The sequence below is a fragment of the Mycobacterium farcinogenes genome (genome assembly GCF_019739075.1).
Taxonomy (GTDB): domain Bacteria; phylum Actinomycetota; class Actinomycetes; order Mycobacteriales; family Mycobacteriaceae; genus Mycobacterium; species Mycobacterium senegalense.
This window is the reverse complement of record NZ_CP081673.1, coordinates 1,150,291-1,207,188: the sequence shown is the minus strand read 5'-3', so window position 1 is coordinate 1,207,188 and position 56,898 is coordinate 1,150,291. Positions and strand designations below refer to the sequence as shown.

At 66.3% G+C, this 56,898-nt stretch carries 53 protein-coding genes (2 of these 53 cut by a window edge); 30 read left to right on the top strand and 23 right to left on the bottom strand.

Annotation, left to right across the window (positions count from 1 at the left end):
* The 7 genes from K6L26_RS05640 to K6L26_RS05610 form a co-directional block, all read right to left on the bottom strand.
* On the bottom strand, nt 1–1,089 hold the 5' portion of the coding sequence (locus K6L26_RS05640; RefSeq protein ID WP_221852851.1) for a hypothetical protein. It extends 12 nt beyond the left edge of the window; only the first 1,089 of its 1,101 coding nucleotides appear in the window; it begins with the start codon at nt 1,087–1,089; its stop codon lies off the left edge, out of view.
* Nucleotides 1,090–1,164: 75 nt separating this feature from the next.
* Complete coding sequence (locus K6L26_RS05635; RefSeq protein WP_019346575.1) at nt 1,165–2,322, bottom strand: 17-hydroxy-3-oxo-4-pregnene-20-carboxyl-CoA lyase; 1,158 nt, start codon at nt 2,320–2,322, stop codon at nt 1,165–1,167.
* Nucleotides 2,322–2,729: a MaoC family dehydratase gene (locus K6L26_RS05630; protein WP_019346576.1), complete on the bottom strand. Its 408-nt coding sequence runs from the start codon at nt 2,727–2,729 to the stop codon at nt 2,322–2,324. Before K6L26_RS05630 ends, K6L26_RS05635 begins: the two co-directional genes overlap by 1 nt.
* Nucleotides 2,726–3,691, bottom strand: coding sequence for a bifunctional MaoC family dehydratase N-terminal/OB-fold nucleic acid binding domain-containing protein (locus K6L26_RS05625; protein ID WP_019346577.1), 966 nt, complete (start codon nt 3,689–3,691; stop codon nt 2,726–2,728). Before K6L26_RS05625 ends, K6L26_RS05630 begins: the two co-directional genes overlap by 4 nt.
* Nucleotides 3,688–4,851, bottom strand: coding sequence for an acyl-CoA dehydrogenase FadE29 (fadE29, locus tag K6L26_RS05620; protein ID WP_036391680.1), 1,164 nt, complete (start codon nt 4,849–4,851; stop codon nt 3,688–3,690). Before fadE29 ends, K6L26_RS05625 begins: the two co-directional genes overlap by 4 nt.
* Complete coding sequence (locus K6L26_RS05615; RefSeq protein ID WP_047036191.1) at nt 4,851–5,855, bottom strand: acyl-CoA dehydrogenase family protein; 1,005 nt, start codon at nt 5,853–5,855, stop codon at nt 4,851–4,853. Before K6L26_RS05615 ends, fadE29 begins: the two co-directional genes overlap by 1 nt.
* A 35-nt stretch (nt 5,856–5,890) precedes the next feature.
* Nucleotides 5,891–7,141 carry a cytochrome P450 gene (locus tag K6L26_RS05610; RefSeq protein WP_036391674.1) on the bottom strand — a complete coding sequence of 417 codons (1,251 nt, stop codon included), beginning with the start codon at nt 7,139–7,141 and terminating at the stop codon, nt 5,891–5,893.
* A gap of 167 nt (nt 7,142–7,308) precedes the next feature.
* Here K6L26_RS05610 and K6L26_RS05605 point away from each other — a divergent pair, with 167 nt between their 5' ends.
* From K6L26_RS05605 to K6L26_RS05585, 5 genes are all read left to right on the top strand, one after another.
* On the top strand, nt 7,309–8,460 hold the full coding sequence (locus K6L26_RS05605) for a steroid 3-ketoacyl-CoA thiolase (protein WP_019346957.1): 1,152 nt from the start codon (nt 7,309–7,311) through the stop codon (nt 8,458–8,460).
* Nucleotides 8,460–8,834, top strand: coding sequence for a DUF8021 domain-containing protein (locus K6L26_RS05600; RefSeq protein WP_019346958.1), 375 nt, complete (start codon nt 8,460–8,462; stop codon nt 8,832–8,834). The genes K6L26_RS05605 and K6L26_RS05600 overlap by 1 nt, the downstream gene beginning before the upstream one ends.
* A 9-nt stretch (nt 8,835–8,843) precedes the next feature.
* Nucleotides 8,844–9,323: a nitroreductase family deazaflavin-dependent oxidoreductase gene (locus K6L26_RS05595; RefSeq protein ID WP_019346959.1), complete on the top strand. Its 480-nt coding sequence runs from the start codon at nt 8,844–8,846 to the stop codon at nt 9,321–9,323.
* A 199-nt stretch (nt 9,324–9,522) separates the two neighbouring features.
* Nucleotides 9,523–10,935, top strand: a complete 1,413-nt coding sequence (locus K6L26_RS05590; protein ID WP_221852850.1) for a histidine phosphatase family protein — start codon at nt 9,523–9,525, stop codon at nt 10,933–10,935.
* Between the two features lie 234 nt (nt 10,936–11,169).
* Nucleotides 11,170–12,516: a histidine phosphatase family protein gene (locus K6L26_RS05585; RefSeq protein ID WP_065062139.1), complete on the top strand. Its 1,347-nt coding sequence runs from the start codon at nt 11,170–11,172 to the stop codon at nt 12,514–12,516.
* Between the two features lie 91 nt (nt 12,517–12,607).
* On the opposite strand, the gene K6L26_RS05580 is transcribed toward K6L26_RS05585, so the two are convergent.
* Both K6L26_RS05580 and K6L26_RS05575 read right to left on the bottom strand, forming a co-directional pair.
* Nucleotides 12,608–13,513, bottom strand: a complete 906-nt coding sequence (locus tag K6L26_RS05580; RefSeq protein WP_019346962.1) for an SDR family oxidoreductase — start codon at nt 13,511–13,513, stop codon at nt 12,608–12,610.
* Nucleotides 13,514–13,534: 21 nt separating this feature from the next.
* Nucleotides 13,535–14,317 carry an SDR family oxidoreductase gene (locus K6L26_RS05575; RefSeq protein WP_047036195.1) on the bottom strand — a complete coding sequence of 261 codons (783 nt, stop codon included), beginning with the start codon at nt 14,315–14,317 and terminating at the stop codon, nt 13,535–13,537.
* Nucleotides 14,318–14,376: 59 nt separating this feature from the next.
* Here K6L26_RS05575 and echA20 point away from each other — a divergent pair, with 59 nt between their 5' ends.
* From echA20 to narI, 9 genes are all read left to right on the top strand, one after another.
* Nucleotides 14,377–15,132: a (7aS)-7a-methyl-1,5-dioxo-2,3,5,6,7,7a-hexahydro-1H-indene-carboxyl-CoA hydrolase gene (gene echA20 / locus K6L26_RS05570; protein ID WP_003883018.1), complete on the top strand. Its 756-nt coding sequence runs from the start codon at nt 14,377–14,379 to the stop codon at nt 15,130–15,132.
* 1 nt (nt 15,133) lies between these two features.
* Complete coding sequence (gene ipdA / locus K6L26_RS05565) at nt 15,134–16,012, top strand: cholesterol ring-cleaving hydrolase subunit IpdA (protein WP_047036199.1); 879 nt, start codon at nt 15,134–15,136, stop codon at nt 16,010–16,012.
* Nucleotides 16,009–16,758 (top strand): cholesterol ring-cleaving hydrolase subunit IpdB, encoded by a 750-nt coding sequence (gene ipdB, locus K6L26_RS05560; protein ID WP_036391664.1) that lies wholly within the window; start codon nt 16,009–16,011, stop codon nt 16,756–16,758. Before ipdA ends, ipdB begins: the two co-directional genes overlap by 4 nt.
* A 3-nt stretch (nt 16,759–16,761) precedes the next feature.
* Nucleotides 16,762–17,832 carry a (3aS,4S,5R,7aS)-5-hydroxy-7a-methyl-1-oxo-octahydro-1H-indene-4-carboxyl-CoA dehydrogenase gene (ipdC, locus tag K6L26_RS05555; protein ID WP_064897634.1) on the top strand — a complete coding sequence of 357 codons (1,071 nt, stop codon included), beginning with the start codon at nt 16,762–16,764 and terminating at the stop codon, nt 17,830–17,832.
* 26 nt (nt 17,833–17,858) lie between these two features.
* A complete protein-coding gene (locus tag K6L26_RS05550; protein WP_221852849.1) occupies nt 17,859–18,536 on the top strand; it encodes a class I SAM-dependent methyltransferase in 678 nt (225 codons plus the stop codon).
* 361 nt (nt 18,537–18,897) lie between these two features.
* Nucleotides 18,898–22,626, top strand: a complete 3,729-nt coding sequence (locus K6L26_RS05545) for a nitrate reductase subunit alpha (RefSeq protein WP_245008698.1) — start codon at nt 18,898–18,900, stop codon at nt 22,624–22,626.
* Nucleotides 22,627–22,670: 44 nt separating this feature from the next.
* On the top strand, nt 22,671–24,257 hold the full coding sequence (gene narH / locus K6L26_RS05540) for a nitrate reductase subunit beta (protein WP_221852847.1): 1,587 nt from the start codon (nt 22,671–22,673) through the stop codon (nt 24,255–24,257).
* Nucleotides 24,254–24,934, top strand: coding sequence for a nitrate reductase molybdenum cofactor assembly chaperone (gene narJ, locus K6L26_RS05535; protein WP_221852846.1), 681 nt, complete (start codon nt 24,254–24,256; stop codon nt 24,932–24,934). Before narH ends, narJ begins: the two co-directional genes overlap by 4 nt.
* Complete coding sequence (gene narI / locus K6L26_RS05530) at nt 24,931–25,674, top strand: respiratory nitrate reductase subunit gamma (protein WP_065062130.1); 744 nt, start codon at nt 24,931–24,933, stop codon at nt 25,672–25,674. Before narJ ends, narI begins: the two co-directional genes overlap by 4 nt.
* Before the next feature lie 3 nt (nt 25,675–25,677).
* Here narI and K6L26_RS05525 read toward each other — a convergent pair whose 3' ends face one another.
* From K6L26_RS05525 to ipdE1, 8 genes are all read right to left on the bottom strand, one after another.
* Entirely contained in the window at nt 25,678–26,658 is a 981-nt protein-coding gene (locus tag K6L26_RS05525; RefSeq protein ID WP_036391651.1) for a cation diffusion facilitator family transporter, read from the bottom strand.
* Between the two features lie 77 nt (nt 26,659–26,735).
* Nucleotides 26,736–27,884 (bottom strand): steroid 3-ketoacyl-CoA thiolase FadA6, encoded by a 1,149-nt coding sequence (gene fadA6 / locus K6L26_RS05520; protein WP_036391649.1) that lies wholly within the window; start codon nt 27,882–27,884, stop codon nt 26,736–26,738.
* Nucleotides 27,885–27,901: 17 nt separating this feature from the next.
* Nucleotides 27,902–28,504, bottom strand: a complete 603-nt coding sequence (locus K6L26_RS05515) for a TetR/AcrR family transcriptional regulator (protein WP_036391648.1) — start codon at nt 28,502–28,504, stop codon at nt 27,902–27,904.
* Nucleotides 28,505–28,554: 50 nt separating this feature from the next.
* The gene (locus K6L26_RS05510; protein ID WP_076216198.1) at nt 28,555–29,226 is read right to left on the bottom strand and encodes an AmiS/UreI family transporter; all 672 of its coding nucleotides are present in this window, start codon (nt 29,224–29,226) and stop codon (nt 28,555–28,557) included.
* Entirely contained in the window at nt 29,226–29,984 is a 759-nt protein-coding gene (locus K6L26_RS05505; RefSeq protein ID WP_061264744.1) for a cysteine hydrolase family protein, read from the bottom strand. Before K6L26_RS05505 ends, K6L26_RS05510 begins: the two co-directional genes overlap by 1 nt.
* A gap of 65 nt (nt 29,985–30,049) precedes the next feature.
* The gene (locus K6L26_RS05500) at nt 30,050–30,418 is read right to left on the bottom strand and encodes a DUF4153 domain-containing protein (protein WP_245008697.1); all 369 of its coding nucleotides are present in this window, start codon (nt 30,416–30,418) and stop codon (nt 30,050–30,052) included.
* Between the two features lie 96 nt (nt 30,419–30,514).
* Complete coding sequence (ipdF, locus tag K6L26_RS05495) at nt 30,515–31,306, bottom strand: (5R,7aS)-5-hydroxy-7a-methyl-1-oxo-2,3,5,6,7,7a-hexahydro-1H-indene-carboxyl-CoA reductase (protein WP_221852845.1); 792 nt, start codon at nt 31,304–31,306, stop codon at nt 30,515–30,517.
* Complete coding sequence (gene ipdE1, locus K6L26_RS05490; protein WP_221852844.1) at nt 31,306–32,454, bottom strand: acyl-CoA dehydrogenase IpdE1; 1,149 nt, start codon at nt 32,452–32,454, stop codon at nt 31,306–31,308. Before ipdE1 ends, ipdF begins: the two co-directional genes overlap by 1 nt.
* 47 nt (nt 32,455–32,501) lie before the next feature.
* Here ipdE1 and fadD3 point away from each other — a divergent pair, with 47 nt between their 5' ends.
* From fadD3 to K6L26_RS05465, 5 genes are all read left to right on the top strand, one after another.
* Nucleotides 32,502–34,046: a 3-((3aS,4S,7aS)-7a-methyl-1,5-dioxo-octahydro-1H-inden-4-yl)propanoate--CoA ligase FadD3 gene (gene fadD3 / locus K6L26_RS05485; protein WP_221852843.1), complete on the top strand. Its 1,545-nt coding sequence runs from the start codon at nt 32,502–32,504 to the stop codon at nt 34,044–34,046.
* Complete coding sequence (locus tag K6L26_RS05480) at nt 34,037–35,167, top strand: acyl-CoA dehydrogenase family protein (RefSeq protein WP_019347073.1); 1,131 nt, start codon at nt 34,037–34,039, stop codon at nt 35,165–35,167. Before fadD3 ends, K6L26_RS05480 begins: the two co-directional genes overlap by 10 nt.
* Before the next feature lie 73 nt (nt 35,168–35,240).
* Nucleotides 35,241–36,197 (top strand): acyl-CoA dehydrogenase family protein, encoded by a 957-nt coding sequence (locus K6L26_RS05475; RefSeq protein ID WP_036391632.1) that lies wholly within the window; start codon nt 35,241–35,243, stop codon nt 36,195–36,197.
* Nucleotides 36,194–37,129, top strand: a complete 936-nt coding sequence (gene ipdE2, locus K6L26_RS05470; protein WP_019347071.1) for an acyl-CoA dehydrogenase IpdE2 — start codon at nt 36,194–36,196, stop codon at nt 37,127–37,129. Before K6L26_RS05475 ends, ipdE2 begins: the two co-directional genes overlap by 4 nt.
* A 10-nt stretch (nt 37,130–37,139) precedes the next feature.
* Entirely contained in the window at nt 37,140–38,291 is a 1,152-nt protein-coding gene (locus K6L26_RS05465; RefSeq protein WP_221852842.1) for a pyridoxal phosphate-dependent aminotransferase, read from the top strand.
* A gap of 10 nt (nt 38,292–38,301) precedes the next feature.
* On the opposite strand, the gene K6L26_RS05460 is transcribed toward K6L26_RS05465, so the two are convergent.
* From K6L26_RS05460 to K6L26_RS05445, 4 genes are read right to left on the bottom strand one after another with little or no spacing between them, the layout of a single operon-like run.
* Entirely contained in the window at nt 38,302–39,843 is a 1,542-nt protein-coding gene (locus K6L26_RS05460) for an HNH endonuclease signature motif containing protein (protein WP_221852841.1), read from the bottom strand.
* A 46-nt stretch (nt 39,844–39,889) separates the two neighbouring features.
* On the bottom strand, nt 39,890–41,818 hold the full coding sequence (locus K6L26_RS05455) for an acetoacetate--CoA ligase (protein WP_221852840.1): 1,929 nt from the start codon (nt 41,816–41,818) through the stop codon (nt 39,890–39,892).
* Nucleotides 41,815–42,561: a 3-hydroxybutyrate dehydrogenase gene (locus K6L26_RS05450; RefSeq protein WP_221852839.1), complete on the bottom strand. Its 747-nt coding sequence runs from the start codon at nt 42,559–42,561 to the stop codon at nt 41,815–41,817. Before K6L26_RS05450 ends, K6L26_RS05455 begins: the two co-directional genes overlap by 4 nt.
* Nucleotides 42,558–43,886 (bottom strand): MFS transporter, encoded by a 1,329-nt coding sequence (locus K6L26_RS05445; protein ID WP_019348398.1) that lies wholly within the window; start codon nt 43,884–43,886, stop codon nt 42,558–42,560. The genes K6L26_RS05450 and K6L26_RS05445 overlap by 4 nt, the downstream gene beginning before the upstream one ends.
* Before the next feature lie 131 nt (nt 43,887–44,017).
* Between K6L26_RS05445 and K6L26_RS05440 the strand changes: the two genes are divergently transcribed.
* Nucleotides 44,018–44,929 carry a LysR family transcriptional regulator gene (locus K6L26_RS05440; RefSeq protein WP_221852838.1) on the top strand — a complete coding sequence of 304 codons (912 nt, stop codon included), beginning with the start codon at nt 44,018–44,020 and terminating at the stop codon, nt 44,927–44,929.
* 15 nt (nt 44,930–44,944) lie between these two features.
* Entirely contained in the window at nt 44,945–45,715 is a 771-nt protein-coding gene (locus K6L26_RS05435; protein WP_221852837.1) for an alpha/beta hydrolase, read from the top strand.
* Here K6L26_RS05435 and K6L26_RS05430 read toward each other — a convergent pair.
* Nucleotides 45,712–46,272, bottom strand: coding sequence for a TetR/AcrR family transcriptional regulator (locus tag K6L26_RS05430; RefSeq protein ID WP_221852836.1), 561 nt, complete (start codon nt 46,270–46,272; stop codon nt 45,712–45,714). The two genes, K6L26_RS05435 and K6L26_RS05430, sit on opposite strands and share 4 nt — an antisense overlap.
* Before the next feature lie 85 nt (nt 46,273–46,357).
* On the opposite strand from K6L26_RS05430, the gene K6L26_RS05425 reads away from it, so the two are divergent.
* From K6L26_RS05425 to K6L26_RS05385, 9 genes are all read left to right on the top strand, one after another.
* A complete protein-coding gene (locus K6L26_RS05425) occupies nt 46,358–47,188 on the top strand; it encodes a mycofactocin-coupled SDR family oxidoreductase (protein WP_221852835.1) in 831 nt (276 codons plus the stop codon).
* A complete protein-coding gene (locus tag K6L26_RS05420) occupies nt 47,188–47,988 on the top strand; it encodes a mycofactocin-coupled SDR family oxidoreductase (protein ID WP_221852834.1) in 801 nt (266 codons plus the stop codon). The genes K6L26_RS05425 and K6L26_RS05420 overlap by 1 nt, the downstream gene beginning before the upstream one ends.
* Nucleotides 47,985–48,782, top strand: coding sequence for a carboxymuconolactone decarboxylase family protein (locus K6L26_RS05415; RefSeq protein WP_221852833.1), 798 nt, complete (start codon nt 47,985–47,987; stop codon nt 48,780–48,782). Before K6L26_RS05420 ends, K6L26_RS05415 begins: the two co-directional genes overlap by 4 nt.
* The gene (locus tag K6L26_RS05410; protein ID WP_245008696.1) at nt 48,764–50,155 is read left to right on the top strand and encodes an aldehyde dehydrogenase family protein; all 1,392 of its coding nucleotides are present in this window, start codon (nt 48,764–48,766) and stop codon (nt 50,153–50,155) included. The genes K6L26_RS05415 and K6L26_RS05410 overlap by 19 nt, the downstream gene beginning before the upstream one ends.
* 82 nt (nt 50,156–50,237) lie before the next feature.
* Nucleotides 50,238–51,017 (top strand): DeoR/GlpR family DNA-binding transcription regulator, encoded by a 780-nt coding sequence (locus K6L26_RS05405; protein ID WP_221852832.1) that lies wholly within the window; start codon nt 50,238–50,240, stop codon nt 51,015–51,017.
* Nucleotides 51,018–51,103: 86 nt separating this feature from the next.
* On the top strand, nt 51,104–52,594 hold the full coding sequence (locus K6L26_RS05400) for an amino acid permease (protein WP_019348093.1): 1,491 nt from the start codon (nt 51,104–51,106) through the stop codon (nt 52,592–52,594).
* Nucleotides 52,591–54,015, top strand: coding sequence for an FGGY family carbohydrate kinase (locus tag K6L26_RS05395; RefSeq protein ID WP_221852831.1), 1,425 nt, complete (start codon nt 52,591–52,593; stop codon nt 54,013–54,015). The genes K6L26_RS05400 and K6L26_RS05395 overlap by 4 nt, the downstream gene beginning before the upstream one ends.
* Nucleotides 54,012–55,412, top strand: a complete 1,401-nt coding sequence (locus K6L26_RS05390) for an NAD(P)/FAD-dependent oxidoreductase (protein ID WP_221852830.1) — start codon at nt 54,012–54,014, stop codon at nt 55,410–55,412. Before K6L26_RS05395 ends, K6L26_RS05390 begins: the two co-directional genes overlap by 4 nt.
* Nucleotides 55,409–56,647, top strand: a complete 1,239-nt coding sequence (locus K6L26_RS05385; RefSeq protein ID WP_221852829.1) for an NAD(P)/FAD-dependent oxidoreductase — start codon at nt 55,409–55,411, stop codon at nt 56,645–56,647. The genes K6L26_RS05390 and K6L26_RS05385 overlap by 4 nt, the downstream gene beginning before the upstream one ends.
* On the opposite strand, the gene K6L26_RS05380 is transcribed toward K6L26_RS05385, so the two are convergent.
* Nucleotides 56,628–56,898, bottom strand: partial view of a cytochrome P450 gene (locus K6L26_RS05380; protein ID WP_221852828.1) — the 3' portion only. 1,013 nt of this gene lie beyond the right edge of the window; 271 of the gene's 1,284 nt are visible here — the last part of the coding sequence; its start codon lies off the right edge, out of view — the gene reads right to left on this strand; the stop codon is at nt 56,628–56,630. The genes K6L26_RS05385 and K6L26_RS05380 overlap by 20 nt on opposite strands.

Genomic DNA, 56,898 nt, shown 5'->3' with positions numbered 1-56,898 from the left:
ATATTCGTCATCCCCGTCGCCGGTGTCGTGGTCGAGGGGAGCCGGGACGGCAAGTCCGGTGGCCGTCCCCCCGCCGCCACCGGCACGCTGGCCGCCGCCCATCATGCCCATGCCGCCACCCATGCCGCCGCCTGCCGCGTTAGCCGCAGCCACCGGCGCCACACCACCGAGCACCGCGGCGCTGACTCCCGGGTCGACCGCGACCGGTGCGGTATGACCGCCGACGAGTTTCGACAACAGCGGCGTCTGCGGACTGCCGCCACCCGAGCCACCGGGCAAACCAGCCGCCTTGACCAGACCTGCGCCGCCGCTCGGCCCCGATCCGCCGGCAAGCGGGTGATTGGAGAACGCCGAGAACGGGCTGGGCCCCCCGCCGGTGCCCTTGCCGCCCGAGCCCAACATCTGGGTCAGCTGCTGTAAAGGCTGCGTGAGCTGCTGCAGGGGCTGGGAGAGCTGCTGGGGGATCTGGCTGGCCATCTGCGGAATCTGGCCCAGCATCTGGGGCAACTGGCTGATCAGCTGCATCATCGAATCGGCGCCCTTCTGGGCGGCCTGCTGGGCCTGCGCCGTCGGCGGGGTGCCGAACTGGGGAAGGTTGGCGACCGTGCCGAGACTGTCGGCCATTTCGACCGAAGCAGCCGAGACCGTTGCGGTGTTCTGCGCCAAACCCGCCTTGATCCGGCTCTCGACCAGTGCCTGCATGTTGCCGAACGGCATCTTCTGCAGGGCTTCGACCTCGGCCTGCACTTCCTGTGCGGCCGCGTTCAGCGCGGTCTTGGTCTGCGCCACCGACGCCGCCATCTTCAACAACGCGGTGCCGATGGCCGTCGCCTGCGCGGCGTTGGCCTCGTGCCCGGCGATCATCGTGGTGGCCTCACCCGAGGCAGCCAGCGACGCGCCACCTTCCCACGAACCGGTCAGCCTCGACAGCTGATTCGTCTGCTGAGGGACGACGGAGCCGCTGATATTGGCCCCGACCTTGTTATAGGACGCCGCCGCCGCGGTCAGCTGGTCCTCGTCGATATTCGGCCAAGCCGGTCCCTGCAACGTCTGCGACCCGTACGGGCTGCTGTCGCGCGGCACTCCCATGCCACGGCCCCCTTCTACGCGTGATGCACATCCGGAGCAAACATTACCGTGCCAATAAGGGGTGGCGATGCACCTTTATCCGAGGATCAATCCGGAAGTCGGAACGCCGGTTCCCGCGGTGACCAGCACATGCTCGACGCCCTCGACCTGGTTCACCGAGGTACCCCGCAACTGCCGCACCCCCTCGGCGATGCCGTTCATGCCGTGGATGTAGGCCTCACCGAGCTGTCCGCCGTGGGTGTTGATCGGCAGCCGGCCTCCGAGTTCGATGGCGCCGCCGGCGATGAAGTCCTTGGCCTCGCCCTTGCCGCAGAACCCGAGCTCTTCGAGCTGGATCAGCGTGTAGGGCGTGAAGTGGTCGTAGAGGATCGCGGTCTGGATGTCGTCGGGCGACAGACCGCTCTGCTCCCAGAGCTGACGGCCGACCAGGCCCATCTCGGGCAGCCCGAGCTCGTCGCGGTAGTACGAATACATGGTGAACTGGTCGGTGCCCGCGCCCTGGGCGGCGGCCTCGATGACCGCCGGACGGTGCTTGAGATCCTTGGCCCGTTCGGGCGTGGTGACGACGATGGCCACGCCACCGTCGCTCTCCTGGCAGCAGTCCAAAAGGCGCAGCGGTTCGGCGATCCACCGGGAGTTCTGGTGATCCTCGATGGTGATCGGCTTGCCGTAGAAGAACGCCTTCGGGTTGGTCGCGGCGTGCTTTCGGTCGGCCACGGACACGGCACCGAAATCGGCACTGGTGGCGCCGTATTCGTGCATGTAGCGCTGGGCGATCATGGCCACCGAAGCGGCCGGGGTGCTCAGGCCGTGTGGGTAGGACCAGCTGTACTCGACGCCCCGTGAGTCGGCGTTGACGGTCAGGCCCGTCATCACCTGGCCGAACCGGAACTCCGAGCGCTCATTGAACGCCCGGTATGCCACAACGACTTCCGCGACGCCGGTCGCGACGGCAAGGGCCGCCTGCTGGACGGTCGCCGCCGCGGCGCCACCGCCGTAGCCGATCTGGCTGAAGAACTTCAGGTCCCCGATGCCGGTGGAGCGGGCCACGGCGGTCTCCAGGTTGGAGTCCATCGTGAACGTCACCAAGCCGTCGACGTCGGAGGGCTTCAGCCCGGCGTCGTCGAGCGCGTCGAGCACGGCTTCGGCCGCGAGCCGCAGCTCACTACGGCCCGAGTTCTTGGAGAAGTCGGTGGCGCCGATACCGGCGATGGCTGCCTTGCCGGAGAGCATCAGTTGTCCCCCAAAGTCAGTGTGGACGTGGCGATGACGTGGTTGCCAAGGCTGTTGCTGCCCACCACTTTCAGGGTCACCAGGTCACCCTCGACCTCGGTGACCTCACCGGTGAAGGTGATGGTGTCGTAGGCGTACCAGGGCACACCGAGGCGCAGCTTGATCGACTTGATGATCGCGTTCGGCCCGGCCCAGTCGGTCACGTACCGTCCGACCAGGCCCGTGTCGGTGAGGATGTTGACGAAGATGTCCTTGGAACCCTTGGCCTGCGCCTTGTCCCGGTCGTGGTGGACGTCCTGGTAATCCCGGGTGGCGATCGCGGTGGAGACGATGAACGTCGGGTCACCGTAGATCTTGAGTTCGGGCAGTGTGGTGCCGACGCGAACGTCGGAGACAGTCAGGCTCATGCTTGCGGCTCCCATGCGTACAACGTCCAGGCCGGGCTGACCTCACTGTCCGGAAAGTCGATATAGGTTGCGGTGACGGGCATTCCGATCTTCACCTGATCGGCGGCGATCCCGCGCAACTCACCCAGCATGCGGACGCCCTCTTCGAGTTCGACGAGTGCGATGACGAACGGCAGGCTGCGTCCGGGCACCTTGGGTGCGTGGTGCACGACGTAGCTGAACACCGTGCCCTTGCCCGTCGACACCACGTAGTCGACCGGAGCCTCTTTGTCCTGCCAGACGGCGGGCACCGGCGGGTGCTGCAGCGAGCCGTCGGGTCGCTTCTGGATACGCAGTTCGTGGGCATTGACACCGTCCCAGAAGAACTGGGTGTCCCGTGACGACGCCGGCCGCATCAACTTGTCGGGGTCCAGATCGGCCGGGATCGAACCGGTTTCGGCCGCGTCCTGCCCCTGCTTGTTGGCCGGCTGGAACTTCATGATCCGCCAGTCCATGTCGGCGACTTCCTCGTCGCCGACATGCCAGCGGATCTTCTGATTGATGAAGTAGCCCTCGCCCAGCGCGGTCTGCTTCGGGCCCACCACGTCGGTGACCTCGGCGCTGATGCTGACCTGCTCGCCGGGCTGCAGATACCGGTGGTAGGTCTGATCGCAGTTGGTGGCGACCACGCCGACGTACCCGGCGTCGTCGAACAACTTCATGATCCGGGCCAGCGGATCGTCGTCCGAGCGGCTACGGCCCAGGCCCATCATGGTCCAGACCTGGATCATCGCCGGCGGGGCCACGATGCCGGGATGCCCGGCGGCCTTGGCCGCTTCCTCATCGACGTAGATCGGGTTCTTGTCACCGATGGCGTCGACCCAGTGGTGAATCATGGGCTGGTTCACCGGATCCCGGCTCAGCGTCGGCTTGCTGCGCCCGGTCGCGACGATCTCGTCGATACCTGCCTGCAGATCGCTCATCGCGGCACCCTCGGCACCCGCAGGCCCGATGCCGCGATCATCTCGCGCATCACCTCGTTGACACCGCCACCGAAGGTGATGACCAGGTTGCGCTTGGCCATCTTGTCCAGCCAGATCAGCAGCTCGGCGGTCTCGGGATCAGCCGGGTTGCCGTACTTGCCGACGATCTCCTCGGCCAGGCGACTGACTTCCTGGATGCGTTCGGTGGAGAACACCTTGGTGGCCGCCGCGTCGGCAACGGCGATGGTCTCGCCGGATGCCGCCACCTGCCAGTTGAGCAGCTCGTTGATCCGCCAGATCGACTTGATCTGCCCCAGCAGGCGTTTCACGTCGTCCTGCTCGATCGGCGTGACGCCGTCGGACCCCGGCTTGGATGCCCAGGCGTGCACCTGGTCGTAGATGCCGGCGACGCGACCGGCCGGTCCCAGACCCACGCGCTCGTGGTTGAGCTGGGTGGTGATGAGCTTCCAGCCGCCGTTCTCCTCACCGACGAGCATGTCGGCGGGCACGTGCACGTCGTTGTAGTACGACGCGTTGGTGTGGTGGGCGCCGTCGGACAGGATGATCGGCGTCCACGAGTAGCCGGGATCCTTGGTGTCGACGATCAGGATCGAGATGCCCTTGTGCTTGGCCGCGGTCGGGTCGGTGCGGCACGCCAGCCAGATGTAGTCGGCGTCGTGCGCGCCGGTGGTCCACATCTTCTGGCCGTTGACGATGTACTCGTCACCGTGCCGGACGGCCGTCGTACGCAGCGAGGCGAGGTCGGTGCCGGCGTCGGGCTCGGAGTATCCGATGGCGAAATGCACGTCGCCGGAGAGGATTCCGGGTAGGAACTTCTTCTTCTGCGCCTCGGTGCCCAGTGCCTGCAGGGTCGGGCCGACGGTCTGCAGCGTGACCATCGGCAGCGGGATGTCGGCACGGTTGGCCTCGTTGATGAAGATCTGCTGCTCGACAGGGCCGAAGCCCAGGCCGCCGTACTCCTTCGGCCAGCCCACACCGAGCTTGCCGTCGCTGCCCATGCGCTTGATCACCGCACGGTAGGCCTCGTTGTGCCGGTCTGACTCCATCGCCGCGGCCTCTTCCGGCGTGATGAGAGTCGAGAAGTATTCCCGCAGTTCGGCTTGCAGCGCCCGCTGCTCGGGCGTCAGGTCGATGAACATTACGCTCCCACCAAATCGAGGCGATGCGACGGACCACCCAAGAGCCGGGTCAGATCCTTGATCGAGGAGTAGTAGCGGTCCATCGGGTAGGTGATGTCCATACCCATACCGCCGTGCAGGTGATGGCAGAGCCGCATGGCCGGCGCGGCCTGCGAGGTGAGCCAGTAGCCCAGGATGTTCAGGTCCTCGTCGGCGTCAAGCCCCTCGGACAGCCGCCACAGCGCCGAGGTGGACAGCAGATCGATTGTCCGCGAGGCGATGTAGACCTCCGACAACTGTGCCGCCACGGTCTGGAACGTCGACAGCGGCCGGCCGAACTGCTCACGGGTGGCCACGTAGTCGGCGGTCAGCCGCAGTGCGCCGGCCACCAACCCGGCGGCGAACGCCCCGGTGACAGCCAGCGCCAGCTGGTTGACCCGCTGCGCGCTCGCGCCGTCGAGCACGTCTGCGGCGTCGACCGCGACGTCGGCGAACGTCACCACGTACTCGTCGGAACCGTTGGAGGTCGGGGTCTTGGTGACCGTCACGCCATCAGCCGCCGGGGAGACCACCACGACCGCGTTGTCGGCGGTGACCACCAGCCACTTGGCCGTCTCGGCATAGGGCACACCGATCTTGGTGCCGTTGAGCTTGCCGTCGGCGAAGTTCACCGCAGGCCGCTCCGGCAGCGACTGCCCGGGCTCATTGAGCGCCGCCGAGAGCACCGCGCCCGTCGCGACACCGGCGAGGTACCGGTCCTGCTGGGCGTCGGACGCCAGGTCGAGCAGCGTCACCAGGCCGAGGCCCACGGTGGCCAGCGCCGGCCCGGTGGTGCCGTGCCTGCCGATCTCGGTCAACGCGGTGGACAGCTCGGGCAGGCCGAGGCCGTCACCGCCGAGTCGTTCCGGCACTCCCAGCGCCGCGACTCCACCGGAAACCAGTGCATCCCAGGTGTTGTCGCGTTCCAGAACAGAGGTCACCACATCGGCGACGGCCTGCTGTTCCGGGTTCGGTGTGAAATCCACCCGAATCCTCCTTGATCCGTTAGACGGTCAGTAGCTCAGTGAGCGACCGGGCACGCGCCCGTGTAATCGACCGGCCAATGCTTAATACCATTGAGCCAGCCGGACTTCAGCCGTTCGGGGTCACCGATCGGCTTGAGGTCGGGCATGTGGTCGGCGACGGCGTTGAAGATCAGGTTGATCGTCAGGCGGGCCAGGTTGGCGCCGATGCAGTAGTGCGCCCCGGTGCCGCCGAAGCCGACGTGCGGGTTGGGGTCGCGGAGGATGTTGAAGGTGAACGGGTCTTCGAACACCGTCTCGTCGAAGTTGGCCGAGCGGTAGGACATCACCACGCGCTCGCCGGCCTTGATCTTGACGCCGGAGATCTCGGTGTCCTGGCTGGCGGTGCGCTGGAAGGCCGACACCGGGGTGGCCCAGCGGATGATCTCGTCGACCGCGGTCTTGGGGCGCTCCTTCTTGAACAGCTCCCACTGCTCGGGGTGCTGCGAGAACGCGATCATGCCGTGCGTGATCGAGTTGCGGCTGGTCTCGTTACCGGCGACGGCCAGCATGATCACGAAGAAGCCGAACTCGTCGTCGCTGAGCTTCTCGCCGTCGATGTCGGCCTGGATCAGCTTGGTGACGATGTCGTCGGTCGGGTTCTTGCCGCGCTCTTCGGCCATCTTCATGGCGTAGGAGATCAGCTCGAACGAGGACATGGCCGGGTCGACGTCGGCGTACTCGGGGTCGTCACCGGCGGTCATCTCGTTGGACCAGCGGAACAGCTTGTCGCGGTCGTCCTGGGGCACACCGAGCAGTTCGGCGATGGCCTGCAGCGGCAGTTCGCAGGACACCTGCTCGACGAAGTCACCGGTGCTCGACGCGGCAGCGTTCTTGGCGATCTGCTGTGCGCGCGAGTTCAATTCGTCCTCGAGCCGCGAGAGCGCGCGGGGGGTGAAGCCACGGGAGATGATCTTGCGCAGCCGGGTGTGGTGCGGGGCGTCCATGTTGAGCAGGACCGCGCGCTGCAGGTCGACGGCTTCGCGGGTCATCTCCTGCGGCCAGACCGGGATCGCGCCGTTCATCGAACTGGAGAACACGTCGCTGCGCAGCGAGACGTCCTTGACGTCCTCGTGGCGGGTGACGAGCCAGTACCCCTTGTCGCCGAAGCCTCCGGTGCCGCCGGGGACGTCGACCCAGCGAACCGGCTCGGCCGCACGAAGCTCGGCGAGCTCCTTGACCGGCAGACCCTTGAGGTTCAGGTCGGAATCGAGGAAGTCGAAATCCTTGGGGATGTTGGGGCAGCCCATGTGTCTAACTCCTAGTGTCTGTAGCAAGCCGTGCGCGTAGCCAGCAATGCTTGAAACAACGTGGTCTAGTACCAATTGAGACCATTGAAACACGGCTTGACCGCAGATCAAAGGCAGTGATACATCCGTGCTTGTCAGAGATATGAAACGTGTTCTAGCCTGACTTCATGGGTAACCCTGTCATCGTCGAAGCCACCCGCAGCCCCATCGGCAAGCGCAACGGCTGGTTGTCCGGCCTGCACGCCACCGAGCTTCTCGGAGCCGTCCAGAAGGCCCTCATCGAGAAGGCCGGAATCGACCCCGGCAGCGTCGAGCAGGTCATCGGTGGCTGCGTCACGCAGTACGGCGAACAGGCGAACAACGTCACCCGCCAGTCCTGGCTCATCGCCGGTCTTCCCGAGCACGTCGGCGCCACCAGCATCGACTGCCAGTGCGGCAGCGCCCAGCAGGCCAACCACCTGGTGGCCGGCCTGATCGCCACCGGCGCGATCGACATCGGCATCGCCTGCGGAATCGAGGCGATGAGCCGAGTCGGCCTCGGCGCCAACGGCGGCGGGGCCCGCGCCGCGTCGTGGGACATCGATCTGCCCAACCAGTTCGAGGCCGCCGAGCGCATCGCCAAGCGCCGCGGCATCACCCGCGCCGATGTGGACGCGCTCGGTCTGGCCTCCCAGAACCGGGCCAAGCAGGCCTGGGCCGAGGGGCGCTTCGACCGGGAGATCTCGCCGATCGAGGCCCCGGTCATCGACGAGAACAAGCAGCCGACCGCCGAATGGAACACCGTCAGCCGCGATCAGGGCCTGCGCGACACGACCGCCGAGGGCCTGGCATCGCTGAAGCCGGTGATGGAGGGCGGGATCCACACCGCCGGTACGTCGTCGCAGATCTCCGACGGCGCGGCCGCGGTGCTCTGGATGGACGAGGACAAGGCGAAGGCGCTGGGCCTCAAGCCGCGTGCGCGGATCATCGCGCAGGCCAACGTCGGCGCCGAGACCTACTACCACCTCGACGGCCCGGTGCAGTCCACCGCCAAGGTGCTGGAGAAGGCCGGCATGAAGCTCGGTGACATCGACCTGGTCGAGATCAACGAGGCCTTCGCGTCGGTGGTGCTGTCCTGGGCCCAGGTGCACGGCGCCGACATGGACAAGGTCAACGTCAACGGTGGCGCCATCGCCCTGGGCCACCCGGTCGGCTCGACCGGATCCCGGCTGATCACCACCGCTCTGCACGAGCTGGAGCGCACCGACCGCAGCACGGCGCTGATCACCATGTGTGCCGGCGGCGCGCTGTCCACCGGCACCATCATCGAGCGGATCTGATGGCGTTCAGTGAAGCCGAGCGCATCGCGGCCGCACAGGCCTACATCGATGCGCTCGTCACCCATCAAGCAGATGGGGTGCCGTTCGATCCGGGTTGCATCCGCATCGAGATGGGGCTGAAGACCGGACGTTCCGGTGATCACCTGCGCCGCAGCCTGAATCGCGGACCGCAGTTCAAGTTGATCGAGAAGACGACGACGCCGGAGTTCTCCGTCGACGGCGACAACATCCGCGCCAAGTTCGACGTGCTCACCAAGCCGCGCCTGTTCGGGTGGCGGGTGTGCTCACACGTCGACGAGACGTTCCTGATCCCGGCATCGGACGGCAAGATCCATCACATCCGTGCCTCCCTCGCCCCGTTCATCAGCCGCTAAGGTCCCCGCATGGCCAACACCCCACGCCCGCTGAGCCCCAAACAGGTCGAACGCCTCAACGCGAAATCGACCGGCACCGCCATCAAATGGATGTCGCGCGCCCAGACCTGGATCTTCAAGAAGTCCGGCGGGCGCATCGGCGACAAGTTCCTGCGCGGTGCCGAAGTGGGCATCTTGACCACCATCGGCCGCAAATCGGGAGAGGAACGAGACAGCCCGCTGCTGTTCCTGCAGGAAGGCAAGCGCATCGTGTTGGTCGCTTCGCAGGGCGGTCGGGCCACCAACCCGATGTGGTACCTGAACCTGGTGGCCAACCCGCGGGTGAAGTTCCAAACCAAGCGCGAGACCCTGGACCTGGTCGCGCGTGATGCCACCGACGCCGAGCGCGACGAATACTGGCCCAAGCTGGACGCGATGTACGCCGACTTCGCGAACTACCGTTCCTACACCGACCGCAAGATCCCGATCGTGATCTGCGACCCGGCCTGACCTGACGCTTTGCCGAACGCCCCCGACCATGAGGTCGGGGGCGTCTTGCGTTGCCAGGTGTCCAGGAGCTGGCCAATTACGCAACTCTCGGTAGCTGAATTGACGGGTGAACAGTTCTTTGATTATGTTCTGTGAGCCCGCACACAGTGAACGCCAAGTGAGCGGCAGCCCACATCCTCGTGAACCCGATGGAGACCCTATGCAACGACCCACCCGCCGCCGGGCTGCCGGTGCTGCCGCGACAACGCTCACCGCGTGTTCCCTCTTCGCAGCCGCAACCCTGCCCGCCTCCGCGCTGACCGTGACGTTCATCAGGCACGCCGAATCGCAGGCCAATGCCTCGGGGTACATCGACACCAGCACGCCCGGGCCCCACCTGACCAATGACGAGGTGGACCAGACCGGCGGACTGACCGGCGAGCAGCAGGCGCAGAACTTCGCCGACGCGCTGTGTGCGACCTCCTGCACCGGAACGGCTGCGCCGTTCGACGCGCTCTACGCCTCGACCATGATCCGCACCCAAGAGACCGCGAAGCCGCTGGCCGACAAGACCGGTCTGCCGGTCACGGTCCTGGGCTCCTACGACCCGACCCGACCGCAGCGGAACTCCGGTGTGCAGGAAATCAGTGCCGGCATCTTCGAGGGCCTGTCCGAGAAGGAAGGTATCGGCCGTATCGGCTACATCCTCGCCCCGTTGGCGTGGTCGATGGGCTTGCAGTTCGTCCCGATCCCCGGCGGCGAATCCGGCCTGGAGTTCAACGAGCGCGTGACGAACGCCCTGGAGGACGTCGAGTCGGGCACCACCGACACCAACGGTGACGGCGAGATCGACGCCGCGGTGTTCTCTCACGGCGCCACCATCATGATGTGGACGTTGATGAACGTCGACAATCCGAGCTTGACGCTGCTGGCGAACACGCTGGACAACACCGACACCGTGGTGGTCACGAAGAACGACGACGGCAGTTGGCATCTGGTGAGCTGGAACGGCCAGGAGGTCGGCGATGCCGACTACCCGACGCAGATGTTCGTCAACGTGCGTGACCTGATCGTCGCCCCGCAGAAGGCGATCTACAACATGCGCATACCGGTCCTTTCCCTGGATCCCGAAGCCATCGTGACCACCGGCGCGCGAGGCGTGGAGGACGTCGCCCAGGCCGGCGTGAAATTCGTGAGGGACTCGATCACCGACACCGTCAACGCGATCACCGGAATTCCGGGCTCGCTGGGCCAGTCGACCTCCCAGGTGTCCAAGCTGAGCATCCAGAACACCACTGCTGACAACGCTGTCACCGAGGAAGCCACGTCGACAGACTCGACGGTGCAGAAGACGGCCGAGCCGGTGCAGACCGAGGTAAAGGCTATCCGCACCGCCACCACCACGCCGGCCGCCGGCGACAAGGCAGAACCGGGCAAGGCCGTCTCCGCGGTGCGCGACCGGGTTCGCCAGGCCGCCGACGACGTGCGCAGCGGTGTCGAATCCTCGGTGAGACAGGCTCGCGACTCCGCCAAGAAGCTCACAGGAGCGGACAAGGCCGCAAAGACCGGCAAGGACAACAGCGTCGGCAAGGCCAAGCCCAAGACGAAGGCCAAGAACAAAGACGCCGCGTGAAATAACCGTCAGCTCAACGTAATACAGACGGCCAGCCCCCTCCTCGCCCGAGGAGGGGGCTGAACCGCGTCCGCGGCAGAGCGTTAGCGGGTCAAACGAGACTGTCAAATATCGTCCCGCACAACGAGATAACGGCTCACTCTGACAGCAGACGGTCAGACAATTCATCTGGCCGCCAGCGAACCTTCACCGGCAGGTCACGCGAAATCCGTACAGCCACAATGGAGGAACCACATGAACCGTCGCAGAGGTGACGCGTCGGCGTCACGATATCGAAGTCTACTGGGGGGTGTCGCCATCGCGTTCCTCGCGTTCTTCCTGGCGATCCCCGTAGCCAATGCCGCCGAGAACATGCGGATCACATTCGTCCGGCACGGCGAGTCAGAAGGCAACGCCTCCGGATTGATCGACACCAAGACACCCGGACCGGTGCTCACCCAAAAAGGTCAGCAGCAGGCCCAGGCGGTCGTCGGCAAGCTCGGAGACAACAACTACGACGCCATCTACGCCTCTCAGATGGTGCGCACCCAACTGACGGCCGCACCGATGTCGCAGTACCTCGGCCTGCCGATCCAGGTCCTGCCCGGTCTGCAGGAGATCGAAGCCGGCGCCTTCGAGGGCACGCCGGAAAGCGAAGCCGCCAACGGATACGGCAGGATCATCGGCGCGTGGGCCATCGCCGGCCAGCGTGACTTGGCGATGCCGGGTACCACCTTGACCGGAGACGGCTTCGACGCTCGGGTCGACGGCGCGATCAAGCAGATGTACGACAAGGGCGATCGCAATGCCATCGTCTTCTCGCACGGAGGCACCATCATGGTTTGGACGATGATGAACGCCAAGAACCTCACCATGGCGGACAAGGTCGACCTGCTCAGCCACTACGCGCTCGGCAACACCGACTACGTCGTCGTCGAAGGCAATCCCGAGGATGGCTGGGTCGTGACGGACTGGAACGGGAAGAGGTTCTCCCCCGAGCCCACCTTCGAGCACGAGCTGAACATGCAGCTGCGTACCCTGAGCCGTCAGCTGACTGCCGCCGGAGATCAGGTCACGGCGGCCTTCAAGACCGGTGACTTCGCAACCATCGCGACGGCGATCAACCGCAGCGTGGCCGACGCGTCCTTCTCTGTCACCAAGTTCGCCCGGGCAGTCAACGCGGAGATCATCAAGCGCACTACCAAGGAGATCCCGGCGAGCACCGAGGATCTGCAGGACAAGGTGTCCACCGAGGTCCAGAACGTCAGCACCTCGCTGGACACGGCCAAGGACAGCGTCGTGCAGAAAGCCGCTCCTGTAGCGATCGCCGACAACGATGCGAAGCCCAAGCTCAAGGCCGCCGTCGACAGCATCGTCAAGCCCCGCGGTGCGACCGACCTGTCCGACGGCAACAAGGCGCTGCCGGGTGTCGCGAAGTCGCTGCACCAGGCCGGCGAGCGGGCTCAGACGGCCGTCAAGGACGCGCAGGACCGGGTGTCGTCGTCGATCAAGAAGTTCGGCGACGCGGTCAAGAAGGCGACCGGCCAGCAGAGCAAGGCTGCCGACGACAACGACGGTGCCGCCAAGAAGGACGCCGCCTGACAAGAGGCATAAAGAAAATCGAGTGTGCGCTCAGATCGAGAATCAGGTGGATTTCACGATCTGAGCGCACACTCGGCAGAACAAGAGGAAATCAGGCGCCGTAAACCGGCACCGCGGGGCGGGCTTGGGCCAGCAGGTCCTTGACCACCGGGCCCAGCTCAGCCGGATCCCACTTGGCGCCCTTGTCGATCTGAGGTCCGTGCGCCCAGCCCTCGGCGATGCGGATCTTGCCGCCCTCGATCTCGAACATCTTGCCGGTCACGTCTTTTGACTCGGCGCTGCCCAGCCACACCACCAGCGGGGAGATGTTCTCGGCGGCCATGGCGTCGAAGGCCTGGTCCTGGGTCGCCATCATCTCGGCGAAGACGGTCTCGGTCATCCGGGTGCGCGCCGAGGGCGCGATGGCGTTGGCGGTGACGCCGTAGCGTCCCATCTCGGCCGCGGCCACCAGCGTCAGCGCGGCGATGCCGGCCTTGGAGGCGCTGTAGGTGGCCTGCCCGACGCTGCCCTGCAGACCGGCACCGGAACTGGTGTTGATGATGCGCGCGTCAACGGTTTCGCCGGCCTTGGACTTGGCCCGCCAGTAGGCGGCGGCGTGCTTCATGGTGGCGAAGTGCCCCTTGAGATGCACGGCGGTGACCGCGTCGAACTCTTCTTCGGTGGCGTTGGCGAACATCCGGTCACGAACGATGCCGGCGTTGTTGACGAGAACGTCGAGGGTGCCGAAGGCATCGACGGCGTTCTGGATCAGCGCCTCGGCCTGCGCCCAGTCGGCGACGTTGGAGCCGTTGGCAACAGCTTCGCCTCCGGCGGCGACGATCTCGTCGACCACGTTCTGCGCGGCGCTGCCGCCGCCCGCCGGCGAACCGTCCAGGCCGACTCCGATGTCGTTGACCACGACGCGGGCACCTTCGGCAGCGAACGCGAGCGCGTGCTCACGCCCGATACCGCCACCGGCACCCGTCACGATGACCACGCGGCCGTCGAGCAATCCCATTGTGCTGTCTCCTTTTCCGAGTTACTTGATGTCGGCCGTCGTGGTGGACAGGTAGTGCGGCGGCTCCCCGCCACCGTGCACCTCCAACGACGCACCGCTGATATAAGAGGCGGCCGAAGACGACAAAAACGCTGTGGCCCAACCGATATCGGCGGGCTTGGCCAACCGCCCCAGCGGCACGTTGCGCGAGATGGCCGCGATGGAATCGGCGTCGCCGTAGAACAGTTCGGACTGCTCGGTCTCGACCATGCCGACCACCACCGAGTTAACCCGGACCTTCGGCGCCCACTCGACGGCCAGCGTCGAGGTGAGGTTGTCGATGCCGGCCTTCGCCGCTCCGTACGCCGCCGTCCCCGGCGTGGGCCGGTGACCGCTGACGCTGGAGATGTTGACGATCGAGCCGCCCGAGTCCTGGCCCTGCATGACCGCATTGGCGTGCGTGGACACCGACAGCGCACCGATCAGGTTGAGCTCGATGATCTTGGTGCTGAACTTCGCCGACGCGTCAGCAGCGAGCACGTACGGCGAGCCGCCGGCGTTGTTGACGACCACATCCAAACGACCGTGCTTCTCGACGACCGCATCGATGAGCGACTTCACCGATTCGTCATCCCGGATGTCGCAGCTGTGGAATTCGTAGGGCAGCCCCTCGACCGGGCGGCGTGCGCAGGTCACCACGGTGGCGCCCTGACCGGCAAAAACCGCGCTGATACCAGCGCCAACCCCTCGTACTCCACCGGTCACCAGGACCACCTTGCCGGTCAAACCCAAACTGATGGCGCCGACTTCTGGCGTAACTGTCACTGTGCTAGCGTACCAAGCAAGTGCTTGCTTAGGTAGCGACCCCTTCAGGAAGTGGATTGATGACGATCACCACCAAGACAGTCGAACCGGGCATCGTCTCGGTCACCGTCAACTACCCGCCCGTCAACGCCATCCCGTCGGCCGGCTGGTTCGAACTCGGCGATGCCATCACCGCGGCGGGCCGCGACCGCAGCACCCACGTGGTGATCCTGCGGGCCGAGGGCCGTGGCTTCAACGCCGGTGTGGACATCAAGGAAATGCAGAACACCGAGGGCTTCACCGCGCTCATCGACGCCAACCGTGGCTGCTACCACGCGTTCAAGGCCGTCTACGAATGCGAGGTCCCCGTCGTCGCCGCCGTCAACGGCTTCTGCGTCGGTGGCGGCATCGGCCTGGTCGGCAACGCCGACGTGATCGTGGCCTCCGATGACGCCAAGTTCGGTCTGCCCGAGGTGGAACGCGGCGCGCTCGGTGCCGCCACCCACCTGTCCCGGTTGGTTCCCCAGCACCTGATGCGCCGGCTGTTCTTCACCGCCGCAACCGTTCCCGCCGAGACGCTGCACCACTTCGGTTCGGTGCACGAGGTGGTACCCCGCGAGGAGCTCGACGAGGCCGCGCTGCGCGTCGCCCGTGACATCGCGTCCAAGGACACCCGGGTGATCCGGGCGGCCAAGGAGGCGCTGAACTTCATCGACGTCCAGCCCGTCAACGCGCGGTACCGCATGGAGCAGGGCTTCACCTTCGAACTCAACCTGTCCGGTGTGTCCGACGAGCACCGCGACGCCTTCGCCGGAACTGACAAGGGGTCGAAATAACATGGCAGACAAGAGAACAACCCTCGACGAGGCCGTCGCCTCGATCGAGAGCGGCATGACCATCGGCATCGGTGGCTGGGGCTCGCGGCGCAAGCCGATGGCCTTCGTGCGCGCGCTGCTGCGCACCGACGTCAAGGACCTGACCGTGGTCACCTACGGCGGGCCCGACCTCGGCCTGCTGTGCTCGGCCGGCAAGGTCAAGCGCGTCTACTACGGCTTCGTGTCGCTGGACTCGCCGCCGTTCTACGACCCGTGGTTCGCCAAGGCCCGCACCAGCGGTGCCATCGAGGCCCGCGAGATGGACGAGGGCATGCTGCGCTGCGGCTTGCAGGCGGCCGCTCAGCGGCTGCCGTTCCTGCCGATCCGCGCCGGCCTGGGCAGCGACGTCCGCACGTTCTGGGGCGACGAGCTCAAGACCGTGAAGTCGCCCTATGAGACCGACGGCGCCTACGAGGAGCTGATCGCGATGCCCGCGCTGAACCTCGACGCGGCCTTCGTGCACATGAATCTCGGTGACGCCCAAGGCAATGCGGCTTACACCGGTATCGACCCGTACTTCGATGATCTGTTCCTGATGTCCGCTGCGCGCCGCTTCTTGTCGGTCGAGCGCGTGGTCTCCACCGAGGAACTGGTCAAGGCCGTTCCGACGCAGGCCCTGCTGATCAACCGGATGATGGTCGATTCGGTGGTCGAGGCGCCCAACGGCGCCCACTTCACCACCAACGAGCCCGACTACCGGCGCGACGAGAAGTTCCAGCGCCATTACGCAGAGGCCGCCGGTTCCGACGAGACCTGGGCCGAGTTCGTCAAGACGTACCTGTCCGGCAGCGAGGCCGACTACCAGGCCGCGGTCCGCAAGTTCAAGGAGGAGCAAGCATGATTGCCGTGACCCGCGCCGAGGTGTGCGCCGTCGCCTGCGCCGAGCTGTTCCGCGACGCCGGCGAGATCATGGCCAGCCCGATGACCACCGTCGTCCAGATCGGTGCGCGCCTGGCCCGGCTGACCTTCTCCCCCGACATCGTGCTGACCGACGGTGAGGCCCGGATTCTGGCCGATACCCCGGCGATCGGTGCCCCCTTCGCCATGGAGGGCTGGATGCCGTTCAACCGGGTCTTCGAGACCCTGGCCTGGGGCAAGCGCCATGTGGTGATGGGAGCCAACCAGATCGACCGCTACGGCAACCAGAACCTGTCGGCGTTCGGCCCGATCCAGCACCCGACCCGGCAGATGTTCGGTGTCCGCGGCGCACCGGGTAACACCATCAACCACACCACCAGCTACTTCGTGGGCAACCACTCCAAGCGGGTGTTCTGCGAGTCGGTGGACATCGTCTCCGGAATCGGCTGGGACAAGATCGATCCGGAGAACCCGGCCTACCGGTTCGCCAACATCTACCGCGTCGTGTCCAACCTGGGCGTGTTCGACTTCAACGGCCCCGACCACCAGATGCGGGCCGTGTCGCTGCATCCCGGCGTCGAAGCTCAGCAGGTCGCCGACAACACCTCGTTCGAGGTGCACGGCTTGGAAGAGGCCGAGACCACCCGGCTGGCCACCGACGAGGAACTCAAGCTGCTGCGCGAGGTCATCGATCCGAAGTCGTTGCGCGACAAAGAGGTCAAGGTTTAACGAATGGGCAAGCTCAAGACTCCGCTGACCGAACTGGTCGGCATCGAGCATCCCGTCGTGCAGACCGGAATGGGCTGGGTGGCCGGGGCACGACTGGTCGCCGCCACCTCCAATGCCGGCGGGCTCGGCATCCTGGCGTCAGCGACCATGACGCTCGAGGAGCTGCAGACCGCCGTCACCAAGGTCAAGGCCGCCACCGACAAACCCTTCGGCATCAACATGCGTGCCGACGCGGGCGACGCCGGTGCCCGCGTGGACCTCCTGATCCGCGAAGGAGTCAAAGTCGCCTCCTTCGCCCTAGCTCCCAAGCCCGAGCTGATCGCCAAGCTGAAAGATGCGGGCGTCGTGGTGATCCCGTCGGTCGGCGCGGCCAAGCACGCCAAGAAGGTGGCAGGCTGGGGTGCCGACGCGGTGATCGTGCAGGGCGGTGAGGGCGGCGGCCACACCGGTCCCGTCGCCACCACGCTGCTGCTGCCCTCGGTGCTCGACGCCGTCAAGGACACCGGCATGCCGGTGATCGCCGCCGGCGGCTTCTTCGACGGGCGTGGCCTGGCGGCCGCGCTGTCCTACGGTGCGGCCGGCGTGGCCATGGGCACCCGCTTCCTGCTGACCGCCGATTCCACCGTGCCCGACGCGGTCAAGGAGCGCTACCTGCAGGCAGCGCTGGACGGCACCGTGGTGTCCACCCGCGTCGACGGCATGCCGCACCGGGTGCTGCGCACCGGCCTGGTGGAAAAGCTGGAGAGCGGTTCGCGGGCACGCGGTTTCGCGGCCGCCGTCGGCAACGCCCAGAAGTTCAAGAAGCTCTCCGGGATGACCTGGCTGTCGATGGTCAAGGACGGCCTCGCGATGCGGCACGGCAAGGAGCTCACCTGGTCGCAGGTGGTGATGGCGGCCAACACCCCGATGCTGCTGAAAGCGGGTCTGGTGGAGGGTAATACCGACGCCGGTGTGCTGGCTTCCGGACAGGTGGCCGGCATCATCAGCGATCTGCCGTCGTGTGCGGAGCTGGTTCCGGCGATCGTCGACGAGGCCGTCGCGCACCTGCAATCCGCCACGAGCTACATCCAGTAGCTTCCCCTGCCGGGCACAGTGGATGTGTGAACATCCGCCTCGTCGAGCACCCACTGGTCAAGCGGGCCGTGCAGGGCCTGCACAACTTCAACAGCAGGCATCCGTGGAGTCACAACGACCATTTCCACGGTTGGATTCTGGGGAACCTGCCCGCACGCCGCGACACAGCCGTGGACATCGGGTGCGGGCAGGGCGATTTGGTGGCACGACTGGCGGCTCAGTTCGGGCATGTCCGGGGCACGGACGCCGACGCGGGCATGCGCGCCGAGGCGAGCCGGCGCTGCGCCGGCCTGGCCAACGTCACGATCGACGACAGTCAACTCGACCAACTCGACGGACCGGTCGATCTGATCACGATGGTGGCGGTTCTGCATCACCTCGACGTCGAACGAGCGCTCGTCGACGTCAAACGACTGCTGGCGCCCGGCGGGCGGTTCCTGGTGGTGGGACTGGCCGCGCCCGTCTCGATCCGCGACAACGCATGGGATCTGGCGTCGGCGGTGAGCAACCCGTTCATCGGCCTGATCAAGCATCCGCGACCCGTGTCAGGCGGTCCGGTGCCACCGCCGTTTCCGATTCGCGACCCGCAGCTGAGCTTCGATCAGCTGCATGCGCTCGTCCAGGACATCCTGCCGGGCGCCCAGATGCGCCGTCGGCTGGCGTTCCGGCACACCATCCGCTGGACGAAGCCCGGCCTTTTCTGACCGTTGACGATGTTTGCCGTCCAGACCGATACGGCCCGACGGCGATCCGGTTCTTCCCGTTGCTCGCCCGTCGCGAATGCCACCGGGATGTCGGCTGGCAATCGAAGGTCCACGGCCGCAGCACCCGACGGATGCATTGTTACCGGGGTGAAAAATCATGGGGCTACGGCCGGACATGCGCGGTGGGAACCCGGGGGTATCCACAGGCCCGAAGCAGGCCAGCATTTTTGTCGTAGGCGCAGGTGAACCCGCCAATTACGGCGGCTCGGCGGAATCGCTGTATGACTACCGCGTTCCCGCGAAATAACTAGTGCGTTAACGCAATTTCACACGGGCGCACACCCTCTGGTGCGTTCTTTTGATGCCCTCCGCGGCGCCCTTACGCTCAGAAGTCAACAGCTTGGAGGGACGGATCGTGGTCGATTCACATGCCGGGGGTGCCACGCCTGCGGATGCTTTGCTGCGACTGGGTAAGTACTTCCACCGCGGTGAGGTCTCCGCGGACCAGCGGACTCTGCACAAGATCGGCGGACGCTCAGCGGACGAGTTCTACCGGGACCGCTGGGCACACGACAAGGTGGTGCGGTCGACGCACGGCGTCAATTGCACGGGGTCCTGTTCCTGGAAGATCTACGTCAAGGACGGCGTGATCACCTGGGAGTCACAACAGACCGACTACCCGTCGGTCGGTGCCGACAAGCCCGAGTACGAGCCGCGCGGGTGCCCGCGCGGTGCGTCCTTCTCGTGGTACACGTATTCGCCTGCCCGCGTGCGCTATCCGTACGTGCGCGGAATTCTGCTGGAGTACTACCGCGAAGCCAAGGAACGACTGAAGGATCCGGTGCTGGCCTGGGCCGACATCGTCGAGGATCCGGAGAAGTCGAAGCGGTACAAGGCCGCCCGCGGCAAGGGCGGGTTCGTCCGCGCCGAGTGGTGGGAAGCCGCGGAGATCGCCGCCGCCGCCCACGTCCACACCGTGAAGAAGTACGGGCCGGACCGGGTGGCCGGCTTCTCCCCGATCCCGGCGATGTCGATGGTCAGCCATGCCGTCGGCGCCCGGTTCATCTCGCTGCTCGGCGGGTCGATGCTGTCGTTCTACGACTGGTACGCCGACCTTCCGGTGGCCTCGCCGCAGGTTTTCGGGGACCAGACCGACGTGCCAGAGTCTGCCGACTGGTTCGACGCGGGCTACCTGATCATGTGGGGCTCCAATGTCCCCGTCACGCGAACCCCTGACGCGCACTACATGACCGAGGCCCGGTACCGCGGCCAGAAGGTGGTCGTGGTGTCGCCGGACTATGCCGACAACACCAAGTTCGCCGACGAATGGCTACCCGCCCGCCCCGGTACCGACGCCGCCCTGGCCATGGCGATGGGGCAGGTCATTCTCAAGGAGTTCTTCGTCGAGAAGCAGACGCCGTACTTCACCGACTACGTCAAGAAGTACACCGACCTGCCGTTCCTGGTCTCCCTCACGGAACGCGACGGGCGGGTCCTGCCCGGAAAGTTCCTCACCGCAGCCGACCTGGGCGGTGAACACGCGGATGCCGAAGCCGCGTCCTCCAAACCGGTCCTGTTGGACCAGGCCGGCCGACCTGTGGTGCCGAACGGCTCGCTGGGACATCGGTTCACCGCATCCGGTGAGGGGCACTGGAACCTCGACCTGCAGGGCGTCCACCCGATGCTGACCCTGCTCGGCAACCACGAAGACACCGTGACCGTGGCCCTTCCCCGGTTCGACAGCGACCAGCCCGGCGTCCTCGAACGTGGAGTGCCGACCAGAATCATTGCCGGACACCGGGTGACGACGGTGTTCGACCTGATGCTGGCGCAGTACGGGGTGGTCCGGGAGGGACTGCCCGGGCAGTGGCCGGCCGGATACGACGACGCCTCCGAGCCCTACACCCCGGCCTGGCAGGAGGAGATCACCGGCGTACCCGCGGCGGCCGCGGAACGCATCGCCCGGGAGTTCGCCGACAACGCCGAACGTTCCAAGGGCCGGTCGATGATCCTGATGGGGGCCGGCACCAACCACTGGTTCCATTCCGATCAGATCTACCGCTCATTTCTGTCCCTGGTCATGCTCACCGGTTGCCAGGGCGTCAACGGCGGCGGCTGGGCACATTACGTCGGCCAGGAGAAGTGCCGGCCGGTCACCGGTTGGGCCACACTGGCATTCGGCCTGGACTGGCAGCGGCCGCCACGGCAGATGCAGGGCACGGTGTTCTGGTATCTGGCGACCGATCAATGGCGCTATGACCCGTTCACCTCGGAGGTGATGGCCTCGCCGCTGGCCGAGGGCAAGTTCGCGGGCCGCACCGCCGCCGACAACATCGCGCTGGCCAGCCGGCTCGGCTGGATGCCGAGTTACCCGACCTTCAACCGTAATCCGCTGGATCTTGCCGACGAAGCCGCGCGAATGGGTAAGGATGCCGCCGAATACGTGGTCGACGGGCTCAAGTCGGGTCATCTGCAGTTCGCCTGTGAAGATCCCGACGCCCCGGAGAACTTCCCGCGCTGCCTGACGGTGTGGCGGTCGAACCTGCTCGGCTCATCGGCCAAGGGCAACGAGTACTTCCTCAAACACCTGCTGGGCACCGACTCCGCGGTGGCGGCGCGGGACGAGGACGGTATCCGTCCGCAGGAGGTGCGCTGGCGCGACGAGGCCCCGGTGGGCAAGCTGGACCTGTTGCTGTCCCTGGATTTCCGCAACACCAGTACGACGTTGTTCTCCGACATCGTGCTGCCGGCGGCCACCTGGTACGAGAAGCACGACCTGTCCAGTACCGACATGCATCCGTTCGTCCACGCGTTCTCGCCGGCCATCTCCCCGCCGTGGGAGACCAAGACGGACTTCGACGCGTTCCATCGCATCGCCCGCGGGTTCTCCTGGCTGGCCGAAAAGCACCTCGGCAAGCGCAAGGACATCGTGGCCATGCCGCTCCAGCACGACAGCGCCGACGCCACCGCACAGCCCGGCGGTCGGGTGCTGGACTGGAAAGCCGGTGAGTGCGAGCCGATTCCGGGCAGGACCATGCCGCGACTGATCACGGTCGACCGCGATTACCCCGCAATCGCCGAAAAGATGGCCGCGCTCGGGCCGATGGTGGAGACCGTCGGCCTCACCACCAAAGGGGTGACGACACATCCCGAGGCCGAGGTCGAATACCTGCGGGGCGTCAATGGCACAGTGGTCAGCGGCGTCGCGGTCGGACGCCCGTCGCTGGCCAAGGACACGCACGCCGCCGAGGCCATCCTGGCGCTGTCGGGCACCACCAACGGACGGCTGGCAGTCGAAGGCTTCGAGGCGTTGGAACGTCGCACCGGAACCGAATTGGTCGATCTGGCCAAGGAGAGTGAGGGCAAGCGAATCACCTTCGCCGACACCCAAGCCCGGCCTGTGCCGGTCAACACCTCACCGGAATGGTCGGGTTCGGAGACCGGCGGCCGCCGCTACTCCCCCTTCACCATCAACACCGAGCGGCTCAAACCGTGGCACACGCTGACGGGCCGCCAGCACTTCTACCTCGACCACGACTGGATGAGTGAGCTCGGCGAGCAACTGCCGACGTTCCGCCCGCCGCTGGACATGACGGCACTGTTCAACGAGCCGGCAGTGGGAGATACCAGCGGCGGCATCACGGTGCGTTACCTGACGCCGCACTCCAAATGGTCGATTCACTCCGCCTACCAGGACAACCTGTACATGCTGACGCTGTCCCGGGGTGGTCAGTGCATCTGGATGTCGGACGTGGACGCCGCCAAGATCGGGGTCAAGGACAACGACTGGATCGAGTGCACCAACCGCAACGGCGTGGTGAATGCGAGGGCGATCGTCAGCCACCGCATGCCCGAGGGCCTGGTGTTCATGTACCACGCCCAGGACAAGGCCGTCGACGTGCCGCGCACCGAGAAGAACGGCAAACGCGGCGGCATTCACAACGCGCTGACCCGCATCATGATCAAGCCAACGCATCTGATCGGCGGGTACGCGCAGCAGTCCTTCGCCCTGAATTACCACGGGCCCACCGGAAACCAACGCGACGAGGTCACCACGATTCGTCGTCGCTCGCAGGATGTGGAGTACTAGACGATGACCGGACACGAAGCTTGCGGAGTGGACCAATGAGGATAATGGCGCAACTGGCGATGGTGATGAACCTCGACAAGTGCATCGGCTGCCACACCTGCAGCGTCACGTGTAAACAGGCGTGGACGAACCGCAGCGGTGTGGAGTACGTGTGGTTCAACAACGTGGAAACCCGACCCGGCCAAGGCTATCCGCGTCAGTATCAGGATCAGGAGAAGTGGAAGGGTGGCTGGACGCTGACCAAGCGCGGCAAACTCACCCTCAAGTCCGGCTCGCGGTTCAAACGCCTGCTGAACATCTTCGCCAATCCCGACCTGCCCACGGTCTCGGACTACTACGACCCGTGGACATACGACTACGAGAACCTGCTGGCGGCGCCGGCCATGGACACCACTCCGGTGGCGCGGCCCAAGTCACTGATCACCGGGCGCGACACCAAGGTCACCTGGGGTGCCAACTGGGATGACGACCTGGGTGGCGGTCCGGAGCAGGTGAGCCGGGACCCGTTGGTGGGCAAGCTCGAAGACAAGGTGAAGCTCGAGTTCGAGCAGACCTTCATGTTCTACCTGCCGCGCATCTGCGAGCACTGCCTCAACCCGGCCTGCGCCGCGTCGTGTCCGTCCGGCGCCATCTACAAGCGCTCCGAAGACGGCATCGTGCTGGTGGATCAGGACAAGTGCCGGGGCTGGCGGCAATGTGTGACGGGCTGCCCGTACAAGAAGATCTACTTCAACCACAAGACCGGCAAGGCCGAGAAGTGCACGTTCTGCTATCCGCGCGTCGAGGTCGGCATCCCCACCGTGTGCTCGGAGACCTGTGTCGGGCGGCTGCGCTACATCGGCGTGATGTTGTACGACGCCGACGCCGTGTTGGAAGCCGCGTCGGTCACCGATGACAAAGACCTCTACCCGTCACAGCTCGGGGTGTTCCTCAACCCGCATGATCCACGCGTGGTCGCCGAAGCTGAGCGGGCCGGCATCTCTCCGGAATGGATTGAGGCGGCCCAGAATTCGCCGGTGTACCGGCTGATCGTCGACTATCAGGTGGCGCTGCCCCTGCATCCGGAATACCGGACGATGCCGATGGTCTGGTACGTGCCGCCGCTGTCCCCGGTGGTGGACATTCTCAAGGAGACCGGCCACGACGGCGAGAACAAGAACAATCTGTTCGGCGCGATCGACACGCTGCGCATCCCGGTCGAGTACCTCGCCGAGTTGTTCACCGCGGGCGAGGTCGGCCCGGTCCGGGCTGCTCTGCAACGACTGGCGGCCATGCGCGCGTACATGCGGGCGGCCAATCTCGGTGAAGAGTTCGACGAGACCATTCCGGAATCGGTGCGGTTGAGCGGCGATGAGATCGAGTCGATGTACCGGCTGTTGGCCATCGCCAAGTACCAGGACCGCTATGTCATCCCCACCGGAGCCGGCTCCGACGCCCACCGCCTCGACGCGCTGGCCACCGGTTGCAGCCTGGACGGAGACGGCGGGCCGGGGATGACCGCGTTCGACACCATGGTGGACAAGTTCCACCTGACCCAAACCAATGACGCTGTTCCGCAGGGTGATCCGACCCGGGTCAACTTGCTCAACTGGGACGGCCGGAGCACAGACGGGTTGTTGCCGACCACATGAAGCTACTCACCCTCGGTCGCAGGACAGGCACGGGTTCCGCCCTGTCCGAGCGCCAGCAGCGTCTGGTGTGGCGGATCGCCGCGCTGCTACTCGATTATCCGACAGCCGAAACCGCCGGTCTTGTCGATCAACTTGCCGCTGTCGCCGTTGAACTACCCGACGCGGCGCGGGTGCCGCTCACCGATTTCCTGCGCCGGTTCAACGAAACAGATCCGATGCGGCGCGCGTCGAACTACGTCGAGACGTTCGACATGCAACGACGCAGCAGCCTGCACCTGACCTACTACGCCTACGGCGACACCCGCAAACGCGGCATGGCCCTGCTGCGGTTCAAGCACGCCTACCGTCAGGCCGGCCTGGAGGTCGGTGACCTGGAAAGCGGCGAGCTGCCCGACTACCTGCCCATGGTGCTGGAGTTCGCCGCGACGGTCGATCAAGTCCAAGGTGAGCGCCTGCTGGCCGAGCATGTCCCGGTGCTCGAGCTACTGCGACTTTCCCTGCAGGACAACGAGTCCTACTACACCGGGCTGCTGGCCGCCGTCCTCGTCACGTTGCCGCCGGTGAACAGCGCCGACCGTCGCCGCATCGCCCAGCTCGCCGCCGAAGGTCCGCCCGACGAGGATGTCGGCCTCGATCCGTTCGCGATGGACCCGATGGCTTCCGGAGGCCGGGTATGAGCACCACCTTGTGGATGACGCTGCCGTACATCGCCTTCACGTCGTTCCTGCTCGGGCACGCCTGGCGCTACAAGGCCGACCAGTTCGGCTGGACCACAAGGTCTTCGCAGATCTACGAGAGCAGGCTGCTGCGGCTGGGCAGCCCGTTGTTCCACTTCGGCATCCTCGGTGTGCTTGCCGGGCATGTCGTCGGATTGTTGATCCCGGAATCTTGGACTGCGGCAGTTGGCATTTCCGAGCACGTCTACCACCTGATGTCGGTGAGTATGGGGTCGCTGGCCGGCATCGCCGTCATCGCCGGGATAGCCATCCTGCTCTACCGCCGGGTCACGGTCCCTGAGGTGCGTACCGCGACGACGCTCAATGACAAGGTGATGTATCTGCTTCTGGTCGGTGCGCTGGTGACCGGCATGCTGAACACACTGACCAACGTCTTCTCGACCTACAACTACCGCGAGACCGTCTCACCGTGGTTCCGCAGCTTGTTCACGCTGCATCCGGCGCCGCAACTGATGGCCGAGACGCCGTGGACGTTCCAGGCGCATGTGCTGATAGTGGTTGCCCTGCTCGGTGTCTGGCCCTACACCCGATTGGTCCACATGTTCAGCGCACCGATCGGATATCTGGTGCGTCCCTACGTGATCTACCGCAGCCGCGACCCGCAGCGGACCGGGAAGAACCGCTACGCCAAGGCCTGGGTGACACCACAGGCGCCGCCACCGCGCAGCCGGTGGGTGTGAGTGTCACCTGGTGGAGTACCAGTCGGGTAACTCCTCGGGCCGCAAATCGGTCGTGTCGCCAGGTCGCGTCAGCGTCAGCACCGCACGGACGATCTCCGGCCGGCTCTGCAATGTGTCGGCGATGGCGTTGAGTCGGGCCGCGACATCGGACTCGGCGGCATCACCGGTGAGGTCAACGGCAGCCACTAGATAAATGCGGTCCGCCCCAACCCATTCCATGTGCAGGTAGCTGATCCGCTCGATGTCAGCGTGGTCAAGTAGCACCCGCAACACAGTATTTCGGGCCAGCGGGGTGGCCGCCTCGCCGGTGAGGAAGTCCATGTTGCGCCCGATGAGGAACAATGCGACGCCACCCAACAGCAGACCGACCAGGATCGATCCGATCGCATCCCAGAACGCATCTCCGGTGAGCTGATGCGCGAGGATGCCGGCTGTTGCTATCGCGATGCCGATCAAGGCCGAGAGGTCCTCGGCGAATACGGCGCGCAACATCGGATTCGAGGTGACCCTGATGTAGCGCAGCGGATGGATCCGTCGGCGCACCGCACCGGTTTTCGTCTGGCGCAATGCCTGGGCGAAGGAGGTGCCCTCCAACACGAAGGCGATCGCGAGCACCGCGTACGCCCACCCGTAGGACGTCGCCTCCGCTTCCCCACCGAGCGAAGTGACGCCATGCCAGATCGACACCACCGAGCCGACCGTGAACAGGCCGAATGCGGCGAACATCGACCAGATGTAGCCGGCCCGGCCATAACCCAGCCGGTGCTGCGCATCGGCGGGCTTCATCGACTTGCGGGTTCCGATGAGCAGAAACACCTCATTGCCGGTGTCTGCCCAGGAGTGCGCGGACTCCGCCAGCATCGAGGCACTTCCGGTGACCATGGCGGCCACCGTCTTGGCGACCGCGATCAGCACGTTCGCGCCGAGCGCGACAATGACGGTCAGGGCGCTCTCGTTGTGCGTTGCCTGCCCGTCCGTGCTCATGACCCCACACTTACCCCTTGCCGGCCAGACGCAAAAGTCCCCCGAAACCGGCGTTCGGGGGACTTTGGGCGCGAAACCTAGAGGCGCTCGATGATGGTGACGTTGGCGGTGCCGCCACCCTCGCACATGGTCTGCAGGCCGTAACGGCCGCCGGTGCGCTCCAGCGTGTTGAGCATGGTGGCGAACAGCTTGGCACCGGTGGCGCCCAGCGGGTGGCCCAGCGCGATCGCGCCGCCGCTCGGGTTGACCTTGGCCGGATCGGCCTTGGTCTCCTTGAGCCAGGCCAGTACGACGGGTGCGAAGGCCTCGTTGATCTCGACGGTGTCGATGTCGTCGATCGTCAGGCCGGTCTTCTCCAGCGCGTACTGGGTGGCCGGGATCGGGCCGGTCAGCATCATCACCGGATCGTCGCCGCGGGCGCTGATGTGGTGAATGCGGGCGCGGGGCTTGAGGTTGTACTTGTTGACGGCTTCCTCGGAGGCCAGCAGCACGGCCGCCGCACCGTCGGAGATCTGGCTGGCCAGGGCGGCGGTCAGGCGGCCGCCCTCGACCAGCGGCTTGAGCGAGGCCAGCTTTTCCAGCGTCGACTCACGCGGTCCCTCGTCGACACCGAAGTCGCCGACCGGGATGATCTCGTTGTCGAAGTGCCCGTTGCGGATCGCGGCGAATGCCCGCTGATGGCTGTTGTAGGCGAACTCTTCCATCTCCTCGCGGGAGATGTCCCACTTCTCGGCGATCAGTTCCGAACCGCGGAACTGCGAGATTTCCTGATCGCCGTAACGGTGCAGCCAGTTCTTGGATTCGTTTGTGGGCGAGGTGAATCCGAACTCCTTGCCGACCACCATGGCCGAGGAGATCGGGATCCAGCTCATGTTCTGCATACCGCCGGCCAGGATCAGGTCCGCGGTACCGGACATGATGGCCTGGGCACCGAAGGAGATGGCCTGCTGGCTGGAGCCGCACTGCCGGTCGACGGTGACGCCGGGGACGGACTCGGGGTAGCCGGCGGCCAGCCAGGTCAGGCGGCCGATGTTTCCGGCCTGTCCGCCGATGGCGTCGACGCAGCCCACGATGACGTCGTCCACCGCGCCCGGGTCGACGTCGTTGCGGTCGAAGATCGCCTTGAACGCATGCACGCCCAGGTCGATCGGGTGCACCTGAGCCAGGGCGCCGTTCTTCTTTCCGACCGGCGTACGCACCGCGTCGACGATGTATGCCTCAGGCATGGTTTGTCTCCTTTGACCTAACGGGCGGCGGTGATTCCGCCGAGAACGATGGCGAGGTATTGCCGGCCGACCTCTTCGGCCGAGAGTGGGCCGCCTGGCTGATACCAGCGGACAGAAACCCAGGTGGTGTCGCGAATGAACCGGTACACCAGGTCGACGTCGATGTCCTGACGGAACGAGCCGTCGGCGATGCCCTGCTGCAGGATGTCTATCCACATCTTGCGCTGTTCGCGGTTGCGCTCGTCGACGAAGCCGAACTGCGGGATCGCCGAGAGCCGCTTGGCCTCGTCCTGGTAGATGACCACCTGCGCGTGCCGGTGCTCGATGGCCTCGAACGACGCCATGAACAGACCGGTCAACCGGCCCAGCGGAGTGGTCTCGGTGTCCAGGATCTGCTGGTAGCGCGAGAACAGCCAGTCCAGGAAGTCCTTGAGCACCTCTTCCACCATCTGCTCTTTGGACTTGAAGTGGTGGTAGAGGCTGCCCGACAGAATTCCTGCGGAGTCGGCGATATCGCGGACCGTCGTCGCCTTCAGTCCGCGTTCGGCAAACATCGTTGCGGCAAGATCGAGAAGCTCGTCGCGTCTGCTCGCCGGCTGGGCAGGGTTATCCGGCTCCATCGACACAGCATAGCAACCAAGCGCTTGCTAGGTCACGTGCGGGCGTGGGTTCACGCCGGCTGAGGCACACTCCCGACCGCCGAGGGTTCAAGGCCGGATGACGCGGTAAGTACGTCCTCGCGGCTGGCACTGCGACGCGCCAACACCAGGGACAGCGCAGTGGCCGCCAGCAGCACCAGCAGCGCGACCACGCCGGCCACAGGCGATGTCGGCCAGATTCCGTTCAACAGCAGGATCGCCGACACGGTGCAGGTCGGAATGCCGAGCAGGATCAGGAACCAGCCGGTGAAGTGCCCAAGATCGATCCGGCCGGCCTTGGTGACGCCGAGCCCCAAGAGCACGAAGAACAGCGTCCACATGATCGACCAGGTTGCCCAGATCACGGCGAAAACCGGATCGGTGCCGAGACTCTTGATCGCGTAGTACGCCGCGATCGCCGCGACAAAGGTGCTGTACCAACCGAATCCGCGCGGATCGATGTCGAAGATCTGGATGAAGCCGAACCACAGATAGGTGAAGCCGAACAGGTAACTCGGCCAGGTCGCGTTGATGATGCCGGGATCGCCGTCCGACTGCACGAGAACCAGCGTCGGCAGCACCACCTGGGCCGCACCGACAAACAGATTGATCGGGGCGGCGCCGCGCCCGCTGACCAGACCGACCGAGACGAGGCCGTTGACGAACAGCGCCACGCCCACCAGAAGTAGCCCGACGTTTCCCATCAGCGGCTGACCCACTCCACGAACTGGTCCGAAGTGATGACCGGCGCAAAGAAGTTGTTGATCCGCTCGAAGGCCGCGCGCTCCTGGTCGGGGTGGGCAGTACCCGTCGCATCGCCGATCACGATGGGCAGCAGGCCGTGGTCACGCGCTGCCCGCGCATTGCCTTCGACGCACCAGTCGAGGTGGATTCCGGTGAGCACCACCACCTCGACCCGTTGCCGGTTCAGCGCACCGGGTAAGTCGGTGCCGACGAACGCCGTCTGCAGCGCCTTCTCGTATAGCTCGTTGTCACCGGGTTCAACGAGTTCGCGCAGTTCTCCGACCAGCTCGTTGTCCCAGGCGACCTGCTCGGGGGTCGCGGCGATGTGGCCGGTCCACCCGTCGTACTGCACCTTGTCGAAGTCTGTCTTCGGGTAATCGTCCCGGAACACGGAGAACCCGATCCAGTTGAACGACACGAAATTCGGCGCCGACCGTGCGGCCTTGACCGCTTTCACGGTCGCCTCGAGGCTGCCGCGGAAGGCATGGCCCTCCGCGTACTGAACTCCGCCCGGCTTGTACAGGGAGTTGGATTGGCTGATCGACAGGAAAGCTGCCGGCCGCGAGAGGATCTCACGGAAATCAAGCTGCTCCCACTGCTTGGCCAGCGGCGGAATGGACGCCCGGTTATGGGGCGGGTAGCCCAGCGCTTCGGGATCGAGCGCAACCGGCGCAAGCGGGGTGATTCGAGACGAGCTGTCGAGGGCGAGTGCGGTCACACGCGATACCTTCGGCCGCCGACACCGAAGTCGACAGCCTTTGGATCGGCGCGATTCTGGGATTCCTACCGGTAGGACAGATACGACCAGTACGACGAGCAATACTCCGGCAGATCGGCATTCTCCGGACGGTCGGCACTCCACCGCGACAGATTGAACTGGTACCACGGATCCGACTGAGCGCGGTGAGACTCCCCGCATGAGCGGACATGCTCGGGCAACCGGGCCAGTGCCGGATCGATGTCGGACGACAGCCCGGACAGGTACTCGGCATCGAGCGCGCCGGTCTGCTCGAAGCGGTCGATGTTGCGGTCGGCGATCAACCGCTCCGGGTTCAACGCCGCCAGACCGAGCAGTGCGAGCACACCGGCCACGAGGCCTGCCCGCGGCAGCCACCGACCGGTCATCCGGATCCCGGCGATCGCGACGAGCACGAACACTGCGCGATCGGCAGTGATTGTGAAGATCCCGTGGAGAAAGTGTGGCCCCTGCCCGGAGTTCCGGACAGGGGCCGCACTGCAGAAACCAGATCAGGCGCGTTGGCTCGACACCGAGATGACCTCGCCGGTCAGGTAGCTCGAGTAGTCACTGGCCAGGTAGGCGATCGTGGTGGCGATCTCCCACGGCTCGGCCGCACGGCCGAACGCCTCGTCCGAGGACAGCCGGTCGAGCAGGGCCGCATCGGCCGAGCGCTCCAGGAACTTGTGCCGCGCGATGCTCGGTGACACCGCGTTGATCCGCACGCCGTACTCGACGGCTTCGATTGCGCTGCAACGGGTCAGCGCCATCACGCCGGCCTTGGCGGCGGCGTAGTGCGACTGCGAGTGCTGCGCGCGCCAGCCGAGAACACTGGCGTTGTTGACGATCACGCCGCCGTGCTCGACGTCGCGGAAGTACCGCAGCGCGGCGCGGGTGGCCCGCATGACCGAGTTCAGCGTGACGTTCAGGACGCGGTCCCATTCGTCGTCGGTCATGTCGACCAGCGGGGTCTCGCCACCCAGGCCGGCGTTGTTCACCAGAACGTCCAGGCGGCCCATCTTTTCGACCGACCGGGCGATCAGCGCGTCGACCGCCTCGGTGGAGGTCACGTCGCAGACCACGGCCTCGACTCGTCCCAGGCCGAGCTCGGCCAGCTGGTCGCGGGTCTCGTTCAGACGCCGCTCGTGGTAGTCGGACACCACGACGTCGGCACCCTCCAGCAGGGCGCGACGCGCGGTGGACGAGCCGATGCCGGTGCCGGCGGCGGCGGTCACGAGAACGACCTTGCCCTTGAGCAGGCCGTGACCCTCAACCTCTTTGGGGGCGACGGAAAGATCGCTCATCAGCCTTTTGCCTCTCGGGGTAAGCCGAGCACCCGCTCGGCGATGATGTTGCGCTGGATTTCGTTGGACCCGCCGTAGATGGTGTCCGAACGCGAGAACAGGTACAGCCGTTGCCACTCGTCGAACTCGCCCTCGGGCAGGGTCAGCCCGGCCATGCCCTGCACGTCCATGGCGATCTCGCCGAGTTCGCGATGCCAGTTGGCCCACAACAGCTTCGACACGTTGTCCTGCCCGGGCTGCTCGACGTCCATGGTGGCCAGGGCGTAGGACCGCATGGCCTGCAGACCGGTCCACGACTCGGTCAACCGCTGACGGATCAGCGGATCGTCGGCCGCGCCGGTGCGCTTGGCCAGTTCGACCAGGTTGGAATGCTCACGGGCATAGCGGATCTGCTGGCCCAGCGTGGACACCCCGCGCTCGAAGGTCAGCGTGCCCATCGCCACGCGCCAGCCATCGCCGGGCTGGCCGACGACGAGCGAGGCCTCGGTGCGGGCGTCGTCGAAGAACACCTCGTTGAACTCGGAGTCACCGGTCAGCTGGATGATCGGGCGAACCTCGACGCCCGGCTGGTCCAGCGGCACCAGCAGATAGGACAGGCCGGCGTGCCGCTTGGAGCCCTTCTCCGTGCGCGCCACGACGAAGCACCACTGCGCCCAGTGCGCCAGTGACGTCCACACCTTCTGACCATTGATAACCCACTCGTCGCCCACGAGCTCGGCCGTCGTGGCCACGTTGGCCAGGTCGCTACCGGCATTGGGCTCGGAGTAGCCCTGGCTCCACAGCTCGGTGACGTCGAGGATCTTGGGCAGGAACCGCTTCTGCTGTTCGGGGGTGCCGTACTCGATGAGCGTCGGCCCCAGCAGCTCCTCGCCGAGGTGGTTGACCTTGTCGGGCGCGTTGGCGCGGGCGTACTCCTCGTAGAAGGCAACGCGATGGGCGACCGACAACCCGCGGCCGCCGTGCTCCACCGGCCAGCCGAGGCAGGTCAACCCCGCCGCGGCCAGATGCTGATTCCACGCCCGCCGCTCGTCGAAGGCTTCGTGTTCACGCCCCGGTCCGCCCAGGCCCTTGAGCGCTGCGAATTCGCCAACGAGATTGTCTGCGAGCCACTGCCGGACCTCGGCCCGGAACTCCTGGACCTCTATCACCCCTGTAGGCTAACCTACCAAGCACTTGCTTTGTTAAGGGAGCATCGATGACGACCGATCGCCGCACCGTTCCAGCGGTGCTGGACCGGGTTGCCGTGCAGTTTTCCGACCATGAGGCCCTGGTGAGCGACCAAAAGCGCCTCACCTATTCGGAACTTCGCGCGCACGTACGCCAAGCCGCCGCGGCCATGATCGCGCTCGGTGTCCAGCCCGGCGACCGGGTCGCGATCTGGTCTCCGAACACCTGGCACTGGGTGGTGGCCTGCCTGGCCACGCATTACGCCGGCGCCCAGATGGTCCCGCTGAACACCCGCTACACCGCGAGCGAGGCCAGCGACATCCTGGCTCGCACCGAGGCCCCTCTACTGATCGCCGCGGGCGAGTTTCTCGGTTCCGACCGCACCGCCGAACTGGACCGCGACGCGCTGCCCGCGCTGCGTCACATCGTGCGCGTGCCGATCGACAAGGAAGACGGAACCTGGGACGAGTTCGTCGCCCGGGGCACCGACCTGGATGCGGTAGACGCACGAGCGGCGGCAGTAGAGCCCGACGACGTCTCCGACATCCTGTTCACCTCCGGCACCACCGGCCGCAGCAAGGGCGTGCGATGCGCGCACCGGCAGTCACTCGACGGGTCGGCCGCCTGGGCCGAGTGCGGCCAGGTCACCAGCACCGACCGCTACCTGTGCATCAACCCGTTCTTCCACAACTTCGGCTACAAGGCCGGCATCCTGGCCTGCCTGCAGACCGGGGCGACGCTGTACCCCGTGCTGACGTTCAACCCCGAGCAGGCGCTGAAAACCATTGCCGAACAGCGCATCACGGTGCTACCCGGTCCGCCGACCATCTTCCAGACCTTGCTGGACCATCCCAAGCGGGCCGACTACGACCTGTCCTCGCTGCGCTTCTCGGTCACCGGGGCGGCCGTCGTCCCGGTGGTCCTGATCGAGCGGATGCAGTCCGAACTCGACATCGACATCGTGCTGACCGCGTATGGCCTGACCGAGGCCGCTGGGTTCGGCACGATGTGCCGGGCAGACGACGACGCCGTTACCGTGGCCACCACGTGCGGCCGACCCATCGCTGATTTCGAACTGCGCCTGGATGATTCGGGTGAGGTGCTGCTGCGTGGGCCCAACGTCATGCTCGGCTACCTCGATGACCCGGAGGCCACCGCCGAGGCCATCGACTCCGACGGCTGGCTGCACACGGGTGATATCGGCACACTCGACGCCCGGGGCAACCTGACCATCACCGACCGGCTCAAGGACATGTTCATCTGCGGCGGGTTCAACGTGTACCCGGCCGAGATCGAGCAGGTGCTGGCCCGGCTGGACGGGGTGGCCGAATCCGCGGTGATCGGGGTTCCCGACGAGCGGCTCGGTGAGGTCGGCAAGGCTTATGTGGCGCTCAAGCCGGGCGTGACGCTGGACGAGGCCGCTGTGATCGCTTATGCACGTGAGCATCTGGCGAATTTCAAGGTGCCGCGATCGGTGGAGTTTTTGGATGTGCTGCCGCGAAATCCGGGCGGCAAGGTGATCAAGCCGGTGCTGCGCAGCAGAGGGACCCGAGAAGGGGTGCAATGGACCTGACATTCGATGACGAGACCGAGGCCTTTCGGGCCGAGGTCCGCGACTTCCTGGCGGCCAACCGGGAGCATTTCCCGACGAAGTCGTACGACACTCTTGAGGGTTTCGAGCAGCATCGCCGTTGGGACAAGGTGCTTTTCGATGCCGGACTGTCGGTGATCGCCTGGCCCAAGGAGTACGGCGGCCGTGATGCCACCCTGCTGCAGTGGGTCGTCTTCGAGGAGGAGTACTTCCACGCCGGTGCGCCCGGACGGGCCAGTGCCAACGGCACCGCGATGCTGGCGCCGACCCTGTTCGCCCACGGCACCGAAGAACAGCTCCAGCGTGTGCTGCCGAAAATGGCGAGCGGTGAGGAGATCTGGGCCCAAGCCTGGTCGGAGCCTGAGTCGGGCAGCGACCTGGCCTCGCTGCGCTCGACGGCCACCAAAGTCGACGGCGGCTGGAAGCTCAACGGACAGAAGATCTGGAGCTCGCGTGCGCCGTTCGGCGAGCGCGGCTTCGGCCTGTTCCGCTCCGACCCGGAGGCCCAGCGCCACAAGGGTCTGACCTACTTCATGTTCGATCTGAAGGCTCCCGGCATCACCGTGCGGCCGATCGCCCAGCTCGGCGGGGACACCGGCTTCGGCGAGATCTTCCTCGACGACGTGTTCGTGCCGGACAACGACGTGATCGGTGGCGTGCACGACGGCTGGCGCGCGGCGATGAGCACGTCGAGCAACGAGCGCGGCATGTCGTTGCGCAGCCCGGCCCGCTTCCTCGCGCCTGCCGAACGTCTTGTAGCACAGTGGAAGTCCAACCCAGACCCGGTCTTCACCGACCGCGTCGCCGATGCCTGGATCAAGGCCCAGGCCTACCGGCTGCACACTTTCGGCACCGTCACCCGCCTGGCCAATGGTGGCGAGCTGGGCGCCGAGTCCTCGGTGACCAAGGTGTTCTGGTCCGACCTGGACGTCGCACTGCACCAAACCGCCCTGGACTTGCAGGGTCCGGACGCAGAGCTGGTCGATCACTGGACCGAAGGCCTGCTGTTCGCCCTCGGCGGCCCGATCTACGCGGGCACCAACGAGATCCAGCGCAACATCATTGCCGAGCGCCTTCTTGGCCTGCCCCGGGAGCCGAAGTGAATCCCCGAGGACGACCACGAGTGAGGATCGCAGCGAGGAACGAGCGAGGACCGGAGCGAGTGGGAGTCGAGGCATGAACTTCGAGATTGACGAACAGCAGCGGGACTTCGCGGCCAGCATCGACGCCGCACTGAGCGCCGCCGATGTCCCGGCCGCGGTACGAGCCTGGGGTGAAGGTGACACCGGGCCGGGCCGCAAAGTCTGGGCACAGTTGACCGACCTCGGGGTCACCGCACTGCTGGTACCCGAGAAGTACGACGGTATCGACGCCAGCCCTGTCGACCTCGTCGTCGCTTTGGAGCGCTTGGGCTACTGGGCCGTCCCGGGCCCGGTGACCGAATCGATCGCCGTCGCACCGATTCTGCTCGCGAACGACGAGCGTTCGGGAGCACTGGCCGCCGGCGAGCTCATCGCGACCGTCGCCATGCCGCCCCAGGCGCCGCGAGCCGTCAACGCCGATTTCGCCGGACTGACACTGCTGGCCGCCGACGGACAGGTGGGTGAAGCCACCGCGGGCGCCGCACACGATTCCGTCGACCCCACCCGGAAGCTGTTCGACGTCAGTGCCTCCGGGGATACTCAGACCGCTGACACCGCCCGCGCCTACGAGTTCGGCGTCCTGGCCACCGCCGCCCAGTTGGTGGGCGCCGGCCAAGCAATGCTGGACCAGTCGGTCGAGTACGCCAAGCAGCGTGCGCAGTTCGGCCGCATCATCGGCTCGTATCAGGCCATCAAGCACAAGCTGGCCGACGTGCACATCGCCGTCGAGCTGGCCCGTCCCTTGGTCTACGGCGCCGCACTGTCGCTGGCAGAGGGCTCATCCGACACCGCACGCGACATCAGTGCCGCCAAGGTGGCCGCCGCCGACGCCGCTCTGCTGGCCGCCCGCTCGGCGCTGCAGACCCACGGTGCCATCGGGTTCACCCAGGAACACGACTTGTCCCTGTCGCTGCTGCGCGTGCAGGCGTTGCGCAGCGCCTGGGGCGATCCGACCGCACACCGTCGTCGACTGCTGGAGGCCATCTCGTGAGTGAAGAACGGCAACTGCTACGCGAAACCGTCGCCGCGCTGGTGGACAAGCATGCCTCGCCTGAGGCCGTCCGCGCCGCGATGGAATCCGAGCGCGGCTACGACGAGAAGCTGTGGGCCCTGCTGTGCGAGCAGGTCGGTGCGGCCGCACTGGTGGTTCCCGAGGAGCTCGGCGGCGCCGGAGGCGAACTTGCCGACGCCGCAGTGGTTCTCGAAGAACTCGGCAAGGCCCTGGTGCCGACCCCGTTGCTGGGCACGACTCTGGCTGAGCTCGCCCTGCTGGCCACCGACGATCACGAACCGCTGGAGGCTCTGGCCGAGGGCTCGTCCATCGGCACCGTGGCCTTCGACCCCGAGTACGTCATCAACGGTGACGTCGCCGATGTCGTCATCGGCGTCGACGGGGCGAACCTGACCCGCTGGACCACGTTCACCGCCACCCCCAAGACCACGATGGATCTCACCCGCCGGTTGTCCGCGGTGATCCCGGGCGACACGGTCATCCTCGGCGCCGACCCCGGCTTGGCCGACACCGCGGCCCTGCTGATGGCCGCCGAACAGATCGGTGCCGCATCCCGCTGCCTCGACCTGACCGTCGCCTACACCAAGGACCGCGTGCAGTTCGGCCGCGCGATCGGCAGCTTCCAGGCGCTCAAGCACCGGATGGCCGACCTGTACGTCAAGGTGTCGGCAGCGCGTGCCGTCGTCAACGACGCCATCGCCGAACCGTCTCCGACGTCGGCCTCGCTGGCCCGTTACTTCGCCAGCGAAGCACTGTCGGCGGTGACGGCCGAAGCCATCCAGATGCATGGCGGTATCGCGATCACCTGGGAAAGCGACATTCAGCTGTACTTCAAGCGCGCGCACGGCAGCGCCCAGCTGCTGGGTCCGCCGCGTCAGCATCTGCGCCGGCTCGAAGCCGAGGTGTTCTAGCCTGGCTCGGATGGACGTGTCGCTCAGAGCAGGGATCCCGCCGTTCCACGTCATGGACGTGTGGCTGGCCGCTGACGAACGCCAGCGCTCGCATGGCGACCTGGTCAACCTCTCGGCCGGCCAGCCCAGCGCCGGGGCACCGACCGCAGTACGCGAGGCTGCCGTCGCCGCATTGAATCAGGGCTCGCTCGGCTACACCGTCGCCCTCGGACTCCCCGAGCTGCGCGCCGAAATCGCCGCGTCGTACCGCAAGTACGGCGTCGACGTCAGCGTGGACGAGGTGGTACTCACCACCGGCTCCTCGGGCGGTTTCCTGCTGACTTTCCTGGCCTGCTTCGACGTCGGGGATCGCGTGGCGATCGCCAGCCCGGGCTACCCGTGTTACCGCAACATCCTCACCGCGCTCGGCTGCGAGGTGGTGGAGATGCCATGCGGCCCCGAAACCCGGTTCCAGCCGACCGTCGAGATGCTCGAGGCACTCGATCCCCCGGTCGCCGGAGTGATCGTCGCCAGCCCGGCCAACCCGACCGGCACGGTCATCCCGCCTACAGAGTTGGCTGCGATCGCGCGTTGGTGTGACGAGGCGGGCGTGCGGCTGATCAGCGACGAGGTCTACCACGGCCTGGTCTACCCGGGTGCCCCCGACACCAGCTGCGCATGGGAGACCTCACGAAACGCCGTGGTGGTCAACAGCTTCTCCAAGTATTTCGCCATGACCGGCTGGCGGCTGGGCTGGCTGCTGGTGCCCACGGGCTTGCAGCGCGCGGTAGACCGGCTCACCGGCAACTTCACCATCTGCCCGCCGGCGCTGGCACAGCATGCCGCGGTGGCCGCGTTCACGCCAGGGTCACTGGCCGAGGCCGACGGACTGCTGTCGCACTACGCCGACAACCGCACACTGCTGCTCGACGGCCTGCGCGGCATCGGTCTCGATCGGCTGGCCCCGACCGACGGTGCCTTCTACGTGTACGCCGACGTCAGCGATTACACCGACGACTCCCTAGCCTGGTGTTCAAAGCTCTTGTCCGACACTGGAGTTGCCATCGCACCAGGCATCGACTTCGACACCGTCCGCGGCAATTCCTATGTCCGGCTGTCTTTCGCCGGCCCAACCAGCGACATCGAAGAGGCGTTGCGCCGCATCGGTACCTGGTTGGGCTGACGCCCTCCGCTCAGAAGGGTGGGGGTGGTTCGTATTGTTCGGCGAGCCAGGCTTGGTATTGGCGTTCGGTTTCGAGGTCGTTGTTGAGTTCGGCGCGGAGGCGTCGTTCTTCGTTGATGCGGTCTTGGCGGTCTTGTTCGCGGGTTTGTGTGCGTTTGGGCATCTTCGCGGCCCGGGTGGGATCGGTGTTCGGTGCCGGCGGCGCCGGGAGGTCCAGGTCCCCGGTTGGGTGGGCCAGGTCGGGAAACAGTGCCGCACCGTGGGGTTCGGTGAGGTAGGTGTGGCCGGTGGGTGTGGTGATTTCGACGGTGCCGTCGGGGAATTGGCGGTCTGACCAGCCGGGGCAGAACGTTTTGATCAAGTGATGTGCCCGGCAGTAGAGCTTGGTGTTGGACGGATGCGTCGGACCTACCGGCCAGGGCGCGGTGTGGTCGATGTCGCAGCGCGCTACCGGGGCGTCGCAGCCGGGGAACCGGCAGGTCAGATCCCGCCAGCGGATGAACTCCGACAACGCCACCGACGGGCGATACCCAGGCTCAGATGCCTCACCGGGGTCGGTTTGCGTGTCGGTGTTCTCGACCGGTGTGCGGGGTCCGGTCGCCTCAGCCGTGCCTGCCGACTCGCTGGCCTGTGCCGCGCCGCTGCGGGCAGTAGTCGGTACGCGGACCGGTTTGATCGTGGCGCGACCGGCCAGGTTGCGTACTGATTCGGCGGGCAGGATCCCGTACCCGGGCAGATATCCCGGGGCGTCGGAGGTGCCGTCGACGGTGGCGCGTTGGGCCAACACATGCAGCACGGCGGCATCAGCGGCGGCCCGTTTCTGGGCGGCCGGGCAGTCGTCGCGGCCACACCGGCAGACCAGATGGGCTTCGAGCCGGGCCAGCGGGCCGATCGCATCGGCGCGGCGCCGTTCCCGGGTGCGTGGATCGTGCTCACACACGGTGTCGGCGATCGCATCCAGGCGTTGGTCGAGCGCGGCGGCGTCTTCGGTGTCCACGTTCGCCCAGATCGTGGCCGCACCGGGGCGGCCCGGGTCGACCTGCACGAACCGGTCTTGGGCCAGGTCTGGGGGTACCCGTACCCCGTGGGGGTCGTGTTGGGCGATCCAGTGATCGATCCGGTCGCGTAGTTGTCGTTCGGAGAATCGCATCCATTGATGGGCCCGGCCGGCCAGTTCGGCATCCAGCGCGGCCCAGACTGTTTCGTCGACGATGCCGGTGCGGGCGATGATCATTCGCACCACCCGGTAGTCGATGTCGCCGACGGCGAAGCGGGCTGCGACCTGGGGCAGTTTGTCGCGTAGTACTCGGGCGTGGTGAACCTGGGTGCCGGCGCGGCCGCGGGCGATCCGCATGGCTGCCGACACCTCAGCACACACCTCTTCATACGGATCGGTGCGCCACAAAATCGAGTCGATCAGTTCCTGTTCCCGCAGCGTGTCCAAGGCCGCGATCGCGGCCAGCCGAGCAGCGATCGCCACCGACTCCGCCCGCGCGGCCGCGCTGATCTTGTCGATCAACGCAACATCAGACTCGCACCCACCTTCGAACACATGTTCGATTATGCCACCACCCAGGGACAAGAGATGGCGGATTGGCCTACCGCTTGACGGCCGCGTACCAATCCAGCAGATCTGGGTTGTCTACGGCCGAGCGCTCCACCACCTTGGCGGCCTCCGCTCCCTGGAAGAGCTTCTTGATCGGCACTTCGAGCTTCTTGCCGGTGCGGGTGTGCGGGATACCGGGGGCGACGAGGATATCGTCGGGCACGTGCCGAGGCGACACCTCGGTGCGGATGGTCTGAATGATCTTGTCCCGCACCGCGTCGGTGAGCTCGATGCCCTCGGCCAGCACGACGAACAACGGCATCCAGTAGCCGCCGTCGGGTTGTTCGGCCCCGATCACCAGCGCCTCGGCGATCTCGGGCAACCGCTCCACCGACTGGTAGATGTCGGCGCTGCCCATGCGGATACCGTTGCGGTTCAGTGTGGAGTCCGACCGACCGTGCACGACGATGCTGTCGTGGTCGGTGATGGTGATCCAGTCACCGTGGCGCCACACGCCCGGGAACATCTCGAAATACGCTGCGCGATAACGGGATCCGTCGGCATCGTTCCAGAACGCGATGGGCATCGACGGCAGCGGCTTGGTGATCACCAGTTCGCCGACCTCGCCGCGCACGGGCTTGCCGGACTCATCCCAGGCGTCGACCGCCGCCCCGAGATAGCGGGTGGACAGCTCGCCCGGCCACACCGGCACCGTGGGCGCACCGCCGATGAACGCCGACACCACGTCGGTGCCGCCACTCAGAGAGGAGACCTGAACCCGCTCGCCGACGTTGTCGCGCAACCACAGCGCCGATGCCGGTGGCAACGACGAGCCGGTGATGCCAACGGTTTTCAGCGCGGAAAGGTCGTGTTCTTCCCGGGGGACGGCACCGGCCTTGGCGCACGCCAGCACATAGCCGGGGCTGGTACCCAGGACGGTCGCGTGGACCGTGGCAGCGATGTGCCACAACGCATCGGCCGTCGGATACGTGGGACTGCCCTCGTAGCAGACGATGGTGGCCCCGACCAACAGCCCGGCCACCTGGAAGTTCCACATCATCCAGCTCGGGCTGGTGTACCAGAAGAACGTGTCATCCTGGCCGATGTCGGACTGCAGTGCCACCGCCTTGAGGTGTTCGAGCAGCACACCGCCGTGCCCATGCATGATGCCCTTGGGTAACCCGGTGGTGCCCGACGAGTACAGCACCCACAGCGGGTGATCGAAATCGACTGGTGTCGTGGTCAATTCGGCCTTGCCAGCGCACGCGGATTCCCAGTCCAGCCAGTCCTCCCGGGCACCGCCCAGCCGCGACACGAGTACCGACGCCTTCAACGTGGGTAGGCCGTCGCGCACCGCGGCGATGTCGGAACTCTTGTCATGGGACTTACCGCCGAAGTGGTATCCGTCGGCGGTCACCAACACGGTCGGCTCCAACTGGCCGAGCCGGTCCAGGGCCGCCTTCGCGGTGTAGTCCTGCCCGCAGGCACTCCAGATCGCACCGATGCTGGCGGTGGCCAGGAACGCGATGATGGCCTCGGCGATATTGGGCAGGTAACCGACGACCCGATCGCCCGGGTGCACCCCCAGCGACCGCAGGGTGTGCGCGAAAGCTGCGGTGCGGCGCAGTAATTCAGCCCAGGACAGCTCGGTGACCGCGCCACCTTCGGCGACGGTGAGGATGGCCGGCCGATCATCCCTGGCTTGACGGACCACCTGGTCGACGTAGTTCAGCCGAGCGCCGGGGAACCACTGCACACCCGGCATCTCCTCGCCGACGAGCACCCGCTCCGGCCGCTCACCCAAGTCGAAGTAATCCCAGAGTGCACCCCAGAACGCCGCCGGCTCATCGACGGACCATTGCCACAGGCTCTGATAATCGGGTGCACTGATTCCGGTGCGGGCCTCGACGAACCTCGCGAAGTCGGTAACCCGGGCAGCCTCGACGCCTTCCGGCGTCGGTTCCCATTGCGGCTGACTCATCGTGCGCTCCACCCACCATCCATCGTGTACGACGCGCCGGTCACCATCCGGGCGCTCGGCGACGCCAGCCAACCTACCAACGCGCCGACTTCCTCCGGTTCCACCAGTTGCTTGACCGCACTCTCCTTCAGCAACACCTCGGCCAGTACGTCCTGCTCGGGAATGCCGTGAATGCGGGCCTGGTCGGCGATCTGCTTGGTGACCAACGGAGTGCGGACATAGCCCGGGTTGACGCAGTTGCTGGTCACCCCGTGCGGACCGCCCTCCAAGGCGGTCACCTTCGAAAGGCCCTCCAGGGCGTGCTTGGCGGTGACGTAGCCGGACTTGAACTCCGAGGCGCGCAGGCCGTGCACCGACGAGATGTTGACGACGCGGCCGAATCCCTGGGCATACATGTGCGGCAGGGCCGCGCGGATCAACAAAAACGGCACCTCGACCATCAACGCCAGCAGCATGCGGAATTGCTCGGGCGGGAACTCCTGGATCGGGTGGATGCTCTGCACTCCGGCGTTGTTCACCAGGATGTCGCAGTCCAGCTGCAGCGTCTCCAGTGCCGACACGTCGAGAAGGTCTACCGCCCAGGGCTTTCCACCGATCTCGCGGGCCGCGGCATCGGCGCCGGAGGCATCGACGTCGGCAACCGTGACGACGGCCCCACGGGAGGCCAACTCACGGGCGCAGGCCGCGCCGATCCCGCTCGCCGCCCCGGTGACCAGGGCGGTACGGCCGGCCAGATCACTCATGCCGCGGCCCGTTGCAGGTCGGCAGCGTCGATCTCGGCCAGGTCCGCACCCTTGGTCTCGCGGGTGAACGCCAACGCGATCAGCGTCACCAGCGCGGCCAGGGCCAGATACACCGCGATCGGCACCGACGAGGCGTAGGTCTTCAACAACCACACCGCGATGATCGGGGCCAGCGATCCGGCGGCGATCGAGGTGACCTGATAGCCAAGAGAGACACCGGAATAACGCATCCGGGTCGGGAACATCTCGGACATCAGGGCGGGCTGCGGCGCATACATCAGGGCATGGATCACCAGTCCCAGCGAGATGGCCCCGATTACCGGAAGATATTGGCCGCTGTCCATCATCGGGTAGGCGAAGAAACCCCAGCAGGCCGCACCGACGGCACCGAGGAAGTACACCGGGCGGCGCCCGTACCGGTCGGACAGCGCCCCGACCGCCGGGATGGCCACCAGGTGCACCGTGTGCGCGATGAGCAGCCACCACAGGATGTCGCTGGTGTCGGAGTGCACGTGCTCCTTGAGGTAGGTGATCGAGAAGGTGACCACCAGGTAGTACATGATGTTCTCGCCGAAGCGAAGGCCCATCGCGGTGAACACGCCGCGCGGGTAGCGCTTGAGTACCTCGATCGCGCTGAAAGAGCTGGCCTTGATCTGTTCTGCTTCTTGTTGGGCCGCAACGAAAATCGGCGCGTCGGTCACCTTGGTCCGGATGTAGTAGCCGATCAGCACCACCACGGCCGACAGCCAGAACGCCACGCGCCAACCCCACGACAGGAATGCCGCGTCGCTGAGAGATCCGTTGAGCACCAGCAGCACCACGGTGGCCAGCATGTTGCCCACCGGCACGCCGGCCTGCGGCCAACTCGCCCAGAAGCCACGCGAATGGTTCGGGCTGTGTTCGGCGACCAGCAGGACCGCTCCGCCCCACTCACCGCCGACGGCGAAACCCTGCAGGAAACGCAGGATTATCAGCAGGATTGGAGCCAGATAGCCGATCTGGCCGAAAGTCGGCAGGCAGCCCATCAGGAACGTGGCCAGGCCGACGAGGATCAGGCTGAACTGCAGCAGCTTCTTGCGGCCGAACTTGTCGCCGTAGTGCCCGAACACAATGCCGCCGAGCGGGCGGGCCAGGAAACCGATGGCGTAGGTGCCGAAGGCCGCCATGATGGCGTCCAATTCGTTGCCGCCCGCCGGGAAGAACAGCTTGTTGAAAACCAGTGTGGCCGCGGTGCCGTAGAGGAAGAACTCGTACCACTCGACCACCGTGCCCGCCATCGAGGCGGCGACGACACGGCGCAGACCGGTCGCGTTGGGCGCGTTCATCTGCGGCTCCTTATGACTTGGACCATCCCCTCAGGGGACTGTGACGTCCCTGACAGCATTGGTGAGTATTCATGCACGTCGATCGGTCCGCAATGGGTAAAACCGCACCAACAGTCTGCAAAAATGCAGAAATGGACGGTGTGCGACGGCCCGGGCGTCCCAGTGCGGACGATCTCCTCGTGCTCCTGGCCGTCGGCCGGTCCGGGCGCTACACCGCCGCGGCCGACGAACTCGGCATCAACCACACCACGATCTCGCGACGCGTCGCCGCGCTCGAGCAGGCCCTCGGGGGCCGGGTGCTGACCCGGGCCGGCGGAGGATGGGAACTCACCGAACTCGGCCGTGACGCTTTGGCCGCCGCCGAAGCCGTCGAGTCCGCGGTGTCATCTCTCGGCGGCACCGGCGCCCGGCAACTCGAAGGCGTGGTCCGGATCTCGGCGACCGACGGCTTCAGCGCCTATATCGCCGCACCCGCGGCGGCCCAGGTGCAGCGTCGTCACCCACGCCTGGCAGTCGAGATCGTCACCGCCACCCGACGGGCGTCCCAGCAGCGTTCGAGTCTCGACCTCGAGATCGTCGTGGGCGCGCCGCAGGTGCGACGCGCCGAAGCGATTCGCCTCGGCGACTACTGCCTGGGCCTCTACGGCGCCCGCGACTACCTGACCGAACACGGCACTCCGTCCGGCATTGCCGACCTGGCCCGCTTTCCGCTGGTCTACTTCATCGACTCGATGCTGCAGGTCGACGATCTCGACATGGCCACCAGTTTCGCGCCGGCCATGCGCGAATCGGTGACGTCCACGAACGTGTTCGTTCACGTCGAGGCCACCCGGGCGGCGGCCGGGCTGGGCCTGCTGCCGTGTTTCATGGCCGACCGGCACGAGGACCTCGTGCGGGTGCTGCCCGCGGAACTGATGGTTCGACTGAGTTACTGGCTGGTGGCGCGGGCCGAGACGTTGCGCCGCCCCGTAGTGGCCGCTGTCGTCGAGGCGATTCACGACCGGATGGCCGACCAGCAGGACGTGCTGCTGGGCATTCGCTGATGCAGAGTAAGGGGCATGCCATTCATCGAGCACGATCGCGGGCGGGCCTACTACCGGCACTGGGCGACACCACAGCCGCGCGCGACCGTCATCTTCCTGCACGGATTCGGTGAGCACACCGGCGTCTACCACCGCTACGGATTCGCGCTCAATGCCGCCGGCATCGACCTGTGGGCTGTCGACCAGTTCGGGCACGGCCTGACTGCCGGTACCCGGGGAGACTTCGGAACGATAGAGGACAGTTCGTCGCTGGCCGAGGCACTGACCGCGCTCGCCGAGCAGACGACCCCGGGTATTCCGCTGGTGGCACAAGGACATTCGTTCGGCTCGGTGGTGACCCTGTTCCGGTTGCTGAGCGATCCCGACCGGTACCGGGCGGGCGTCATCTCGGGCGCGCCGCTGGTGCCCATCCCCGAGATGCTCGACGCGGACACGTCTTTGGATTTGGACCCGACGTGGCTGTCGTCGGATCCGTTCTACCTGGACAGTCTGGAGAACGACCCGCTGGCCTTCGTCGACGCCGACGGCGCCGCCCTGACCCGTGAGCTTGACCGAGCCTGGGACCGGTTCGGCGCCGAGCTGCCCAAACTCACGGTACCCACCCTGGCGCTGCATGGTTCGGCCGATGTGATCGCCCCGGCCGGTGCGGTGAAAGCCTATGCCGAACAGATAGAACCGTTGCAGTTCAAGGAGTTTCCCGGCGGCAAGCACGACATCCTCAACGAGACCGTGCACCGAGAGGTCGCCGCCGACATCGTGGGGTTCATCGACGCACAGGTCGGCTAACGCCGCGCGTCGTAACCCGCAGTGAGCCAGTAGACGGTCCGGTCGAGGCTGGGCAGGATCTCGGTGATCTCGATCTCGCCCGCGGTGAACCGGCCGACCAAACCGAACACCAGGCTGGTGATGATGGTGTCGATGTCGTGCACGAAGTCTTCGTCGATGCCGGCCAGGATGGACAGGCCGGCAGGCACCACCGCGTCGAGCCCGCGCCGCACCAGGCGGTCGCCGCCGGGCGCCGCCCTGGCCCGGGAGTATGCCCTGAGCATGTCGGGGTGTTTCTCCCATGGCTCGAAGATGGTGCGAAACATCCGCATCATCGCCTCATAGAGGGACTCCCCCGGCTCACGTGTCTGCCCGGCAAGCCCGGAGTACCGATTCTCGGCCATCCACGAATCGAGCGCGGTGAGAATCAACTCGTCGCGGGTGGAGTACCGCTTGTAGATCGTCGCCAGCGACGTCTTGGCCCGCCGCGCCACCTCACGCAACTGCACCGCTTCGTAGCCCTCGGTTTCGAGGAGCTCGACGACGATGTCGAGGATCCGATCACGCTCTTCTGTCACTGTTGGAAACACCCTTGCCGCCGGAGAGTAACCACGTTACCGTACCGCTGTAACACGGTTACAGCCATTCGGCGAAGCGAGGATCATGGGAAATCTGGACGGAAAAGTCGCCTTCATCACCGGGGTAGCCCGAGGCCAGGGACGCAGTCACGCAGTGACGCTTGCAGAGCAAGGCGCGGCGATCATCGGCGTGGACATCTGCGCGGATATCGCATCCAACCCGTACCCGATGGCCGGCCGCGACGAGCTCGACGAGACAGTCGCCCTGGTCGAAGCGGCCGGCGGCAAGATGCTCGGATCGGTAGCCGACGTGCGCGACTTCCATGCCGTCAAGAGCGCACTCGATGCCGGTGTCGAGCAGTTCGGCCGACTGGACATCGTGCTCGCCAATGCCGGCGTCGCCCCCACCGCGTTCCGCGAAGTGACCATCGAAGAAGACCTCGAGATGTGGAACGATGCGGTCGGCGTGAACCTGGTCGGCTCCTTCCACACCGCCAAGGCCGCCATTCCCCACCTCATAGCAGGCGGACGTGGCGGGTCGATCGTCTTCACCAGTTCCACCGCTGGGCTGCGCGGCTTCGGCGGCATGCAGGGCGGCGGACTGGGCTATGCGGCGTCCAAGCACGGCATCGTCGGGCTGATGCGCACCCTGGCCAATGCCCTTGCCCCGCACAGCATCCGGGTCAACACGGTGCACCCCACCGCGGTGAACACCATGATGGCCGTCAACCCGGCCATGACGGCATTCCTGGAGCACTACCCCGACGGCGGTCCGCACCTGCAGAACCCGATGCCAGTGTCACTGCTGGAACCGCAAGACATCAGCGCGACGATCAGCTACCTGGTCTCCGACGCTGCCAAATACGTCACCGGGGTCACCCTCCCCGTCGACGCCGGCTTCACGAACAAGCTCTGATGGGGCGCGTCAGCGGCAAGCGCGTGCTGATCACCGGCGCAGCACGCGGCATGGGCCGAAGCCACGCGGTACGTCTGGCCGAAGAAGGCGCCGATGTCATCCTCGTCGACATCTGCGCTTCGTTGCCCGAAGTGGAGTATCCACTCGCCAGCCGCGACGACTTGGACGAAACCGCCCGCCTGGTCGAGAAGCACGGCCGTCAAGCCCTGACCTATGTGGTCGACGTGCGCGACGGTGCTGCATTGAGCGCCGCCGTCGCCGACGGAGTCGAGCAGCTGGGCGGCCTGGATGCCTCCGTCGCGAACGCCGGAGTCCTGACCGCGGGCACCTGGGACACCACCACCGCCGAGCAGTGGCGCACCGTCGTGGACGTGAACTTGATCGGCATTTGGAACACCTGTGCGGCCGCACTGCCGCACCTGGTGGAGCGCGGCGGAAGTCTGATCAACGTCAGTTCGGTGGCGGGAATCAAAGGCTCACCGCTGCACACGCCTTACACCGCGTCCAAACACGGAGTGGTGGGCCTCAGCCGTGCCCTGGCCAATGAGCTTGCCGCCGTCAATGTTCGGGTCAACACCGTGCATCCCACCGGCGTGGCCACCGGTCTACGCCCCGAAACGCTGCACACCCTGATCCACGACACCCGTCAAGACCTGGGGCCGATCTTCCAGAACGCACTGCCGATCCAGATGACCGAGGCCCGCGACATCAGCAATGCGGTGCTGTTCCTGATCTCCGACGAAGCCCGGCATGTCACCGGGCTGGAGTTCAAGGTCGACGCCGGGGCGACGATCCGATGACCGCCTCCGACACCCGGACCGAACGCGGTAGGCGCGAGTTCGCCGAGGTGATGACGTTCGCCGCTCCCTCCGACAGCAGTCCGGCCACGGCGAACCTCATCGACTTCGTGTTCGCCGAGGTCTGGCCGCGCACCGCATTGAGTCGTCGCGATCGCCGATTCGTCACCCTGCCCTGCGTAGCGGCGGCCGACGCCGAAGGACCGCTGCGCGATCACGTCTACGCGGCACTCAACAGCGGCGACCTGTCCATCGTCGAAATGCGGGAAACCGTCCTGCATTTCGCGGTGTACGCCGGATGGCCGAAGGCCTCGCGGTTCAACATGATGGTCGACGAACAGTGGGACCGCATTCACCGCGAACGGGGATCGACCCCGCCCGCACCCGAGCCGCTGCTGCCGCTGCCGACGCCGAGCGACCCGGAGAAGAGGCTGGTCTGCGGCGAGCAGTCGTTCCGGGACATCAACTGCATCCCGTTCGCTCCGACCCGGGACAACCCGTACTCGGGCGCGGGCATCCTCAACTTCGTGTTCGGGGAGATGTGGCTGCGGCCCGGGCTGGGCATGAAGGAACGACGACTGGTGACAGTGGCCTGCGTGGCGTTCCAGGATGCGCCGCTGCCGATCCTCAGCCACGTCTATGCCGCGCTGAAGAGCCGCGACGTCTCGTTCGAGGAAATGGACGAGCTGGCACTGCATTTCGCGGCCTACTACGGCTGGCCCAAAGCCGCGAACCTCAACCAGGTGATCGGAGAGCAGAAGCAGCAGGTATTGCAGGAATGGGAAGCCGAGGCGTGATCTTCGAGCACATCTACCCGGCCACCGGGCAGCCGAACGGGACGGTGACACTGGCCGGTCCGGCCGAGATCGACGAAGCAGTCCAGGCTGCGGCGAAAGCACAGCGAGAATGGGTCTCGCTGACCGTCGACCGGCGTCGCGACCTGCTGATCGACCTGGCCGACGTGGTGCACGAGCACCTCGACGAACTCGCGAAGCTCAACGTGGCCGACTACGGGGTGCCGATCTCGTTCGCGGGGACCGCAATGCTTCTCGAACGGTTCCTGCGACATTTCGCGGGCTACGCCGACAAACCGCACGGAGTGACGACCCCCGTCAACGGATCGTTCGACATCAACTTCGTCGAACGCGAACCCTACGGGGTCGTCGGCGTCCTCACGCCGTGGAACGGCGCCCTGGTGGTCACAGGATCGTGCGTCGCCCCGGCACTTGCGGCCGGTAACGCCGTCGTCCTCAAACCCTCCGAGCTGGCGCCGTTTGCGGCACTGCGCTTCGGCGAGTTGTGCCTCGAAGCCGGACTCCCCGAAGGACTGGTCAGCGTCGTCCCCGCCGACGCCGAGGGCGGCGACGCGTTGGTGCGTCATCCCGGGATCGGCAAGATCGCCTTCACCGGCGGCGGCGCCACCGCGCGCAAGGTATTACAGGCTGCCGCAACCAATCTCACACCGGTGGTCACCGAGTTGGGCGGAAAATCCGCCAACCTCATCTTCGCCGACGCCGACCTGGATCTGGCCGCGTCCTTGTCGGCGCATCAGGGCCCACTCATGCAATCCGGACAGAGCTGCGCCTGCGCGAGCCGAATCTTGGTCCACAACAAGGTCTACGACGAATTCATGGCGAGGTTCCTGACCGTGGTCGGTTCGGCCACTATCGGTGATCCGACGGACCCCGCGACCACGTTCGGTCCGGTGATCAGTCAGGCCGCGGCCGACCGGATCCTGGCCGCCGTCGATACCGCGGTTTCCAGTGGTGCGGGGGAATTGTTGTTGGGCGGCAAGCGGATCGATTGCCAGGGCTACTACGTCCAGCCGACGGTATTCGGCGATGTGGACAATTCCTCGGAACTCGCGCAACTGGAGACCTTCGGGCCGGTGGTGTCGGTGATGCGGTTCGATGACGAGGAGGAGGCGGTGCGGATCGCCAACGACACCCCGTACGGACTGAACGCATTTGTCCAGACCACCGACCTCAACCGGGCACACCGGGTGGCCCGGCGACTGGAATCCGGTTCGGTGTGGATCAACCAGTTCAGTGACATCGCTCCGCAGGGCCCATACGGCGGCTACAAGCAGAGCGGCGCGGGGCGGACCGGCGGGATCGAGGGTCTCGACGAATTCCGCCAGGTGAAGAACATCCGCATCGCCGTGCGCTGATTTACGGTCCGGTTGACGTGAGCCAGGCAACACTCCACAATAACCGTCATGTTCGGTCAAAAATCCACATCGACGGTCAGCCGTGCTGCCGGTTGAGCGCCACGAGGCGATCGTCGATGCGGTAGACACCGCCCAGACGATCAGCACGGACGAACTCGTCCGCCGCCTCGGGGTGTCGGCCGAGACAGTCCGCCGCGACCTCGCCTTTCTCGAGGAGCGCGGTGCGCTGCGCCGCGTCCACGGCGGCGCGGCCGCCATCGCCGACCACCGTCCCATCGAGCCGTCCTACTCAGAGCGGACGATGATCCGCCACCAGGCCAAAGCCCAGCTGGCCCGGGTCGCGGCGGGCCTGCTCGAGAACGGGCAGACCGTCATCATCGACATCGGTACGACGGCGGTGGCCGTTGCCCACGCCATCCCCCGGGGGTTCACCGGAACCGTGATCACCCCGTCGCTGCCGGTCGCGGTGGAGCTGGCCGACCGCCCCGGAATCCAGCTGCTGGTGGCCGGCGGCCGCGTCCGGGCCGGCGACCTGGCCTGCTCGAACGCTCACACCAAAGCGTTCTTCAACGACATCTATGCCGACATCGCACTGCTCGGCTCCGGCGGTGTGGACGCGGCGGCAGGACTCACCGATTTCCATCTCGACGAGATCGACGTGCGTCGCACGATCATCGCGAACAGTGCGCGCAGCTACATCCTGGCCGACTCGTCCAAGCTCGGACAGGTCGCGCCCTATCGCGTCTGCGACCTCAGCGCGGTGGACGGACTGATCACCGACCAGAGCACCGACCCTGCCATCGAAACGGCCTTGAAAGAGACAGGAGGTGTGGTCATGCCGGCGCGGCCGGCAGGCGCCTGAAACGGGTGCGGGCGACGTTGCAGCGTCGCCCGCAGACCGAGCCATTCCCTCGCGAAACAGTCCATTTCCCTCAGAAAGCCCGATCTATGACAAATTCTGGCACATCGCCCTACGGCTACACCGAGACCTTGGAGCGCGGCACCGGCAAATTCGCCTCGTTCGCCGTTGCCTTCGCGTTCGTCTCGATCGCCACCGGCATCTTCACCACCTACGGCAGCGTGCTCAACAGCTCCGGTCCGCTGGGCATCTGGACCTGGCCGTTCGTCATCGTCGGTCAGGTGGCGGTAGCCCTGCTGCTCGGCTCGCTGGCCGCCCGTATTCCGGTGACCGGCTACGCCTACCAATGGGTGTCGCGGCTGGCCAACCCGATTCTCGGCTGGATCACCGGCTGGATCTCGTTCACCTTCCTGGCGATCGTCGTGGTCGCAGTCGATTACACCGTGGCGGCCACCGTCGTGCCCGCGCTGTTCGACTTCACCGGAACCCCCCTGACCTCATTCGAGATCACCGCCGGCGTACTGCTGCTGCAGGCACTCCTGGTCGGGCTGTCGACCAAATGGACCGAGCGAGTCAACAACTTCGCCGTCACCGCGGAGCTGATCGGCATGGTCGCGCTGGTGGTCCTGCTTTTCATCGTCGGCGTGATCGCGCACAAACTCTCGGTCGGCAACCTGTTCTCCCGCGGCGACATTCCTGCCGAGGGATACTGGAGCTTCGGAACCGCCACCTCGGTGGGCCCCTGGATGCTCGGCTTCCTGCTCGGCGCCTTCACCATCGTCGGCTTCGAGTCGGCCGCCAACCTGGCCGAGGAAACCAAGAAGCCCGAAGTCGTTGTGCCGCGCGCCATGTGGCAGGCCGTGCTGGCCTCAGGTGTGCTGGGCTTCCTTTTCCTGCTGGTGGTCACCGCCGCCGTGAACGATCCGACCACACTGGCCCAGTCGGGCACCCCGATCGCCGACGTGATCCGTGACATCCTCGGCTCGTTCGTCGGCACCGCGCTGCTCATCCTGGTGGCGATCGCGATCTTCGCCTGCGGCCTGGTGATCCTGATGAGCGGTGTGCGCCTGGTCTGGGCTATGTCCCGCGATCAGCGCTTCCCGGGATGGCAGCTGCTGCACAAGGTTTCACCGCGGTTCCGTACCCCGGCCAACGCCACGGTTTTCATGGCCGCCACCTCGGCGGTGATCCTCGGGATCTTCTCGACCAGCACCGACGCGTTGTTCAAACTGTTCTCCGCGGCCACCCTACTGCCCGCATCCATCTACGCCATCACCATCGCGCTCTACATCGCGACCCGCAAGAAGCTGCCCGCGAGCGCGGGATTCAGCCTGGGACGCTGGGAGGTTCCGGTCCTGGTGGTGGCCGTGGTCTGGCTGGTGTTCGAGCTCTCGTTGTTCCGCGACGCGTCCTTCAAGGACCCGTGGCTGTACGTCCTGGCCATGGTCGCGATCGGCGCGGTCTATCTCGGCTATCTGCTCGTCACCCGCGGTAAGGAAGGGCTCAAGATGCCCGAGATGGCATCGATCGATGCTGAATTGGATGAAGTCGCCAGCGCTGCCGAGGAACCCGTGAAATGACCGTCCTGGCCATCGACCAAGGCACCTCGGGGACCAAGGCGATCGTCGTCGACCCCGAACACGGTGTGGTCGGGTTGGCCGAGGTTCCGGTACACCCGCGCTACCTCGACGGCGGCGGCGTCGAGCAGGACCCGGCTGAACTGCTGGAGTCCGTGCTCGGCGCCGCGCGCGCCGCACTCGAGCAGGCCGACCGCTCGGTATCGGCGGTGTCGCTGGCGAATCAGGGCGAGACCGTGCTGGCCTGGGATCCCGGCACCGGCCGGCCGCTCAGCCAGGCCATCGTGTGGCAGGACCGGCGCGCCGAGTCGCTGTGCGCCGGCCTGTCCGAACACGCCGACGTAGTCGCCGCCCGAACCGGATTGGTGCTCGACCCGTACTTCTCGGCACCGAAGATGGCCTGGCTGCGCCGCAATGTCGAGACCACCGGCGTCGTGACGACCTCGGACACCTGGCTGCTGCACCAGCTCACCGGTGAGTTCGTCACCGATGCAACGACGGCCAGCCGCTCGGCCGCCGTGGACCTCGGCGCCCAGGACTGGAGCCCCGAATTGCTGGCGCTGTTCGGCCTGGACGGCGAACGTCTGCCACAGATCGCGTCCAATGACGAGATCATCGGCACCACATCGGCTTTCGGATCCGACATCCCCGTCGGCGGCATCGTCGTCGACCAGCAGGCCGCGCTGCTGGCCGAAGCCTGTCTCGAGCCCGGCATGGCCAAGTGCACGTTCGGCACGGGCGCCTTCCTGCTGTCGAACACCGGCACCACACCCGTGCGTTCGACCACCGGCCTGACCTCGTCGGTGGCCTGGCGGGTCGGAGGTGTCGACTCCTTCTGCATCGACGGCCAGGTCTACACCGCGGCCTCGGCCGTCAAATGGCTGACCACCCTCGGCGTGATCAACGGAGCGGCAGAGATGGACAGCATCGCCGCCTCCGACAACGCCGGAGTGCTGTGCGTGCCCGCTCTGGCCGGACTGGCCGCTCCGTGGTGGAAATCCCAGGCCACCGCAGCCATCTCGGGGATGACGCTGTCCACGGGGCGGGGTCACATCGTGCTGGCGGTGCTGCAGGGCATCGCCGCCCAGGTGGCCGAACTGGTTTCGGCCATCGGCGCCGACGCGCAGCCATTGACCCGGCTGCGCGCCGACGGCGGGCTCACCCAGTCCGCGGTGCTGATGCAGGCCTGCGCGGACATCTTGCAGGTGCCCGTCGACGTATACCCGTCCGCCCACGCCACCGCGCTGGGCGCAGCCGCGTTGGCCAGACTCAGCCTCTCGCCCGACAAATCGGTGTCCGACGTCGTCGCGGACTGGACCGCCTCGGCGAGTTACGAACCCCGGTGGAGCCCGGGACGCGCCGCCGAATTCCGTGCGGCCTGGCGCGAACTGGCCGAAACCACGTACAAACAGGAGATTTCATGAACACCCCGACCTCCGACGTGTTCGACGTCGTGGTCATCGGAGCCGGCATCGTCGGCTCCGCCATCGCGCGCGAGCTGGCCGGGTACCAACTCTCCGTTGCCCTGCTCGAAGCCCGCGACGACGTCGGCGACGGCACCAGCAAGGCCAACACCGCGATCCTGCACACCGGGTTCGACGCCAAACCGGGAACGCTGGAATCGGCCATGGTCAGCCGTGGCTACGAGTTGCTGTCCGAATATGCGAAGCACACCGGCATCCCGGTCGAGCACACCGGGGCGATCCTGGTGGCCTGGGACGACGAACAACTCGCCGCGCTGCCTGGTTTGAAGGACAAGGCCGAGGCCAACGGGTATCACCGGTGCGAGATCGTCGACGCTGCAGCGGTATACACCGCGGTGCCCGATCTCGGGCCGGGCGCACTCGGCGGACTCACCGTGCCCGACGAATCCATCATCTGCACCTGGACGGTGAACCTGGCGCTGGCCACCGATGCCGTCAATCGGGGCGCCACCCTGCTGACGAATCATCGGGTGGAGCGCGTCGAGACCGGAGCCGAGGACACCACCCTGCACACCTCCGCCGGAGCTGTGCGTACCCGGTGGGTGGTCAACGCGGCCGGCCTGGGCGCCGATGTCATCGACAACCTCTTCGGCTTCTCGCGATTCACCGTGACCCCACGCCGCGGCGAACTCATCGTCTACGACAAGCTGGCCCGGCCGCTGGTCGACAAGATCGTGCTGCCCGTGCCGACCTCCCGGGGTAAGGGCGTTCTGGTCAGCCCGACCATCTACGGCAACGTCATGCTGGGCCCCACCTCGGAGGATCTGACCGACCGCACCGCGACCGGTACCTCTGAGACCGGATTCGAGTTCCTGCTGGAGAAGGGCCGCGGATTGATGCCGCGACTCCTCGACGAAGAGGTCACCGCGACCTACGCCGGGCTGCGCGCCGCCATCGACCACAGCGACTACTTGATCGAGGCCGACCCGACGCAGCACTACCTCCTGGTCGGCGGCATCCGGTCCACCGGCCTGACCGCAGGCATGGCGATCGCCGAATACGCCCGCACTCAACTGGTCTCGGCCGGCCTGGAGCTGGTACCCGCCGCCGAACTGCCCGATCCGCCGCAGATGCCCAACCTCGGCGAAGCATTTCCCCGTCCCTATCAGCAGGCCGAGAAGATCGCCGCCGATCCCGCCTACGGCCGGATCGTGTGCTTCTGCGAACGCGTCACCGAAGGCGAACTGCGCGACGCCTGCCATTCCGTCATCCCACCCGCAGCCCTGGAAGGCCTGCGACGACGCACCCGCGTGATGAACGGCCGCTGCCAGGCCTTCTTCTGCGGTGCCGAGGTGCAATCGGTGTTCGAGCGGGAATCTCAGGAGATCAACAAGTGAGCACCTACGACGTCGCGATCATCGGCGGCGGGCCCGCAGGCCTCACCGCCGCGGCCGAGCTGGCACACGACTCGAACCTGAATGTCGTTGTGCTGGAACGCGAATCCGAGGCAGGCGGGATTCCGCGACACAGTGACCACCCTGGCTACGGCATCCGCGACATGTTGACCTTCATCAGCGGGCCGGCGTACGCCCGCCGCCTGGTTCGCGAGGCGACGGCGGCCGGGGCGGAGATCCGCACGGCCACCATGGTCACCGGCTGGGCCGGTGAAAAGTCTCTGGAGCTCACCTCGCCGGCCGGGCGCGAACAACTCGACGCCCGCGCGGTTGTCCTTGCCACCGGTGCTCGCGAGCGGGCCCGGCCGGCGCGCCTGATTCCCGGTGACCGGCCCGGCGGCGTCTACACCACCGGGCAGTTGCAAAACACCGTGCACCTGCAGCGTCGCAGCGTAGGCAAGCGCGCCGTCGTGGTCGGCGCTGAGCTGGTCAGCTACTCGGCCGTGCTCACACTCAAGCATGCCGGCTGCGAAACCACCCTGATGACAAGCGAATACCCGTCGCCCGAGTCATATGCGGTGTTCAACCTCGCGGGCCGCACCCCGCTGATGAACGTCGAGGTCGCCACCACCACCCGGGTGACCCGCATCATCGGCAGAGGTGTCGTGGTCGGCGTCGAAATCGAGAACACCCGCACCGGCCAGCGCCGCATCGTGGCCTGCGACACCGTGGTGTTCACCGGTGACTGGATTCCCGACCACGAGCTGGCCCGCACGGCGGGGCTCGACATGGACGCGAAAAGTCTCGGGCCTGTCGTCGACACCGCGCTGCGAACCAGCCGGGAAGGTGTGTTCGCGATCGGCAACCTGCTGCACCCGGTGGACACCGCCGACATCGCCGCGCTCGACGGCCGCCACGTGGCTGCCCAGGTGCGTCGCTACCTGAGCGGCCCGGCCACGCCCAGCGAGGGAGTCCGGATCGAGGCCGCGGCTCCCCTGCGCTGGGTGGCACCGGGCCTGCTGCGGCCCGGCGACCCTGCCCCAGCGCGGCACCGCCTGCTGCTGTGGACCGACACCCTGGTGCGCATACCGAAAGTGGTTGCGCGCCAGGATGGCACGGTCATCGGCCGGAAGACCCTGCCCTGGCCGGCCTCACCGGGCCGAGTGTTCCGGGTGCCGTCGAGCATTCTCGACAAGGCCGATCATCGCGGCGGGGCGATCACCCTCTCTCTGGGGTGAACGTTATGTTCAGTTCGGTGAGACCGCGCAGCAGGAACGTCGGCTCGTAGGAGTACCGGCGCTGCCCCGCTGCGCCGTGCACCGACTCGTCAATGGCGATGTCGCGCATGCGATCCAGTAGGCGAGCCACGGTGATCTGCCCCTCGACCCGGGCCAGCGGTGCCCCGGCACAGGTGTGGATGCCGCGCCCGAAGGCGATGTGCTCACGGACATTCGGCCGGTCGATGCGGAACTGGTCGGGCTCATCGAAC

Bases quoted from the DNA above. Each gene is read 5' to 3' on its own strand.
- K6L26_RS05635 (WP_019346575.1), bottom strand. From the start codon at position 2,322: ATGCTCTCCGGCAAGGCAGCCATCGCCGGTATCGGCGCCACCGACTTC.
- K6L26_RS05630 (WP_019346576.1), bottom strand. From the start codon at position 2,729: ATGAGCCTGACTGTCTCCGACGTTCGCGTCGGCACCACACTGCCCGAA.
- K6L26_RS05625 (WP_019346577.1), bottom strand. From the start codon at position 3,691: ATGAGCGATCTGCAGGCAGGTATCGACGAGATCGTCGCGACCGGGCGC.
- fadE29 (WP_036391680.1), bottom strand. From the start codon at position 4,851: ATGTTCATCGACCTGACGCCCGAGCAGCGGGCGCTGCAAGCCGAACTG.
- K6L26_RS05610 (WP_036391674.1), bottom strand. From the start codon at position 7,141: ATGGGCTGCCCCAACATCCCCAAGGATTTCGACTTCCTCGATTCCGAC.
- K6L26_RS05605 (WP_019346957.1), top strand. From the start codon at position 7,309: ATGGGTAACCCTGTCATCGTCGAAGCCACCCGCAGCCCCATCGGCAAG.
- K6L26_RS05600 (WP_019346958.1), top strand. From the start codon at position 8,460: ATGGCGTTCAGTGAAGCCGAGCGCATCGCGGCCGCACAGGCCTACATC.
- K6L26_RS05595 (WP_019346959.1), top strand. From the start codon at position 8,844: ATGGCCAACACCCCACGCCCGCTGAGCCCCAAACAGGTCGAACGCCTC.
- K6L26_RS05590 (WP_221852850.1), top strand. From the start codon at position 9,523: ATGCAACGACCCACCCGCCGCCGGGCTGCCGGTGCTGCCGCGACAACG.
- K6L26_RS05585 (WP_065062139.1), top strand. From the start codon at position 11,170: ATGAACCGTCGCAGAGGTGACGCGTCGGCGTCACGATATCGAAGTCTA.
- K6L26_RS05580 (WP_019346962.1), bottom strand. From the start codon at position 13,513: ATGGGATTGCTCGACGGCCGCGTGGTCATCGTGACGGGTGCCGGTGGC.
- echA20 (WP_003883018.1), top strand. From the start codon at position 14,377: ATGACGATCACCACCAAGACAGTCGAACCGGGCATCGTCTCGGTCACC.
- ipdA (WP_047036199.1), top strand. From the start codon at position 15,134: ATGGCAGACAAGAGAACAACCCTCGACGAGGCCGTCGCCTCGATCGAG.
- ipdB (WP_036391664.1), top strand. From the start codon at position 16,009: ATGATTGCCGTGACCCGCGCCGAGGTGTGCGCCGTCGCCTGCGCCGAG.
- ipdC (WP_064897634.1), top strand. From the start codon at position 16,762: ATGGGCAAGCTCAAGACTCCGCTGACCGAACTGGTCGGCATCGAGCAT.
- K6L26_RS05545 (WP_245008698.1), top strand. From the start codon at position 18,898: ATGCCCTCCGCGGCGCCCTTACGCTCAGAAGTCAACAGCTTGGAGGGA.
- narH (WP_221852847.1), top strand. From the start codon at position 22,671: ATGGCGCAACTGGCGATGGTGATGAACCTCGACAAGTGCATCGGCTGC.
- narJ (WP_221852846.1), top strand. From the start codon at position 24,254: ATGAAGCTACTCACCCTCGGTCGCAGGACAGGCACGGGTTCCGCCCTG.
- narI (WP_065062130.1), top strand. From the start codon at position 24,931: ATGAGCACCACCTTGTGGATGACGCTGCCGTACATCGCCTTCACGTCG.
- K6L26_RS05525 (WP_036391651.1), bottom strand. From the start codon at position 26,658: ATGAGCACGGACGGGCAGGCAACGCACAACGAGAGCGCCCTGACCGTC.
- fadA6 (WP_036391649.1), bottom strand. From the start codon at position 27,884: ATGCCTGAGGCATACATCGTCGACGCGGTGCGTACGCCGGTCGGAAAG.
- K6L26_RS05515 (WP_036391648.1), bottom strand. From the start codon at position 28,504: ATGGAGCCGGATAACCCTGCCCAGCCGGCGAGCAGACGCGACGAGCTT.
- K6L26_RS05510 (WP_076216198.1), bottom strand. From the start codon at position 29,226: ATGGGAAACGTCGGGCTACTTCTGGTGGGCGTGGCGCTGTTCGTCAAC.
- ipdF (WP_221852845.1), bottom strand. From the start codon at position 31,306: ATGAGCGATCTTTCCGTCGCCCCCAAAGAGGTTGAGGGTCACGGCCTG.
- fadD3 (WP_221852843.1), top strand. From the start codon at position 32,502: ATGACGACCGATCGCCGCACCGTTCCAGCGGTGCTGGACCGGGTTGCC.
- K6L26_RS05480 (WP_019347073.1), top strand. From the start codon at position 34,037: ATGGACCTGACATTCGATGACGAGACCGAGGCCTTTCGGGCCGAGGTC.
- K6L26_RS05475 (WP_036391632.1), top strand. From the start codon at position 35,241: ATGAACTTCGAGATTGACGAACAGCAGCGGGACTTCGCGGCCAGCATC.
- K6L26_RS05465 (WP_221852842.1), top strand. From the start codon at position 37,140: ATGGACGTGTCGCTCAGAGCAGGGATCCCGCCGTTCCACGTCATGGAC.
- K6L26_RS05455 (WP_221852840.1), bottom strand. From the start codon at position 41,818: ATGAGTCAGCCGCAATGGGAACCGACGCCGGAAGGCGTCGAGGCTGCC.
- K6L26_RS05450 (WP_221852839.1), bottom strand. From the start codon at position 42,561: ATGAGTGATCTGGCCGGCCGTACCGCCCTGGTCACCGGGGCGGCGAGC.
- K6L26_RS05445 (WP_019348398.1), bottom strand. From the start codon at position 43,886: ATGAACGCGCCCAACGCGACCGGTCTGCGCCGTGTCGTCGCCGCCTCG.
- K6L26_RS05440 (WP_221852838.1), top strand. From the start codon at position 44,018: ATGGACGGTGTGCGACGGCCCGGGCGTCCCAGTGCGGACGATCTCCTC.
- K6L26_RS05435 (WP_221852837.1), top strand. From the start codon at position 44,945: ATGCCATTCATCGAGCACGATCGCGGGCGGGCCTACTACCGGCACTGG.
- K6L26_RS05425 (WP_221852835.1), top strand. From the start codon at position 46,358: ATGGGAAATCTGGACGGAAAAGTCGCCTTCATCACCGGGGTAGCCCGA.
- K6L26_RS05420 (WP_221852834.1), top strand. From the start codon at position 47,188: ATGGGGCGCGTCAGCGGCAAGCGCGTGCTGATCACCGGCGCAGCACGC.
- K6L26_RS05415 (WP_221852833.1), top strand. From the start codon at position 47,985: ATGACCGCCTCCGACACCCGGACCGAACGCGGTAGGCGCGAGTTCGCC.
- K6L26_RS05410 (WP_245008696.1), top strand. From the start codon at position 48,764: ATGGGAAGCCGAGGCGTGATCTTCGAGCACATCTACCCGGCCACCGGG.
- K6L26_RS05400 (WP_019348093.1), top strand. From the start codon at position 51,104: ATGACAAATTCTGGCACATCGCCCTACGGCTACACCGAGACCTTGGAG.
- K6L26_RS05395 (WP_221852831.1), top strand. From the start codon at position 52,591: ATGACCGTCCTGGCCATCGACCAAGGCACCTCGGGGACCAAGGCGATC.
- K6L26_RS05390 (WP_221852830.1), top strand. From the start codon at position 54,012: ATGAACACCCCGACCTCCGACGTGTTCGACGTCGTGGTCATCGGAGCC.